This window comes from Massilia hydrophila (genome assembly GCF_020208145.1).
Classification (GTDB): Bacteria; Pseudomonadota; Gammaproteobacteria; order Burkholderiales; family Burkholderiaceae_D; genus Telluria; species Telluria hydrophila.
Map to the genome: position 1 here is coordinate 1,076,833 of NZ_JAHYBX010000001.1, position 55,668 is coordinate 1,132,500.

Here is a 55,668-nt window from a genome sequence, read left to right on the forward strand (position 1 = left end):
GCCTCGCCCTGGACGCCACGGTACGTTCTTAGGCTGGCAAGTGAAGCTGTTCTTGTATTTAGCGACTTCGCCTTTGCCTTGCAGGTAATTATTGCTGGCTTCGTGATGCACCTCTAGGATCAAAAATTCATTGTCCTGATGAGTATGATTAAAGTGATCAATCAGCCGAAACCACTTTCCAGGAGCAACATGTTTATTGTTGCCGCGCGCTTCGCAATACAAGCCGCGCGCTTCAATTTCCTCTATACGCTGCCTGGCGAGGCGGTTTGCCCCAGCCATTAGTCTAAAGCCGTAATGGCCTTCATAACTATGTAACTCCAAATTTGGAGTTTGGCCTTGCTGGTTGATCGTGGGAACGTCAACGTGTATTGGACGCGGGCGTTTGAAGTCGAATCCACTAATCGCCGACTGTGCGGATGCCGATGGCTTTACTGTGCTCCAGTGCTCAATCGCGTTTTCCTCCAGTGAACCCTCCTTGCTATGAAAGCGGATTTCAGGTGGGTACGTGTCAATCGGTTGAACACTTGGTGTGTCGTCACTAATCGTAAGCGTGTGCCCTTTTTCCGTGTGCTCATACCAGTACGTGTAACCATCGGCTTCCCAGCGTCTGGACAGATAGTTGTGGTCAGACTCCGACCATTGCGTGCACATGGTGTATGGCTCTTGTTCGCCCGAGACTTTCCAGTTCCAGGCAGCGAGTCGCCCGTAGGCTTGAAAAATCTCGTTTGTTTGCTGCCTTATGGTTTAATCGTGGAACAAGCGGTTGTTCTGCCGCAATCGCGCGTAGTAAAGCCAAGGCACGAGTGTCGCTCCGTAAAACGCAATACCTCCGTCGGCCTTTGCGAGCTTGAACTGAGCGACGTAGCCTGTGAAAGGTCGTAGGCTGCCGTTTGCCTGGACAACGGAAATGCAGAGCAATTTGCCTTGCATGGCTTCGAGAGGAATACTGGCGTCGTCACTAAGCAGTTCAACTGTGAATTGGAGGTCCCGTGATATTGATTCCGTACCACTGAAGCGATTGACCATGAGCAGGCTCGCGAGGCCATCTTCGTTCGGAAAAGACAAACGGAGTAGGCGCTTGTTCTGATGGGCGTGTAGCAGGTCTTGAACGAGCGTCATATATTGATGTCCAGTGTGTTAGTAATCAGCGCGTTTTGATAGCTGACCGTGCTTCCACGCATACTGATGAGCAATCCCTCTTCGCGGAATATGCTATGTATACAGCAACAAATTGCTCCAAGTGTTGTGGAAGCGCTAATGCTGTTGAGAATGTGTCAATAGAAAGGTGACAGGCACTTCCGTCAATGAACGCGTGATACGCATGAGCCAACATGTGTACCCCAGCGCAGTGTCATAGCAAGTCGACTGTATCTATGCGATGGATTTGCTGCGCGACCGAGAGAAGTACATCTCCCGCGGCGCAGTCATCCGCCGCAATTGCCATTGCCGTCCGACGCGTGGTGCGAAGCCAGCACAGTCGCTGGTAATTCGGCCGATGGTGCAAAGCGACCGAGGGTTGGCAGTCTGGAAGGTAAAGTGCTGGCCATGGACCGCTATTGAGTGTCCGACTATGCCGGCGCTAGATATCTCCACAGTGTAAGTCTGCGCGATACCGTCGTCCCTCCAGCTTGCCAAAGCGGCATGCGCCGCGCCGAACCATAGGTTTCGTGCCGGATCGACGTACACAAGCATCGTCGCGTGATGGCCCCGCAAGTGCAGCGCGGATTGTTGTCTCGTCCATTTCCATGTTAGATTCCTCCGCGGCAAGCACGGCCCCTGGCGCCGTCCACTCCAACGAGAACAAGGAAACGAGACACATGCCATCCCTCCGCCAGCGCCGACTCGGCGCCGCCATTGGCGCACTGTTCCTCCCGGCCGCGATTGCCTGTGCAAGCCTGCCTTCCCAGGCGTTGGCCGCGCCATTCATGCATGCCGCCAGCAAGGCAAGCCAGGCCAACAAGGCCTTCGACACCTGGGCCGAGAAGTTTGCCGAGGACTGGGTGCGCATGAACCCGCAGCTGGCCACCTCCACCCAGTACTTCCGTGGCGCCGAGCAGGCGCGCCTGGACCGCGAGCTGACGCCCCTGACCCGCGCCCAGCGCCAGAAGATGCAGGCGCTGGCGCGAAGCGGCCTGGCGCGCCTGGACAAGTGGATGGCCGGACCGCTGGATGAAAGCCAGCGCATCTCCGCTGCCGTGATGCGCTGGTCGCTGCAGAACGTGGTCGCCAACGAGCCTTTCGAAGACCATGCCTTCATCTTTTCGCAATTCAGCGGCGTGCAGGTCGGCCTGGTCAACTTCATGACCACCACCCATCCGCTGCGCAATCCGCAGGACGTGGACAGCTACCTGGCGCGCCTGGCGCAGGTCGGCACCCGCATGGACGAAGCGCTGGCGCGCGCGCGTGATGCGGCCGCCAGGTCCCTGATCCCGCCGCGCTTCATCCTGGAGCGCGCGCAATTCCAGGTCGACAGCTTCCTGAAGCCGGCCGCGCAGGAGAACGTGCTGGTCAGCTCGCTGGCACAGCGCACCGAGCGGATGGAAGGCCTGGCCCCGGCCGCGCGCCAGGCCAGCCTGGAACGCGCCGCCCGCATCGTCGAGGAGCGCATCCGCCCGGCCTACCAGCGGGTACAGGCGTTCATGGCCGGACTCCATCCGCGCACCGGCGACGTGGCCGGCATCTCGCGCCTGCCGAACGGTGCCGCCGCCTATGCGCGCGCGGTCGAGAACTTCACCAGCACCAGGCTCACTCCGGACGAGATCCACGCGATCGGCCTGCGCGAAGTGGCGCGCATCGAAGGCGAGATGGACCGGCACTTGCGCGCGCTGGGCCTTAGCGAAGGCAACATCGAGACGCGCATGAAGCAGCTCGATGCCCGCTTCCAGCCCAAGGGCGAGGGCGATCCGCGGCCCGCGATCCTGGCCAGCTACGCCGACATGGTGAAGGACGCCGAGCGCCGCAGCAGCACGCTGTTCAACCTGACCCCGCGCGCCCCGGTCGAGGTGCGGCGCGAGCCGCCGCTGACCGAGCCTTCGGCCGCCGCCCACTACTCGCTGCCGGCGCCGGACGGCAGCCGTCCCGGCATCTTCTGGGTGCCGCTGCGCGGGCCGGGCTTCGACATGGTGCGCATGCGCAGCCTGTCCTACCACGAGGCCGTGCCCGGGCACCACTTCCAGCTCGCGATCCAGCAGGAGCTCACCGGCATTCCGAAGTACCGCAGCCAGCGCATCTTCAGCGGCGGCAGCGCGCACTCGGAAGGCTGGGCCCTGTATGCCGAGCGGCTGGCGGTGGAGCAGGGCTGGTACGAAGGTGACGTGCCGGGCCTGCTGGGAGCGCTCGGCTCGGAACTGTTCCGTGCGCGCCGCCTGGTGGTCGACACCGGCCTGCACACCAAGGGCTGGACCCGCCAGCAGGCGATCGACTACGGCATCGGCGCGCAGGAGGTCGAGCGCTACGTCGCCTGGCCTGGCCAGGCCAATGCCTACATGATCGGCATGCTGCGCATCATCGAACTGCGCGAGAAGGCGAAGACGGCGCTCGGCGAAAAATTCTCGCTCCCTGCCTTCCATGACCTCGTGCTGGGTGCCGGTTCCGTGCCGCTGGACGTGCTGGGCGAACTGGTGGAGGCCTGGATCGTCCGCCAGCAGGGAGCCTAGCTTGGAGGGAGACATCTTCGCCACGCTGGCAAAATGGGCCTTCTTCTTCGCCGCCCTGAGCCTGACAATGCGCTGGCTCGGCCGCAGCCGCCTGCGCCCGCGGCCGCAGGAACAGGCGATGATGCTGGCCTATCCGCCCTCGATGCTAGCGCTGGCCATCGTCGGCATCCTGTTCTTCTGCGGCGTGACGGTGGCCGCGATGATCTGGCCCGACCCGCAGCATCCGGTGCTCGCTGTATGCATGTTGGCAGGCTTCATCGTGCTGCCCGGCGCGCTGCTGGCCGACTATGTGCACGCCCGGCACAGCGTGTCGGACCAGGGCATGGAGTACGGACGCATGTCCGGCCGGCGCGGGAGCTTTCGCTGGGACGAGGTGAAGCGCGTCCATTACGGCAGAGCAAGCGGCTGGTTCAAGCTCGCGCTGCAGTCCGGCGAAACGGTCCGGATCTCGGTCTACCTGATGGGCCTGCCAGCCTTCGCGGAGTGCGTGCTGCGCCACGTACCGGCCGCGCGGATCGACAGGGACGCCCAGGCGCTGCTGGCACAGACCGCGCAGGGAAAACCACCCGGCCTGTCCTAGCCACCGGGCGTGGAAGACGGCGACGCCCCGGCTTCCAGGGCGTTGCCGCGAGCGCGCTTTGCTCCTACACTGCAGGCAGGCTGCCAGTCTTTCGTGAAGGTCTTCCACAGGAGAAAAGCATGGAAACGCAGGAAATCTACCGCGGGCGCCTCATCGACCACATCCAGCTGGTGGTGCGCGACCTGGACGCCTCGCGCCGCTTCTATGGCGCCGTGCTCGGGGCGCTCGGGATTCCGCTCGGCGGCGAGGGCGAGGACTATTTCTGGGCCGACGAGCTGTTCATCTCCAGCCGCGCCAGCGCAGCCGCACAGGGCGTGCTGACCGGGCGCCACCACCTGGCCTTCCAGGCGCGCGACCGCAAGATGGTGAATGCCTTCTATTTCGCGGCATTGGTCGCCGGTGGCCGTGACAACGGCCGTCCCGGCGAGCGCGCCTACCACCCGGGCTACTACGGCGCCTTCGTGCTCGACCCGGATGGCAACAACATCGAGGCGGTGTATCACGGTGAGGCGAAGCAGAGCGCGCCCTACGTGCGCATCAGCTTCTAGGGAAAGCCGCTATACTGGCTCGATGCGCATCCAGCTTTTTTCAGACCTGCACCTCGAACGCTATCCCCATTTCATCCCTGTCGTACACGATGACACCGAGGTGGTCGTGCTGGCCGGCGATATCGGCTCCTACCAGGACGGCTCGCGCCTGGAGGACCAGGATTTCGGCCTCGGACGCTTTTCGCCCCGGCGTCCGGGCGCCGGCCGCGCGCGCGTGCTGTACATCCCCGGCAACCATGAATTCGACGGCCTGGAATACGACGAGGCCTATGCGCGCCTGCGCGCCACCTGTGGCCGGCTCGGCATCGAATGGCTGGAGCGCGCGACCATCGTCATCGATGGAGTGCGTTTTGTGGGCACTACCCTGTGGAGCGACTTCGATGCGCTGGCGCTGCAGGAACAGGACCTGGGCAAGCAATTGCAGCGGCGCGAAAAGGCCTTCCGCGCGGCGAACTATTACCTGTCGAAGAACACCACCCTGAAGCAGGGCGAGAAGGTGCTGGCGGAAGGCATCCGTGCCATGGCGCTGGCCTGCCAGGACTGGTTGCGTGCGGCGCTGGCGGCGCCTTTCGATGGGCCTACCGTGGTCGTGACCCACTTCGCCCCCAGCCTGCAAAGCGCCGACCCGCGCTACGGCCTGACGCCGGGCACCGCCGGCTTCTGCAATGCGCTGGATGGCCTGTTCCCGCAAGCGGCCCTGTGGATGCACGGCCACCTGCACTGCATGAACGACTACGTGGTGAGCGGCAGTGAAGCGGGGCGACCCTGGTCCTGCCGCGTGGTGGCCAATCCGCTCGGCTACCTCAGCAAGGGCGAACAGGAAGCCTTCCGCCCCGAGCTGGTGATCGAGATATAGAAGCCCTCGCCAGGCATGCGTCAATCGCGGTGGGCGGCGGCGCAGGAAGCGACGCCGGCCAGCAGCAGCGCCAGCGCGGCAGCTTCCAGCGGTCGCGGCCAGCGCGCTTCCCACACGAAGCCATAGAGCGAGGCGAACACGCTCTCGAACACGATCATCTGTCCCATCAGCGCCATCGGCAGGGCGCGGCTGGCGTGGTTCCACAGCGCATTGCCGACGACGGAACAGAAAATGCCCACCGCCGTCACGACCACCAGGAACTGCAGCCACTCGCTGCCCGTGTGCACGGCGCCGTCGGGAGGGAAGGCCGGGAGCGCCAGCAGCAGCGCCTGGGCGCCCGTCATCACGCCCATCAGCGCGCTCCACTCCTGGCCCGACACGCCGTCCAGGCGCGCCAGCCAGCGCCGGTTGGCTACTGCGTAGATGGTCCACGAGACCAGCGCGCCGATGGCGCACGCCAGGCCGAGCGCCGAGCCGCCTTCTCCCGGGCGCAGGGAGTCCCAGCTGATGCAGGCCAGGCCGGCACCGCCCAGCAGCAGCGAAGGCGCCAGCCGCCGCAGCGGCAGCGCGCCGTGTTCGCGGGTCCCGGCCAGGGTCACGGCCAGTGGCAGCAGGCCAATCACGATCGACGTCATCACCACGCCGCCCGCCTGCACGGCCTGGGCCAGGAACAGGTAATACACGATGTTGCCCACGAGGCTGAGCCAGGCGAGGCCGCGCCACTCGGCCCGGCCCAGGATGCCGGCCAGTCGTGGCCAGGCGCGGGCGACCAGCACGGCGGCGACAATGCCGTACGCGAGGTAGCGGCCGGCCGACAGCTGCAGGGGCGTGAAGCCGGGCGCGAGCTTGGGCGCGAGGAACACCAGGCCCCAGAAGGCGCCGGCGCCGACGCCTGCGCCGATGCCTGTGCCCATGCCTGCGCCGATGCCGCGGCGGGCGGGGCTGGGTATGGTCTGAATCCGTGAACGCATGGCAATCTCCTGTGAGCGGAGATTGTCGATCGGATTGCCGCGGTTTTCTTGACCGGCGCTACTGCGGGTTTGACCGCTTCTCTCGCCGTGCGCGGCGGTAGGCGGCGGGCGTCGTGTCCAGCGCACGCCGCATTGCCCGCGTCAGGGCGCTCTGTTCCGAGAAGCCGGCTGCCAGCGCGATCTCGGCCACCGGCCGCTCGCTCCCGGCCAGCCAGTCGCAGGCGCGCTGCAGGCGGCAGCGCAGCAGCCAGCCGTGCGGCGTGGTGTCGTACTGGTCGCGGAACAGGGCATGCAGGCGGCTGACGCTCACGCCCGCCGTGCGCGCCATGCTGTCGGTGGTCCATGCCAGTCCGGGCTCGGCCTCGATGCGCGCCAGCAGGGCGGCCAGGCGCGAGGCCGGCTGCGGGGCGCCCAGCGCCAGGGTGTCGAGCAGGAGCGGCGTCCACCCCTGCAGGATGGACGGGGCGGGCGCGCCGCCGCTGACGAGGATGCCCATGAATTCGACCAGCTTGCGCGCTGCCGGTCCGATCGCGGTGAAGGGCCGCTCCAGCAGGTGCTGCCAGCGACCCTGTTCGAACCCGGGTGCGCCCAGGTCGAGGATCAGCGAGCGGTTGGCCACGGTGCTGCACTGCGAATGCCAGGCGCCGGGCGCCACGAAGGCGCCGTGCAGCGGGTCGAGCCGGCCGAAGCGTCCCTCGATCTCCAGCGCGACCTCGCCGCTGACCGGAAGCACCAGCTGGGCATGGCTATGGCGGTCGGCGTCGCGCTGCTCGCCGTAACTGCGCAGGTGCAGCGCGAGCAGGGGTTCGGCCGCCATGGCGAATCCGGCTAGCCCATCGGGCTGCACGCATCGAGGCCGGCCGCCAGCGCCTTCAGCTTGGCCGGATCGAGCAGGGTGACTTCGCGCTTGTCGACCTGCAGCCAGCCCTGCTTCTTGAAGCGCGACAGCAGGCGGCTCACGCTCTCGATGGTCAGGCCCAGGTAGTTGCCGATGTCCTCGCGCGACATGCGCAGCTGGAAGCTGTGCGCCGAGTAGCCGCGCGCGGCGTAGCGCGCCGACAGGTTGACCAGGAACACCGCGAAGCGCTGTTCGGCACGCATGTTTCCCAGCAGGAGCATGACGTTCTGCTCGCGCGTGATTTCCTGGCTCATGATGCGGTGGAAGTGGCGCAGCAGGGCCGGCACCTCGCCGAACAGCTCTTCCAGGCGCGAGAACGGAATCTCGCACACTTCGCTGTCTTCCAGCGCCACCGCGTCGCAATGGTGGCTGCCGCTGATCGCATCCATGCCCAGCAGTTCGCCGGCCATCTGGAAGCCGGTGATCTGGGCTTCGCCGGCCGCGTTCAGCTGGTAGGTCTTGAAATGCCCGAAGCGCACCGCGTACAGGTTACGGAAGGGCTCGCCAGCGCCGTAGAGGCGCTCGTCGCGCGCCAGGCGCCGGCGGCGGCCGATGATCTGGTCGAGGCGGGTGATGTCGGCGTCTTCGAGTCCCATTGGCAGGCACAGCTGGTGCATGCTGCACGCGCTGCAGCTGGTCTTGAGGGCCTGGATGGAGACCGGTGCGTCGCCGGCCAGCGAAATGGCTTGGTTCATGGAATGGAATGGAGTGCTGACGCAGCCATTATAGATGGCTGCGACCGGTTCGGGCGAACCGGAAAGCACCAGGCCGATCGTGGCGGACACGGCCAGTTCGCCCGCCAGCGTGTCCAGGCTGCGCGGCGCCGTGCCCGCCGTGGCCGCCTCGGCCCTCTCCACCGGGGCCTGCAGCGCTGCCAGCGCGCGTGCCACCACCATGTCGCCAGCCACCTGGCGCAGGAAGCCGAGCGCCGCCGGACTGCCGCTGCGGCGCGCCAGGCCGCCAAGGCCAGTCAGGGCGGCGCGCTTGGCGGCGAACACGGCGTCCCCTGCGAGCGGACTGCCGACCAGGTCGATCAGGGGCTGGACGGCGGCCTCGCCGCCACAGCTTGCCAGCGTGGAGACGATCCGCGCCAGCAACTGCGCGCCGGCGTCCGGCCCGGCCACCTCATTGTGCTCGTTCCTCATGCAAGCTCCCGTATGCGGCAAGGACCAGGTGCGAACCCAGCCTGCGTACCCATCGCTGGCGGCTGGGAGACCGGGCCCACTATAGCCGAATGCTGCCGCGCTTTCCTGGGAGTATTGCCTCTGGTTAAGGTGGATCAGGGCGGCGCATGGCCCGCTGCGGCTCGCCGTGGGCAAGGAAACCCAGCGGCGCAAGCGTGCGCACCCACCGTCCATGCTAGATTCTGCCCACACGACGGCAGCTTTGAACAAGCTGCGAACGAAATCGCAGCAGGAGGAGTCCGCATGTTCGGTTTGTCCGCCCTGGACCTGGCGCGGGTGCAGTTTGCGTTCACGATGTCCTTCCATATCCTGTTTCCGGCCATCACCATCGGGATGGCCAGCTACCTGGCCGTGCTCGAGCTGTGCTGGCTGCGCACGGGGCGCCAGGTGTATGTCGACCTCTACCATTATTGGCTCAAGATCTTCGCCGTCACCTTCGGCATGGGCGTGGTGTCGGGCATCGTGATGGCTTACCAGATCGGCACCAACTGGAGCTACCTGTCCGAATTCGCCGGCAGCATCATGGGGCCGATCCTGTCCTACGAAGTGTTGACCGCCTTCTTCCTGGAAGCGGGCTTCCTGGGCGTGATGCTGTTCGGCTGGACCCGGGTCGGCCCCGGCCTGCACTTCGCGTCCACCTGCGCGGTGGCGCTCGGCACCCTGATCTCGGCCACCTGGATCCTGGCCGCCAACAGCTGGATGCAGACTCCGCAGGGCTATGCCATCGAGGGTGGGCGCATGGTGCCGGCCGACTGGCTGGCGATCGTGTTCAATCCGTCCTTTCCCTACCGCCTGGTGCACATGGTGATCGCTGCCTACCTCACCACGGCCCTGATCGTGGGCGCATCAGGCGCCTGGCAGCTGTTGCGCGGGCGCGACAACCCGGCGGTGCGCAAGATGCTGTCGATGGCCATGTGGCTGATCCTGATCGTGGCCCCGATCCAGGCCGTGGTCGGCGACTTCCACGGCCTGAACACCCTGAAGCACCAGCCGGCCAAGCTGGCGGCGATGGAGGGCCACTGGCAGAACGAAGGCGGGCGCGCCATCCCGCTGCTGCTGTTCGGCGTGCCCGACATGCAGCAGGAACGGACGAAATACGCGTTCGGCATCCCGCACCTGGGCAGTGTGATCCTGACCCATAGCTGGAGCGGACAGATCCCCGGACTCAAAGAGTTTCCGCGTGACCAGCGTCCGAATTCGCTGATCGTGTTCTGGAGCTTCCGCCTGATGGTGGGCCTGGGCCTGTTGATGATCGCGCTGGGGGCCTGGAGCCTGTGGCTGCGGCGCAAGCGCGATGGCGAGGCGCGCCTGTGGCGTGCGCGCCCCTTCCTGCGCTTCGCGCTGTGGATGGGGCCGGCTGGGCTGGTGGCGATCCTGGCCGGCTGGACCACCACCGAGGTGGGGCGCCAGCCCTGGGTGGTGTACGGGGTGCTGCGTACCGCCGACGCCGTGTCACCCCATGGGGCCGGTCCGCTGGCCCTGACCCTGGCCCTGTTCGTGGTGGCTTACCTGTTCGTGTTCGGCACCGGCACCGTGTACGTGCTGCGCATGATCCGCAAGGGGCCGCAGCGCTTCGAGCTGCAGCGTCCGCCCGAGGGCGGGCCCGGCGAGGAACGCACGCCGATGCGGCCGCTGTCCGCGGCCGACGTGGACAACGACGACGACCTGTCCGAGGACGGCAGGGGAGGGCGCTGAGCATGGGCATCGACACCACCGTCATCTGGGCAGTGATCATCTTTTTCGCCGTCTTCATGTACGTGCTGCTGGACGGCTTCGACCTCGGCATCGGCCTGCTGTTCCCCTTCACGCCGAAAAAGCGCGACCGCGACACCATGATGAACACCGTGGCCCCGGTCTGGGACGGCAACGAGACCTGGCTGGTACTGGGCGGGGAAGGCCTGCTGGCCGCCTTTCCGGTGGCCTATTCGATCATCCTGTCCGGACTCTACCTGCCCCTGATCTTCATGCTGGTCGGCCTGGTGTTCCGCGGCGTGGCCTTCGAGTTCCGCTTCAAGGCCAAGGAGCACGAACGGGGGCGCTGGGACGCCGCCTTCATCGGTGGCTCGGTGGTGGCGGCCTTCTTCCAGGGCGTGACGCTGGGCGCCTTCCTGGACGGGATCGCCGTGTCCGGGCGCAGCTATGCCGGCGGGCCGCTCGACTGGATCGCGCCCTTCCCGCTGCTGGCCGGCGCCGGCGTGATGGTCGCCTACACCTTGCTGGGCGCCACCTGGCTGGTGATGAAGACGGAGGGGGAACTGCAGGCGTGCATGGTGCAGGTGGCGCGTCCCTTCGCGCTGATGCTGCTGGCCGCCATCGTCGTCGTCAGCATCTGGACCCCGCTGCGCGACCCGGCGGTGGCCGAGCGCTGGTTCAGCTTCCCGAACATCGTGCTGCTGGCGCCGGTGCCGGTGCTGGTGCTGGTCTTCATTGTCCTGCTGTTGCGCTCGCTCAAGCGGGACCCGCACCGGGTGCCATTCGTGGCGGCCCTGGCCCTGATCTTCCTCGGCTACACCGGCATGGCGATCAGCATCTGGCCGCACATCGTGCCGCCCGCGATCTCGATCTGGGAAGCGGCCTCGCCCCCGAGCAGCCAGGGCTTCGCGCTGGTCGGCACCCTGTTCATCCTGCCCATTATCCTGATGTATACGGGCTGGTCGTACTGGGTGTTCCGGGGCAAGGTCAAGGCCGACGCGGGGTACCACTGATGGCCGGCAGGCGCGAGTGGATGCGCAGGCTGGGGTGGCTGGCCGCCCTGTGGCTGGGCGGCGTGTCGGCGCTGGCGGCGGTGGCCTATGCGTTGCGCATGCTCATGCACGCGCTCGGCATGCGTTAGCGGGACGACGGCGGGACGACGACGGGTCGGCAGGACACCATCCGTTGTCGCGGGCCGGTCAACCGTGCGCGGTCCACCGCATAGGAGGACTACACTGGCCATAACCCTTTGCTAACACAGGAGAGCAGCACCGTGTCCCTTTCCGAGGCGCCCCAGGTCGGCCGTCCTTCCGCTTCAGCCGCGCCCGCCACAGTACCAGTCGTGCTTGCGCTCTCCGGCGAAGACCAGGCGCGCGCGGACCTGTACGCCCTGCTGGCACGCCTATTGCTGGCGGCGCCCGATACGCAGCTGCTGTTCGCGCTGGCGCATGCCGATCCGATCGCGGCCGAAGGTGGCGACCCGGCCCTGGAGCAGGCCTGGGAAGCGCTCACGCTGGCGTCCAGCGTGATGGACCCGGCCGCGGTGGCCGAGGAATTCGACCAGCTCTTCATCAGTGTCGGCACGCCGCCCGTCAATCCCTACGGCTCGCGCTACCTGGCCGGCTACATGAACGACGCCCCGCTGGCCGAGCTGCGCGCCGACCTGGCGCGCTGCGGCCTGCAGCGGGTGCGCGGCGTGGGCGAATTCGAAGACCACCTTGGCGCGCTGTGCGAGATCATGCGCGTGCTGATCGCAGGGGCGCCGGCGCCGCTGGCGATCGCCCGCCAGCCGCTGGCGCGCCAGCAGGCCTTCTTCGACGCCCACATCGCGCCCTGGTACGCGCGCTGCCTGGCCGATATCGCGGCAGCCGAGGGGGCGAACTACTACCGGCTGGTCGCGCGCCTGGCCGGCGCCTTCCTCGCCATCGAGGCCGAAGCCTTCGTGGTCGGGGAGGCACTCGCAGATTCACCCGTTTGAGCACAGAAGAGGTACAGGCATGGAACAGCATCCGCAGGACAAGCAAGACGGTGCGCAGGCCGCGCCCGACCGCGGCCGCCGCGGCTTCCTGAAGGCCGCGCCGCTGGGCGCGCTGGCCGTGGTGGCGGGCAGCGCACAGGCCGCCGACGCGCCGGCCGCGGCGCCACCGGCGGCACCCGGGACCAAGCGCGGCTACCACGAAACCGAGCATATCCGCCGCTACTACGAGACCGCCGCCTACTGGTGATGCGGAAGGCTGAACTGACACATCGGCGCAAGGCATCGCGCGCAATCGGAGAGCCAGCATGTCCCTAGTCAAGTCCGTCCGCGACAGCGGACTCAAACGGCGCCGCTTCCTGGTCGGCGCCGGTGTCGCCGCCGGCGCCGGCGCCCTGGCCCGGCAACTGCCGCTGAACGTGATCGAGCCGGCGCGGGCCGATTCGGCGCCGGACGCCCCGGTACCCACCGAGATCAAGCGTACCGTCTGTACCCATTGCTCGGTGGGCTGCTCGGTGGACGCGGTGGTCGCCAACGGCGTCTGGGTGCGCCAGGAAGCCGCCTTCGATTCGCCCATCAACATGGGTGCGCACTGCGCCAAGGGCGCCTCGGTGCGCGAGCACGCCTTCGGCGAGCACCGCCTGCGCTACCCGATGAAGCTGGTGAACGGCAAGTACCAGCGCATCTCCTGGGACCAGGCCATCAGCGAGATTGGCGACCGGCTGCTCGACCTGCGCCAGAAGGCGGGGCCGGATGCGCTGATGGTGATCGGCAGTTCCAAGCACAGCAACGAGCAGGCCTACCTGCTGCGCAAATGGGTCTCGTTCTGGGGCTCCAACAACTGCGACCACCAGGCGCGCATCTGCCACTCGACCACGGTCGCGGGCGTGGCCCAGACCTTCGGCTACGGGGCGATGACGAATTCCTTCAACGACCTGCACCACAGCAAGGCCGTGATGTTCATCGGTTCCAACCCGGCCGAGGCGCACCCGATTTCGATGCTGCACTTCCTGCACGCCAAGGAGCTGGGTGCGAAGATGATCGTCATCGACCCGCGCTTCACCCGCACCGCGCGCTTTGCCCATCACTACGTGCGGGTGCGGCCGGGCACCGACATTCCGCTGGTGTGGGGCATCCTGTGGCACATCTTCCAGAACGGCTGGGAGGACAAGGAATACATCGCGGCCCGTACCTGGGGCATGGAAGATGTCCGCAAGGAGGTTGCGAAGTGGACCCCGGACAAGGTCTCGGATATCACCGGCGTGCCGGAAGCCTCGGTGCGCATGGCGGCCGAGATGCTGGCCAAGAACAAGCCATCCTCGGTGGTCTGGTGCATGGGCATCACCCAGCACCACGTGGGCACCGCCAACGTGCGCGCCCTGTGCATCCTGCAGCTGGCGCTCGGTAACATCGGTGTTCCCGGCGGCGGCGCCAACATCTACCGCGGGCACGACAACGTGCAGGGCGCGACCGACGTCGGGCCCAACGGCGAATCGCTGCCCGGCTACTACGGCCTGGCCGAGGGTGCCTGGAAGCATTTCGCCAGCGTCTGGGGCGTCGACTACAACTGGATCCTGTCGCGCTTCGGCTCCAAGGAGCTGATGGAAAAGCCCGGCATCACGGTGTCGCGCTGGTTCGACGCGGTGAACGAAGAGAACAAGTACATCGACCAGCCGAGCAACCTGCGCGCGGTCATCTACTGGGGCCACGCGCCGAACAGCCAGACCCGCCTGCCGGACATGAAGGCGGCCATGCAGAAGCTCGACATGCTGGTGGTGATCGACCCCTATCCGAGCATGACGGCGTCGATGCACGGCCGCACCGATGGCGTCTACCTGCTGCCGGCCGCCTCGCAGTTCGAGACCTCGGGCTCGTGCACCGCCTCGAACCGCAGCATCCAATGGCGCGAACGCGTCATCATGCCGCTGTTCGAATGCAAGACCGACCACGAGATCATGTACCTGTTCGCCAAGAAGTTCGGCTTCCACGAGGAACTGTGCAAGAACATCAAGGTCGTGATGAACGAACCGGTGGTCGAGGACATCCTGCGCGAGATCAACCGCTCGTGCTGGACCATCGGCTACACCGGCTGCTCGCCCGAGCGCCTCAAGCTCCACATGGAGAACAAGCACACCTTCAACCCGACCACCATGCGCGCCGACGACGGTCCGTGCAAGGGCGACTACTATGGCCTGCCGTGGCCGTGCTGGGGTACGCCGGAAATGAAACATCCCGGCACCCCGATCCTGTACGACATCAACAAGAGCGTGGGCGAGGGCGGCATGCCTTTCCGCGCCAACTGGGGCGTCGAGCACAACGGCTCCTCACTGCTGGCGGCCGACGGCTCGGCCAACAAGGACAGCCAGCTGGACACCGGCTACCCGGAGTTCGACCACGTGTTCCTGAAGAAGCTCGGCTGGTGGGCCGAACTGACGCCCCAGGAGCAGGCCATGGCCGAGGGCAAGAACTGGAAGACCGACAACTCGGGCGGCATCATCCGGGTCGTCATCGCCCACGGCTGCGCGCCCTATGGCAATGCACGGGCCCGCTGCAACGTGTGGAACTTCCCCGACCCGGTGCCCGTCCACCGCGAGCCGCTGGCCTCGCCGCGGCGCGACCTGGTCGCCAAGTACCCGACCTACGACGACAAGGCCAATTTCTGGCGCCTGCCGACCCTGTACAAGTCGGTGCAGGAAGTCGACTACTCGAAGGATTATCCGCTGATCATGACTTCCGGGCGCCTGGTCGAGTACGAAGGCGGCGGAGAGGAAACCCGTTCCAACCCGTGGCTCGCCGAGCTGCAGCAGAACATGTTCGTGGAGATCAACCCGCGCGACGCGGCCCAGATCCGGGCAAGGATCGGCGACTACGTCTGGGTCGAGACTCCGACCGGGGCGCGCCTGAAGATGATGGCGATGGTCACCGAGCGCGTGCCGATCGGGCTGGTCTGGGCACCCTTCCACTTCGGCGGCTGGTGGATGGGCGAAGACCTGGAGCGCCACTATCCCGAGGGCGGCGCGCCCACCGTGCGCGGCGAGGCCATCAACACGGGCTGGACCTACGGCTACGACGCCGTGACGATGATGCAGGAAACCAAGGTGTCGCTGTGCCGGGTCGTCAAGGCCTAGTGCGCATCACCAACAAGCGGAGGAGGATGGTATGGCCGCAAGGATGAAATTTATTTGCGACACGGAGCGCTGCATCGACTGCAACGGCTGCGTGACCGCATGCAAGAACGAACACGAAACGCCCTGGGGCATCAACCGGCGCCGCGTGGTGACCATCAACGACGGCATTCCCGGCGAGCGCTCGGTATCGGTGGCCTGCATGCACTGCACCGACGCGCCCTGCCTGGCGGTGTGCCCGACCAACTGCATCTACCACACCGAGGACGGCATCGTCCTGCACAGCAAGGACCAGTGCATCGGCTGCGGCTACTGCTACTACGCCTGTCCGTTCGGCGCGCCGCAGTTCCCGGAAACCGGCATGTTCAACCACCGCGGCAAGATGGACAAGTGCACCTTCTGCGCCGGCGGTCCGGAACCGGATACCTCGGAAGCCGAGTTCAAGAAATACGGACGCAACCGCATTGCCGAGGGCAAGCTGCCGGCCTGCGCCGAGCAGTGCGGCACCAAGGCCCTGCTGGGCGGCGAGGCCAACCAGATCGCCGACATCTACCGCCAGCGCGTCGAGACGCGCGGCTACGGTCCCGAGCTGTGGGGCTGGAAGATCGCGTACGGCCGCCCGAAGCGGGGCGGCGAGATCAAGACCAAGGGCGACCTGCCGCGTGTCAACCAGCAAACCGGCGACGTGCAGAACCAGCCGGGGAGGTTCCCGCAATGAAGCGCCTACGCTACGCCGTCCTCGCGCTGCCGCTGCTGCTGGCAGGCTGCCTTGAAGTCGACCAGCATCCCGAATGGCTGCACGGCAAATACGCCGGCAAGGAAGACAGCCGGCATTTCCAGACCCGCTTCCACAACGACCGGCTGGCCTGGTCGGCCGCCGTCCAGAACCGCGGCATGAAGCAGAACGAGTACAACCGGGCCAACCCGTAAGGAGCCGACCATGTCCGCCACTTCCCTGCGCGCGAAGCTCCCCGTCTGGCAGGCGCTGCTGCTGGTCCTGCTGGTCTCCGTGCTGCTGCTCCCGTCCGCCTGGGCCGGCGTACCGAACAAGGATGCCAAGCCCGCCTACGCCGAGGAGCAGACCATGCTCCAGATCGAAGCCGATTCCGTCGTGCCCGAACCCGGCATGGGCAATGCGGCGTCGGGCCGGGTCCATATGGACCGCCACTTCCTGGGACAGTACGGCGCCACCGAGGCGAATGTCATCGTCCAGCGCGGCGGCAACACCTGGCGCCACCTGCGCAACGGCCCGCTGGCGAGCATCGCCGGCTTCATCCTGCTGGTGGTGCCCTTCCTGATCTTCGTGTTCTACCAGATCATCGGCGCGGCCAAGGAAGTGCCGGCGTCCGGGCGGCGCATCAAGCGCTTCACCGCCTGGGAGCGCCATGTGCACTGGGCCACGGCCTATACGTTCATCGCGCTGGCGGTCACCGGCATCATCATCATGTACGGCAAGAATATCATGCTGCCCTGGATGGGACACGACCTGTTTTCCTGGTTCGCCATCATCTCGAAGTACCTGCACAATTTCGTCGGGCCGCTGTTCATCGTGTGTTCGATCCTGATGTTCATTACCTTCGTGCGGCGCAACTTCTTCAACCGGAACGACTGGCAGTGGGTGAAGCAGGGTGGGGGACTGGTGTCGCACAAGCACGTGCCGGCCGGCTTCTTCAATGCTGGCGAGAAGGCCTGGTTCTGGCTCGGCGTGACGCTGCTGGGCATCGTGATGTCGATCTCCGGCCTGATCCTCGACTTCGTCACCTTCGGACAGACCCGCTGGGTGCTGCAGGTGGCGAACTACCTGCATATCGGCGGCGCCGCCCTGTACATCGCCGCGGCCATGGGCCACATCTACATCGGCACCTGGGGCACGCCGGGCGCCTACCAGGCCATGCGCGAGGGAACGGTCGACGAGAACTGGGCCGCCGCCCACCACGCCCTGTGGCATGAAGAGGTCAGGAACGGCACGGCCACCGATCCGGCGCACCGGCCGCATCCCGACAAGGTCCCGGGCCGCTCTTCTCCGCGACCCGGTCCCGCGCACTGAGCGGCCCATGAGGTACACCATGAAAGCAACTACCATCCTGACCCATGGCGCGCTGGCCGTGCTGGCGCTGGCCGCCAGCGGTTGCGACCGTGGCCGCAACCCGAGCGTGGGCGGCATCGAACAGACCAAGTATCCCGGCCAGGTCTCTGCGGGCGGACGCAGCAGCGGCGCCATCATCGCCAGCACCCCCAAACCGGTGACCGACGCGACCTATGCTGGGGGCCAGCCCGGCATCGCGGGCGGCGCGGGCGGCACCACGGGCGGCGCGGCCACTGCCGGCAGCGTGCAGGAAACCGGCCAGGGGCCGACCTCGGGCGTGACCCCGCCTTCGGGCGCCCAGCCAGGCACCCAGACCCAGCCCGGCGACCACGGCCGCACGGCGGCACCCGCCCCGGGCACGGTCGAGGCGCCGCCCGCCACCAATACCGCACCGCAGGGACCGGCGGCGCCAGGCACACTGGGAGCGAAGCAATGAATACGCCATATCACCACCGCTGGCTACGCGTCGCGCTGGCTGGCCTGCTGGCCTGGGGCGGCGCCGCCTCGGCTGCATTGCCGGCGCTGACGCCGGCCCAGCAGCAGGAAGCCGCGGCCAAGAAGGCGGCGGCCGACGCCAAGGCCGCCAAGGACAAGGAAGCGCTCATGGCCACGATGGACGCCCTGAGCAACCGCTGGCGCGCGCAGGCACCCTCGAAGGGTTGGCGCATCAACCCGCCGGTGACGATTGCCGCGGCCCCGGCTGCAACGCCTTCCGCCGCCCCGGGCGCGGCCGTGCCGGCCGGCGCCGCCCCGGGCGTGGCGCCGCCACCAGGCGCAGCCGGTATCGCCGGCCCGGGCACGATTGCGCCGGGCGCCGTCGCCAATCCGCAGGCGCCGGGCAATGCGCCACCGGGCGCGGCCCGCGCTGCCGCGGCCGCCGGCACCGTGCCGCCGGGCGTCACGCCGCCGAACGCGGGCATGCCCGCGGCAGCGCCGGCCAATGCCGCGCCGGGCTCGGCCGCGGCCGCACCCGCCACCGGCGCGGCCCCGCTCAGCCGGCAGGCGCTGAATGCGGCCAACGTCCCGATCAAGAGCGAGAAACTCGGCACCGCGGCGCCCAGCGAGGACGTGAAGAAGGTGCCGACCAGGTCCGTGCCGAAAGGCGTGGGTCCGGCGGTCGAGAAGGAACACAGTCCCAAGACGGCGAACAAGCAATGAAGATGGCAAGCATGCCGATCGCGGTGATCATGCAGCGCCGCACCGTGCAGCACCGCTGGGCCGACGAGGCCTGGGGCGCCGTGGGCGTGGTGCCCGACCGTGGCGACCTGCCGCGCCTGCAGGTGCTCAGCGAGAGCCCGGACCGCGACTACTACCTGGTGTCCGGACTCGAGCTCGAGCTGTACACCGACGAGCACGAGGGCTACTACGAGAACTGCATGTCGCCGGAATCGAAGGTCTTCGTGCTGTGGCGCATGGAGGAGGGCAAGGCGGTCCCGGTGCGCGCCTCGGTCAGCTACGTCGAAGGCACGCGCATGTTCGACTCGGGAGAACAGGCCGACGGCGTGGCCATGCCCGCCGACATCTACGCCTGGCTGGCCGCCTACCTGCGCGAACACTACCAGCCCCGGCCGAGGGGCCGGCGCGGCCACCAGCACGGATGAGCGGAACGACGATGCCCGACGAAGGCTTCCTGCGGCGCTGGGCGCGCCTGAAATCCGGCGGCGGCGAGCAAGAGTCCGCCGCACCCGACCGTGCGCCGAACGCGCCGTCACGCGGGGCCGCAATCGCCCGGCCGCCCGCGGCCGCGGCCGAGGCAGGCACACTCCGGGCGCCCGCCGGCGGCGCCGACACCGCGCAGGAGCAGCGTCCCCTGCCGACCCTGGAAGACGCGGCCTGCCTCACCCCGGAGGCCGACTTTTCCGCCTTCGTGGCCAGGGGCGTCGACAAGTCGGTGCAGCGCCTGGCCCTGAAAAAACTGTTTACCGATCCGCATTTCAACCTGGTCGACGGACTCGACCTCTACATGCACGACTATAACCAGGCGGCGCCGCTCGCACCGGAAGTGCTGGCTTCGCTCAAGCATGCCCCCGACGTGCTGTCGCGGCTGTTCGGCGAACAGGCGGCCGACGGCGGGGCTGCCGCAGCGCAGGCCCAGGCCCCGAACCAGGCAGATGGAGCCTCGCCCGAGGCCGCGCCGGCGCCACCGTCCACACCACAAGGGAACGCATGAACATCCGATTCACCGAGCATCCACCGACCGACCCGCTGCAGGAGGGCCGCGACGCCCAGGCCAGGAGCGCCGCCATCCTGGCCGCCGACGCGTTTCCCCCCTACGAAGCCACGCTCACCGTGGACTACCGCTCGGCCGGCCGCACGCTGGTGGTCGGCTCCGCGGAGCAGGCCCTGCCCTGGGCCGACCGCCTGGCGGCGAGCCTGCCGGTCACCGTGCTGCTGCTCGACCAGCAGGACACGCTGCCGTCCCGGCCGTATCCGGTGCACGTGGCGCGTGCGGTGGCGCTGGCTGGCTGGCTGGGCGCCTTCGAGGCGCGCTGGCAGGCGCCTGGCCAGCCGGCCGGCCAGGGCCGCTACGACCTGGTCCTCGACCTGGCACCAAGCCGCCTGATTCCGAGCCACCAGCGCCCGCATGGCTACTATGCACCCGGCTACGACGATGCGGCCCGGCTGGAAGCGGTCGAGGCCATGCGCGAGATGGTGGGCGAGTTCGAGAAACCGAAGTATTTCGCCTACAAGGAGCGCAGCTGCGCCCATGGGCGCAACGGGCAGAAGGGCTGCAGCGCCTGCATCGAGATCTGCTCGGCTCAGGCCATTGCCGGGGACGGCGACCGGATCAAGGTCAATCCCTACCTGTGCGCCGGCTGCGGTGCCTGCTCCACCGTCTGCCCGACCGGTGCCATCAGCTACGCCTACCCGCCGGCCGCGCTCACCGGCAGGCGCATGCAGGCGGCGCTGCGCGCCTTCCGCGAGGCCGGCGGCGCCGAGCCGGTGTTCCTGCTGCACGATCCCGAGCAGGGCGCGGCCCTGCTGGGACAATTGGGGGAGGCCGTGCCGGGCCGGATCATCCCGCTCGCGCTGCAGCACACGGCATCGACCGGCATCGATGTCTGGCTGGCCGCCGTGGCCTACGGGGCAGCCGGGGTCGCGGTGCTGATGACCGGCCACGAAGCGCCCCAGTACGTGGCCGCGCTCGACCGGCAGCTGGAGATCGCGCAGGCGGTGCTCGACGGTCTCGGCTACCAGGGGCCGCACGTGCAGCTGCTGCGGGTCGGCGCAGCGGAAGAACTGGCGCTGGCGCTGCGTCATGCCCCGCGCGGCCAGGTGCCCGCCGAGCCGGCCGTGTTCCACCTGGCGAACGACAAGCGCAACACGCTCGACTACGCGCTGGCCCACCTCCACCTGCACGCGCCGCGCCGGCCGGACCAGGTGGCGCTGCCGGCCGGCGCGCCCTTCGGGGCGCTCGAGGTCGATCGCAAGGCCTGCAGCCTGTGCATGTCCTGCGTCGGCGCCTGCCCGGCGAGCGCGCTGCAGGACGGGCAGGGCGCACCGCTGCTGCGCTTCATCGAGCAGAACTGCGTGCAGTGCGGCCTGTGCGCCAGCACCTGCCCCGAAGACGCGATCACGCTGGTACCGCGCCTGTCCTTCCAGGAGACGCGCAAGGGGGCGGTGGTGCTCAACGAATCGCAGCCCTTCCACTGCATCCGGTGCGACAAGCCGTTCGGCACGCTGCAGATGGTCGAGAACATGCTCGGCCGGCTGGCGGCGCACCCGGCCTTCAGCGGCCACCTCGACCGTTTGCGCATGTGTGGCGACTGCCGCGTGATCGACATGATGGAGCCGGCCGGCGAGATGCGCGTGACCGCCCTGAAGCGGGACTGACCAGGAGACACCATGACGCCAACCCAGCGCTTCCTGCAGGCGCGCGACTTCCTGCTGCAGCACCGCCTCGACTACGAGACCGCCTATTGCGACTACCGCGCACCTCAGCTCGACCGCTTCAACTGGGCGCTCGACTATTTTGACCAGATGGCAAAGGACAACGGGGCGCCCGCGCTCTGGGTGGTCGAGGAGGACGGCAGCGAGCACAAGGTTTCCTTCGCCGACATGGCGGCGCGCTCCAGCCAGGTGGCGGAGTACCTGCGCCTGTGCGGCGTGAACCGGGGCGACCGAGTGCTGCTGATGCTGCCGAACCGGGTCGAGCTGTGGGAGACCATGCTGGCCGGGATCAAGCTCGGCGCGGTGCTGGTGCCGACCACGATGCTGGTCTCCCGCGCCGACCTGCAGGACCGCCTCGAGCGCGGCCAGGTCAGGCATGTCGTGGCCCTGGCCTCGGAAGCGCACAAGTTCGAGGGCATGGCGGGCAGTTTCACCCGTATCGCGGTCGGCTGCCAGGGTGCGGCCTCGAAGCCGGAAGGCTGGCGCGACTTCGAGGACAGCCGCGGCGTGCTGTCGGTGTTCAGTCCGCAGGGTGACACCCGCGCCACCGATCCGCTGCTGCTGTACTTTACCTCCGGCACCACGGCCAAGCCCAAGCTGGTGCTGCACAGCCACCAGAGCTATCCAGTGGGCCACCTGTCGACGATGTACTGGATCGGCCTGCAGCCGGGAGACGTGCACTGGAACATCTCCTCGCCGGGCTGGGCCAAGCACGCGTGGAGCTGCTTCTTCGCGCCCTGGAACGCGGGCGCCACCATCTTCGTCTACAACTACGAGCGCTTTTCCAGCAGGGCCGCGCTGGACACCATCGTGCGCTGCGGCGTCACCTCGCTGTGCGCGCCGCCCACCGTGTGGCGCATGATGATCAAGGAAGACCTGTCGGCCTGGCGCCCGCCGCTGCGCGAACTGGTGGGTGCGGGCGAACCGCTCAATCCGGAAGTGATCGAGCAGGTGGAGCAGGCCTGGGGCATCCGCATCCGCGACGGCTTCGGCCAGTCGGAGAGCACCTGCCAGATCGGAAACCCGCCCGGCCAGCCGGTCAAGCCCGGTTCGATGGGCCGGCCGCTGCCGGGCTACCGGGTGCAACTGCTCGACATCGACGACCAGCCGGCCGAGGAAGGCGAGATCGCGCTCGCGCTCGATCCGGCCCCGCTCGGCCTCATGCTGTGCTACGAGGGCGACGAGGAAAAGACCGCCGCCGTCATGCGCGCCGGCCACTACCACACGGGCGATACCGCCACCGTGGATGGCGATGGCTACTACTTCTACGTCGGGCGCAACGACGACGTGTTCAAGTCGTCCGACTACCGGATCAGCCCGTTCGAACTGGAAAGCGTGCTGATCGAGCACGAGGACGTGCTGGAAGCGGCCATCGTACCGAGTCCGGACCCGCTGCGGCTGTCGGTGCCGAAGGCCTTCATCACGCTGCGCCAGGGCGTCGCGCCTTCGCGCGAGCTGGCCGGTGCGCTGTTCGCCTTCGCGCGCGAGCGCCTCGCGCCCTACAAGCGCATCCGGCGCATCGAGTTCCGCGAGCTGCCCAAGACGATCTCGGGCAAGATCCGGCGCGTCGAACTGCGCCGGGAAGAAGCCGGACGCGCCGCCGCGGACGGCCAGGGGCAGGGCGTGGAATACCGCGAGGAAGAGTTCCCAGCCTGAACGGTTCTCCCATGCGGCGGCGCGCCCGGTGCCCGGTGACCGGCGTGGGCTCGGTTGACGAAAAAAACAGGTGGTATATACTGGTCCGGTATCCAATCCGATGAGTTCCGAACCGAACATGCGCAGCATCCTCCATCACGGCATCCGTTGTACCTCCAGCGTGCGAACCCCGCGCGCTGGTGCCGCTGGTGCCGCCCGCGCTGCCCGGGTCGCGGACCATTTCCGCCACCATCCGCTGTTGCTTGGGCTGAGCGTCTTCCACGCCCGTCTCGCGCAGCGTTCGACGCGCGATCTCGCCTGCCTCTCCTGAGCTCGGCGAGAGCCTCCGGGCTCTCCCGAGCGTCCACCACAAGCATCGTCTGAAGCGCTGCGCACCTGCCGAAGCAGGTGCCGCGGCACGCCATTCGTTCCTGTTGGCCAGCCCGCATCGGGCTGGGAAAGGCAAACCATGTGTACCCAAACCTACCTCAGCCAGCGCGACCTGGCTGTCCTGACACGTCTCATACGGGCGCGCTCGTCCGATCCCGAACGGATCGAGGCCGCCGTGCGCCGCCTCGCGAGCCTGACCGCGCTTTCGCGCGCGCTTCCCGGCGGCGACGCCGGCGGCGGCGGGAGGCGCCGCGTCGCGCTCGGGTCGAGCGTGCGCTACCGCATCGCTTCCTGCGGCACCGGCGTCCATCCACGCCTGCCGGGAGGCGCCGACATCGATTCGATCGTGATCGCCTGCCCCCAGGATGCGCAGGCCATGGTGCCGCGCGTCCCGGTGCTGGCCCCGCTTGCGCTGGGCCTGCTTGGCCACGCCGAGGGCTGCATGGTCGACATCGAGCTCGCGCTCGGACGCAGCCTGCGCCTTGAAATCGTCGAGGTGCAGCCGGCGCCACACCTGCCGTGCTGATGTCCCGCCCGATGCCGGTGCGCGGCTGGAGCGCGGCGTCGGGCCTCCCCGTCACCAGTCACCTGTCACCAACGCAAGAAGGAGAAGCCATGAGCGATCAAGAGCACAAGCCGGCGCCCGGGCCGCAGCCCGGCCCCGTGGAACGCATCGCCGCCGCAGGGCGGCGTAGCGCGGCCCTGCGGCGCCAGCTGGACGACGCGCTGGATGACCTGGCGCACGCGCGCCGGCGCGCCGCGGTCGAACTCGCGCACGCGCGCCGCTACGGCCACGCCGACCTGGCGCGCGAGCTGCTGCCGCTGCGCGACGCCATCGAGGCCGCGGCCACCGTGCCGACGCGCGATGCCGCGGCCCTGCGCGAAGGACTGGAGCTGGCCTGCCGGCAGCTGGTCGCGGCGCTCGCGCGCTACGCCCCGGACAAGGCCGTCCAGGGAGGGCGCCGTGCGTAGCATCGACCGGATCCTGCTGGCCATTCATGGCACCCATCCCGGACGGGTCGAAACGCGGGCCGCGCTGCTCGGGCCCGCGCTGGGCATCGATGCCTTCGACGTGCTGGCCCTGCGCTGGGCCGGCACCGGGGTGCGTCCCGCCACCGCCTACAGCCACGTCCAGGTCGACGGCGGCAGGCTCAGGGCGCTGGTCGACGGCGAGGCGAGGGAGCTCGGCGCCTTCGCCGCCCCCGGGGAGCTGGACAAGGTGTGGACGGTCCGGCGCGGCCGCCCGGCCGACGTGATCGCCGGCACCGCCGACAGCATCGGGGCCGACCTGACCCTGATGGCGGGCAGCGGCCGGCCGCACCTGCCGCTATGGGCGCGGCCCTCGCGCGACGCCGACGTGGTACGCCTGTGCCGGGGGGCCGTGCTGCTGGTGCATGGCGAACCGCGCCACGATTACCGCAGCGTGGTGGTGGCCACCGACTTCTCGCGCGCCTCGCTGGCGGCGGCGCGCACGGCCGCGCTGCTCGCGCCCGACGCGCGCTTTGTCTTCGTGCATGCCTTCCAGCAGCCGGAAACAGCCATGATGCACGACCTCGAAGTGCCGGCGCGCGTCATCCGTTCCTACCGCGAGCAGGGCTGGGAAGCCGCGCGCAGGAAACTCGACGAGTTCGTCGCGCTGTTCCTGCGCGATGTGCCTCCCGGCCGGCGCGAAGTGCATGCCGGACGTGCGGCCGACGTCATCCGTGACTGCGTGCGGCGCCAGCAGGCCGACCTGCTGGTGCTGGGACGCGGCGCCTGCCATCCGGGCGCGCGGCTGTCCAGCAGCAATGTGATGCAAAAACTGATGGACGAGGGAGCGTGCGACCTGCTCGTGGGGCCTGACCGGCAGGGCGACGGCAGCGACCGGCGCCTGGCAGCCTGAAGAACGCAACAAGCAAGCATCGATCAAGGAGGAATGATGTGGTCACCAAAACCTGCTCGCTGCCAATGGAGACTGGCGCGCTCCTGCCTGGCGGCGAAATGCTCGTGCTCCACTGGCAAGCGCATCCTTGCTGGCCAGTGAGGCACAACGCCGAGCGCGCGCTCGGGGCGCTCAGGGTGTCCGACGGCGGGGCGCGCCCCGTGCTGCTGGTGCGTAGCAGCCTGCCGCGGCCCTATCGTGGCGGCCATGCGCTGTTCCCGACGGACCTCTCGCGCTCTTCGCTGGACAACCTGCGGCGCGCCATGGGCATGCTGCCCCCGATGCGCTTCACGCTCCTGCACGGCTGCCGCGTCAGCGGAGAAGGCAGCATGCGCGCCGCGGGCGTCGGCGACGCCGCGCTCGATGCCTGCCGCCGCCGCAGCGAAGCGGCCGCGCGCGCGGCCGGCCAGCGCTTCGCCGCGCAGCTGGAAGAGGGCGAGGTCCGCCCGATGCTCGCGCTGCAGCGCCAGCCGTGGCACGCGGTGGTGGCCGGGCATGCCGCCATGGCGCGGCCGGACGTGCTGGTGCTGTCCCAGGCCGCGAGCGGCCCATGGGCGGCGTGGCGCTGGCGGGCGCACGTGCGTGCGCTGCTGGCCCGCACCGGGTGCGACCTGCTGTTGCTGCCGTGCGTGCGCGGCCCGAACCCCGGCCTGCGGCCGGTTTCCTTACTGTCGGCCAGCCCTGCGCTGGCTGGGAAAGGCATCGTATGTGGTCCCAGCAGTACCTGAGCCAGCACGACCTGGCCATCCTCCATCGCTTCGCGCGCGAGCACGGCATCGGCGCCGACGCGCGCGACTTCTCCGGCCGCAGGCTCGCAAGCCTGCTCGCGACGGCATTGCCGCTGCCCGAGACCGACACGGCGCCGCGCCGCGTCGCGCTGGGCGCGACGGTCCATTACCTGGCGGCTGGCGCGCGTGACCCCAGCTCGATCCTGGTCGCCTGCCCGTACGACGCGAACGTCCTGCTGGCGCGGGTGACCATCCTGTCGCCGCTGGCACTGGGGCTGCTCGGGCATGCCGAAGGATGCAGCGTCGCGATCGAGCTGCCGCACGGGCATGCGATGCAGGTCGACATCGTCGGCGTGGAAGAGCCGGCACGCACGGCGCCTGCGCCGGCGCTGGCCTCGCTGGCCCCGCTGCTTCCCGATGCCGGCCACGCGCCACAGTGGACGGCATGATGCCCCTTACTTCCACCGTCATCTACCGGTCAGGCCGGACGCGAGGCCACGCCGGCCTCGCGCTGGCTCGGGCTTGCGCCGGCGCCGGCTGTCTACGCGCTGCGCTGCAGGTTCCGAGCTTGCTGGCGACCACGATCCGCGGCCCGGAGGCCGCGGCATGACGATGCCCCGCCAGGGGCGAACTGGAGGAATATCGATGTCAATGTATCGACCGGGATTGTTTGGCCGGGATGCGGCGCTGCGCGCCAAGCAGCGCATGGAGCAGAGGGTGGAGCGGCGCAGCAAGCGGCGCCTTGCGAAACACCTGTTGGAGCGCAGGGCGCAATGGCGGCGCAACGTACTCAAGGCCATGGCCGCCACGCTGGCGGCGCTGTTGGCCGGACAGCTGATGTTCGGCGAGGTCGCCGTGGCGGCCCAGCCTGGCGGCACGCCGCCCGTGCCGTACGGGGAGGCGCAACGCGTCGTCTGAGCGTCGGGTGAGCGTGCGTGGCCCGGTCACCCGATCGGGTTCTGCAGGTGCTGGCGCACCAGCTCCGCGATCGAGTCCACCTGCAGTTTTTCCATGACCCGCGACTTGTGCACTTCCACGGTGCGCACGCTGATCCCGAGTTCGCCGGCGATCTCGCGGTTGTGCCGGCCGGTCACGACCAGTTCCATCACCTCGCGCTCGCGCGGGGTGAGGCTGGCGTGGCGTTTCAGGTAGTCCGGCGAGGCCCGTCCCTCGCCCTGGCGCGCCGCCGCGCGTGCCAGGGCTTCCTCGATCGCCGCCACCAGCGGCCCTTCCTGCAGCGGCTTTTCAAGGAAATCGACGGCTTGCGAGCGGAACGCCGCGCGCGCCGAATGCACGTCGCCGTGCCCGGTGATGATCAGGACCGGCAGGCGGCTGCCCAGCTCGCGCAGCTTCTTCTGCAGGCTCAAGCCATCCATGCCGGGCATCCGGATGTCGAGCAGCAGGCAACCGCTGGCCTCGCTCGTCCAGGCCCGCAGGAAGGAGTCGGCGTCGGAAAAGAAGGCGGTCCGGTAGCCGTGCAGGCTCAGCAGCAGGCCGAGCGCATCGCGCACGGCCGCATCGTCGTCGACGATGTACACGGTGTCGGGGCGATCCATGTCAGGTGGTCCTTTCGCCGGCCCCACTGTGGGCCGGCAGGGTGATTTTCAGGATGGCGTGGCGCCCAGGCTCGACGCTGAGTGCGCCGCCGTGGGTCTCGATGATGGCGCGGCTGATCGCCAGTCCCAGACCCAGGCCGCTCGACTTCAGCGAGATGAAGGGCTCGAACAGGCGCGCCCGGATCTTGTCGGCGATGCCCGGGCCGTTGTCGGCGATCCGGATCCACACCGACTCCGCTTCCACCCCGGCCTCCACCGCGATCCGGCGCTCGATCCCGGCCGGCATCGAGGCCACCGCATGGATCGCGTTCGACAGCAGGTTGCGCAGCACGATCTCGAGCTGCACCCGGTCGCCCAGCACGCAGGCGTCGGGCAGCGGACCCGTCTCCAGGTGCACGCCTTCGCGCGCCGCCTGGTCCGCGAACGAGGCCAGCATGTCGCCCACCAGTGCCGGCAGGGCCACCGGCGCGAGGGCGGTGGTCCCGGTACGGAAGAACTCGCGCAGGCGCTTGAGCACTTCCGAGGCGCGCTGCGATTCCGCGACCATGGCGCGGATGGTCTTCTGCAGCAGTTCCTCGCTGTCGCCGCGCGCCAACAGGCGCTCGCAGGCGCTGCCATACATCGACAGGGCCGTCAGCGGCTGGTTCAGTTCGTGCGCGACCGCGCCCGCCATCTCGCCGGCCGCCGCCAGCCGCAGCGAATGGCGTAGTTCGTGGCTGGCGCGGCGCGCGACGTCCACCGCGATGCCGATCAGGAAGCCGGACAGCGTCAGGGTCAGCACCAGCATCTGCACGTCCGGCATCTGCGCGGCGTAGGCGATCGGGCGCAGCGAGGCCACGGTGACGCCGATCTCCAGCACCAGGGCGGACGTGACCGCACCCGCCATGCCCTGGCGCGCGGCCGACCAGGCCAGCGGCAGGATCAGGAGGTAATAGACCAGCGATTCCGGCGCCGGACGCTGCAGCGCCACCGCCAGCACGGCGGCCATCAGCGCGATGTAGGCGGCGGTCTCCCGGCGCAGGATCCGGCCGAGATAGGCCGCGCGCAGCTCCCCGTCGAGCAGGAACTGGCAGATCGGCACCACCACTAGCATGCCGGCGGTCTCGGCGATCGCATAGCGCGCGACCACGTCCAGCCATCCGCGCGTGGCGAACGCCTCCGGCCCGTGCAGCACGGTGGCATAGGCGACGGCGCCGCCCAGGCTGCCCATGGTGGCGAACACCGCCCACAGCAGCAGGCCCTGGTGGCTGGCATGGAAGGCGCTGCCGGGCAGGTGGCGGCGCATCGCCGTGCCGACCGCCAGGTAAATGGCCGGGGGCAGCAATCCGATCAGCAGCGAGAATGCCGGACGCTCCGGCAGGGCGGGCGTGATCGCGGCCGCCAGCAGGGCGGCGAGGAGCACGGGCAGGGCAGCCTGGCGTGCGCAACGCAGGACCAGGAACAGCGCCAGGCCCGCCGCGGGATGCCAGACCGGGGCGATGGTCTGGTGGCGCGCCTCGGGACCGCTGGTCGCGTCGAGAACGACGTAGGCAAGGCAGAAAGCGCCGCCGAGCCAGGCGGCACGGATGGCACGGAGATCGAACATGTCGGATTCCTCGGATGCGCGCCGGCTGGGGCACGCTGGGCTTGGGGCTTCCCCTGTGCGGGCTGCCGAGGTGGTGGCCACCGGCGCCTCATTATACGGGAGGGACCGGAGGGCCGTCGATGCGCGGCGGGCCCACGGGCCCGCGCCGGGGTTCGACGCTGCCAGCCATGTCACCAACAACGCGACGACGGCCTGCACCGCGTGGCGCCGTCCCGATAAGGGTTTCCCTTACGCCCGTGGACGAATAGGCAGCCGCGCCGATCTGGCCGATACTGCCGCCGGCCGCGATCCGGCAAGGCGCCGCGGCCGATTTGCATGCACGACGAGAATCACATGGACCTGAACAAACAATTCATCAAGACGAAGCGCCCCTGTGCGCAGGGCTTCCGCTGGTTCCTGCAGCACCATGCGCAGGGCAGCGACTACCAGCCCCTGCTCGACGCCCTGGTCGCCGCCGGCCGGGTGGACGACGCCTGCTGGCTGCTGGCGCAGTTCGGCCCGACCTCGGCGGTGATGACGGTCGACGCGATCGAGGCCGAGGCCCTGGTGTTCGCCGGCTCGCTCGAGGTGAAGGGCAATATCGAGATCGATACCGTGCTCAGGACCGGCGGCGCCATCCGCGCCGGCGGCGGCATCCGGGCCGGCGTGTCGATCGAGGGCGGCGACGACATCCGGGCCGGCGGCGGCATCCAGTGCGCCGGCAAGCTCGCGGCCGCGGGCAAGGTCGATGCCGGCTGGGGCATCCATGTGCTGGGCGACATGCGTGTCGGCGGCAACCTGCGCGCCGGCTGGGACATCGCCTGTGGCGGCGCGCTCTCGCTGGACGGCGACTGCAGCGCGGGGCACGAGATCGTGCTGGGCGGTCCGGCGCGCTGCGAACAGGGCATGCGGGCGGGCGGCGCGATCACCGGCCAGGGGCCGATCCGTGCCGGGCGCGGCATCGAGTCGGGCGGCGCCATCGAAAGCGGCGGACACCTGGAAGCTGCCTGGGGCATCAAGGCCAACGGCGCCGTGCTGGCCGCGGGCGCGATCCGGGCCGGCGAGAGCCTGCAGGCCGCCGACGAGATCCGCGCCGGCGACGGCTACGGGGTGTTCGCCGGACTCGCGGTCCAGCAGGACCGCTGGGAATGCAGCGCGCAGGTGCTGGCGCGTGCGCGCCCGCGCCAGCTGCTGAGCGGTCATTGGGTACCGCGCTGCGGAGCCGACGATGGCTGACACGATCCTGGCGCCCGGATTCGGCTGGGGCTGGCGCCGCCCGGCGGAGCTCAGGATCGACGTGGTGCACCGCCCCGACGACCTGGGGCGCGAACTCGACGAGCTGTACCGCCGCATGCAGCGTCCCGGCCACCGGCTGCACGCGCTGGCCACGGTGCCGGTGGCGCCGGGCGAATATCCGGGCCTGGTGTTTCGCCACCGGGAAGCGGACGGCGAACACTATGTCTATGTGGAGGACGTCCAGCTGCGGCGCCTGGCCGGCTACACGGTGTTCAACCGCCTGGTGGAGCTGGACCGGCGCGCCGACCGCCACCTGCGCGCGCCGCATTCCAAGTATGGGCCGGCCTACCAGCGCCGCGGCCTCGCGAGCGCGGTCTACCGCTGGTGGCTGGAGGGCGGCAACTGCCTGATCAGCGGCGCGCGCCAGTCGGCCGGCGCCCATGCGCTCTGGCGCTCGCTCGCGCACCGGCGCGAACTGCTCTACGTGGCGCTGCGCGACAAGAAGCTGCGCCAGCAGGCGCCATGTGCCGCGCAATCGCTGGGCGACGATTTCCATGGCCGGATGGTCCTGCTCGGCGACGGCTGGAGCACCGAGCGCCTGGTGTCCAGCGCCGGGATGCTGCCTTGCGAGGGCGGGCGCCCGGTCCCGGCCTGAACTTGCCGCCGCGCTTCAAAATGTGCGGCAGCGCGCGGGCGATTGGCGCCATAATACGTGCTCGACATGCCCACCCAAGGACCCGATGAGCACCAGAGCACGTAACGCCGCCGCCAAGGCCTACGAAGTCAGGAAGTCTCCCATCCACGGCAATGGCGTGTTCGCGCTCTGGCCGATCGCCGCCGGCGAGCGCATCATCGAATACCGGGGCGAGCGCATCAGCTGGGACGAGGCGACCGCGCGCGCGGCGCAGGCCGGCGGACCGGTCAACCACACCTTCTACTTCACGCTGGCGGATGGCCGCGTGATCGACGGCGGCAGCCGCGGCAACGCGGCGCGCTGGATCAACCATGCCTGCTCGCCCAACTGCGAAGCCTTCGAGGACGAGGGCCGGGTCTACATCCACGCGATGCGCGACATCGAGCCAGGCGAGGAGTTGAACTACAATTACGCGTTGATCTATGACGAGCGCCACACGCCGGCGCTCAAGAAGCTGTTCGCCTGCCGCTGCGGCACGCCGGGATGTACCGGCACCATGCTGGCGCCGAAGAAGCGCAGCACGAGGCGCAGCGGGAAACGCCAGCACGACGATGCCGCCACCGCCTGAAGGAGTCCGATGAAACCCGTTGTCCGCAGCCTGCTCGAGACCGACCTGTACAAGTTCACCATGTGGCAGGCGCTGCTGCACAGCCACCCTGGCGCGAACGGGGAGTATGAATTCCGCTGCCGCAACGAGCCGGCCTATCCGCTGGCCGAGCTGAAGGAAGAGGTGGAGCGCGAGCTCGACCACCTGTGCTCGATGATGTTCACCGAGGATGAAGTCGCCTACCTGCGCGGCCTGCGCTTCATCAAGAGCGACTTTGCCGACTTCCTCACGCTGTTCCGCTTCCAGCGCAAGTTCATCCAGGTCGAGACCGACGGTGCGCACCTGCGCATCCGCGCCACCGGCCCTTTGGTGCACGTGATGGGCTTCGAGATCTTCGTCCTTTACATTGTCAACGAACTGTACTTCCGCCGCTTCGACCGCGAGGCGGCGCTGGCCGAGGCGCGGGTGCGGCTGCGCCAGAAGATCGACGAGCTGCGCGCCTTCGAACTGGAGCCGCCGCGCGCCACTCCCTTCGAGTTCTTCGACTTCGGCGTGCGCCGGCGCTTTTCCGGCGATTGGCAGGACGAAGTGGTGGCGACCCTGGCGCGCGAGCTGCCGCAGTTCTTCAAGGGCACCTCGAACGTCTACCTGGCGAAGAAATACAAGCTGGTGCCGATCGGGACCATGGCCCACGAATACCTACAGGCCTACCAGGCCTTCGGGGTGCGCCTGCGCGACTTCCAGACCGCCGCGCTGGAAGACTGGGTACAGGAATACCGGGGCGACCTGGGCACCGCGCTGACCGACGTAGTGGGCATGAACGGCTTCCTGCGCGACTTCGACCTGTATTTCGCCAAGCTGTTCGACGGCCTGCGCCACGATTCGGGCGATCCGGTGGAGTGGGGCGAGAAGGCGCTGGCGCACTATGCCCGCCTGCGCATCGACGCGCGCTCCAAGCGCATGGTGTTTTCGGACGCGCTGACCGTGCCCAAGGCGCTGGCCCTGTACCGCCACTTCGCCGACCGCACCACGTGCGGCTTCGGCATCGGCACCAAGCTCACCAACGACACGCCTTACCCGGCGCTGAACATCGTCATGAAGCTCACCCGCTGCAACGGGCAGCCGGTGGCCAAGTTGTCGGATACGCCCGGCAAGTCGATGTGTACCGACGAGACCTTCCTGGCCTACCTGCGCCAGGTTTTCGAGCACCCCGGCCCGGGCTGATCAGCGCGGCGCCAGCTGGTGCCGCGGGTCGCTTGCCGGCTCGTCCAGCTGGAAGGTGTTCACCACCGCCGCCAGCGCCTCCGCCTGCTGGCGCAGCGACTGCGCCGCCGCCGCCGCCTCTTCCACCAGCGCCGCGTTCTGGACCGTCATCTCGTCCAGGCGCGCGATGGCGCCGTCGACGCGCTCGATGTCGGCGCGCTGGACGCTGCTCGCGGTGCTGATCTGCGCCATGATGCCGCTGACGCGGTGCACGCTGTCGACCACCTGGCGGATCGTCGCGCCGGCTTCGCCCACCAGCACGGCGCCCATGCCGACCTTGGTCACCGAGTCTTCGATCAGCGCCTTGATCTCCTTGGCCGCGCCGGCGGAGCGCTGCGCCAGGTTGCGCACTTCGCTGGCCACGACCGCGAATCCGCGGCCCTGTTCGCCGGCGCGCGCAGCCTCGACCGCCGCGTTCAGCGCCAGGATGTTGGTCTGGAAAGCGATGCCGTCGATGACCGCGATGATGTCGACGATCTTCTTCGAGGAAGCGTCGATCAGCGCCATCGTGCTGACCACTTCCTCCACCGCGGCGCCGCCCTTGACCGACATGCCCGACGCGCTGCCGGCCAGCTCGCTGGCCTGCGCCGCGTAGTCGGCGTTCTGGCGCACCGATTCGATCAGGTGCCGCATGGCGCCCGCGACTTCGGCCAGCGCGGCGGCCTGGGCCTCGGTGCGCGTCGACAGGTCGAGGTTGCCCGAGGCGATCTGGACCGATGCCGAGGCGATCGCATCGGTTCCGCCGCGCACCTTGCCGACGATGGCGCTCAGGCCGTCGCGCATCGCGCTCATCGCGTACAGCAGGCTGGACGGACGGGCGCGGGTCGTGTCCACCAGCTGGTGCAGCTCGCCACCGGCGATCGCCTGCGCCACCCGGGTGGCATAGGCCGGCTCGCCGCCGAGCTGGGCCAGCAGGCTGCGCACCAGCACCAGCGCCACCAGCACGCACAACAGCACCGCCAGCGCGCTCAGGCCGGTGATCCAGTAGCGCGCGCCGGACGCCTCGTCCTTGGCCGTCCCGACCGCCGCCGTGGTGCGCGCCTGCAGTTGTTTCAGCAGCAGGTCGATATCGGCCACGATGCTCCGCCGTAGCGGGCTGCATTCCTCGACCAGGAAGCGCCCGAAACCGTCCAGGTCGCCGCTGGCCAGGAACGCGCGCGGCCGTTCCAGTTCGCGTGCCATCGCCAGCATGCCGGCCCGGACCTTGCCGTATTGCGCATTGTCTTGCAGGCTCGGGTCGAGGCGGGCGAGGGCGGCCAGGTACTCGGCCTTGCGTGCGTCGACGAGGTCGAGTTCGCGCCGCGCTGCCGCATCGTCCTTGAAGATATAGGCGTTACGGGCCGCGATACCGGTCTGGGCCAGTGCTTCGCGCGCGGCGTACAAGGGTTCCAGTTCGCTGTTCCTGACCGCGTCGGCGCTGTGCAGCGCGGCTTCGATGCTGTTTACGCGCGATACCGAAAATGCGGCGAGGATGAGGGTGAGCGACAGTATCAGGGCAAATGCGGTGGTTAGCCTGCTCGCAATGCCGGCCTGGTGAAGAAAGCGCATGGTAGCCTTCTGGGTAAATACAAAGAAATTGATAAAGAACCAAGGTGAAATGAGGAATTCGGTCCAGATTATGCACCAAAGGTTTCTAAAAAGCAATTAAATATGATGTATTTGTGTGTAAGCGAAACCAATCTCTAGAATGCGTGTTTTAAATGATGAATTTCGTCATTTCGAGTATACTCCACCGGATAACCAGGACAGCGAATGCAGAGCAAGTTCACCGAAGAGGATCCGATCCTCACTACCAGCGCCGCGGCCCGCATGTTGGGTGTCGCCACCAGTACCGTCCAGCTGTGGATGGAAAGTGGCGCCATCCCCTCATGGAAGACGCCGGGTGGCCACCGTCGCACCCGCCAGAGCACGATCCAGGCGATGCTGGACCGTGCAGGTCCGCTGTCGGGCTCCCTGTCCGGCGAAACCCTCGTGCAGGCGCCGACCGACCCCGAATTCCTGCTGCAGGGAGACGAGACTTACCCGGCCGCAGCCGATGAAGCGCGCCGCCTGGCCGCGCTGGCGGCGTCCGGCCTGGTCGATAGTCCGCAAGAGGAGCGCTTCAACCGCATCGTGCGGCTGGCGGCCACCGTGACCGGTTCGCCGATCGCGCTGGTATCGCTGCTTACCGCGCGTCGCCAGTGGTTCAAGGCGCGCATCGGCCTGGGTCCGCAGGAAACTCCGCGCGAATGGGCCTTCTGTTCGCACGCCATCCTGCAGGATGCGCCCTTCATGGTCGAAGACGCCGCCACCGACGAACGTTTCCGCGATAACCCGCTGGTGCTGGCCGAGCCGCATATCCGCTTCTATGCGGGGGTACCGCTGCGCGACCGCAGCGGGCTGCCGATGGGTACATTGTGCGTGATCGACCGCGAGCCGCGCCGCCTGCGCTCGGCCGAGCTGCAGGGGCTATGCGATCTCGCGGACATCGCCTCGTCCGAGTTCCAGTCCAAGCGCGCGTAAGGGTCGGCCTGCAGCTGCAACAAAGCGCGACATTCGGGCGGGAGTTTTCGATTATGCTGTCTGGCGTTCGTCAACCACCAAGGAAGCCCCATGAAATTTGCCGCCGTTTTGCTGTCCGTCGCCGCCTTGATCCAGCCTGCCAGCGCCCAGGAGCCCGCCGGCGCCGCCCAGGCCGCAAGCGCCGTGGCCGCTACGTGGCTGGCCATGGCTGACGAGGGCAAGTATGCCGACAGCTGGACCCAGGGCGCGAGCAAGTTCCGCGCCGCCGTCAGTCAGGAACAGTGGATCGATGCCCTGCGCAGCGTGCGCACGCCGCTGGGCGCCGTCAAGTCGCGCAGGCTCGCTTCCAGCCAGTACACCCGTTCGATCCCGGGCGCGCCCGACGGCCACTATGTGGTGCTGCAGTACCAGACCGAGTTCGACGCGCGCAGCGGCATCGAGACCGTGATCCCGATGCGCGAGGCGGATGGCAGCTGGAAGGTGTCGGGCTACTTCATCAAGTAAGGGCTAGAAACTGCCGCCCACCAGCTTCCACAGCTGGGTCGGCAGCGCGGGCGGCGCGTCCGGCTTGAAGAAGGCCGAGTCCTGGATGTGCGAGGTGGTGAGGTAGACCGTGCCGTCCGGGCCCTGGGTGAAGGTGTCGGGCCAGCGCAGGCGCGCGTCCTGCACCAGGATGCGCGGTGCGCCCGACGGCCCGGCATCGAGGTCGCGCACCTTCACCGCGTCGTCTTCCACGGCGCTGAGCAGCATCTTGTTGCTGCCGCGCGGGATCAGGAGGCCGTCGGACACGCCATTGCGGCCATATTCTTCGACCTCGTCCCCGACATCCTCGCCGCGCAGGCCCTTGCCGGTCAGGACGCTGGTAGCGATGCGGTACAGGGTATCGCCCTTGATCGCCTGCCAGTACAGCCACTGGCCGTCGTCCGACAGGGCGATGCCGTCGGCCGAGAATTCCACGCCGCGTCCGTCCGGGCGGCGCAGCTCCCTGCCGTCGGCGGTGACCACCAGGCCCTTCTTCATCTGGGTCGATGGGTGGCCTTCCAGCAGGCGCACGGTCTTGCCGGCGGCCAGGTCGATCACCAGCAGGGCGCCGACGACGCCGGAATCGGTGATGAAGGCGTACTTGCCGTCCTTCGAGAAGCGCACGTCGTTCAGATAGGAGCCTTGCGGGGCGGCGTCCTCGTCGAACACGATGCTGCGGGTGACGCGGTCGTCCGCCAGCGCGACCTGTACCAGCTTGGCGCCACCCGAGACCAGGTGGGCCTGGGCCGGGGCGGCCGGGTCCAGCACCCACAGGCTGCCGCGGCCGTCGGCCACGATGCTCTGCACGCAGACCCAGTGCCGCTCCGGCTCCAGTTCGTCCTTGCGCGCGTTGCGCCAGGCGTTCCAGCCAGCGTCGGGGTAGGGGCGCAGGCTGCCGTCCTGGCGCAGTTCGGCCACCGATACGGCGCTGTCCTCGGTCCAGCGCGGGAAATTCACGAAGACTCGGCCGTCCTCGGAGACCGACACGCCGGTCACCTGGTGGTCGAAGGCGGCCACCTGTTCGATGGTCCATTCGCTTGTAGCCTGCTTGTTCATGCGCTTCCTCTCATTGTCTGTGCGGCCGCGCGGCGCGGGCCGCGCTTGCGCGCCGCCTCCCGCCGCTCCCTTTCCTTTTTCTTCGCCCGCTCCTGCTCCTGCTCCTGCTCCTGCTCATGGCGCAGGCGCTGCTGCAGCATGGCCAGCACCGCCGCTTCTTCCGGCTGCAGGGCATGCAGGTCGTCCAGCAGTTCCTGCTCGGTGCGTTCACGCAGGCTTTCCAGTACCGTGCCTTCCAGGTAGGCGTCCAGCACCACCGGATGCACGTAGCACTTGCGGCACACCGAGGGCGTATTGCCGAGTTTCTCGGCCACCGACTCGATCGCGCGCACGATGTTCTTCTTGGCCTGGGCCTCGGAATCGAATTTCTCGAATTCCTGCAGGGCCAGCGCGGCCAGCACCGTGCCCGACCAGGTGCGGAAATCCTTGGCGGTATAGTCTTCGCCGGTGATGGTGCGCAGGTAGTCGTTGACGTCGCTCGAATCGATGCTGTGGGTTTCGCCCTCGTCGTCCACGTACTGGAACAGTTCCTGTCCTGGCAGGTCGCGCGAGCGGCGGATGATGCGCGCCACGCGCCGGTCATGCACCTGCACCTTGTGGTACACGCCGCTCTTGCCGCGAAAGCGGAACTCGACCTCGCTGCCGTCCACCTTGACATGGCGGTTGCGCAGCGTGGTCAGGCCAAAGGACTTGTTGGTGCGCGCGTATTCCTCGTTCCCGACCCGCATCATGGTCGCTTCCAGCAGGTAGACGATGGTGGCCAGCATCTTCTCGCGCGGCATGCCGGGCAGGGACAGGGCGCGGTCGACCTCCGTGCGGATCGTGGGCAGGGCCTGGCCGAAGTTCAGCATGCGCTCGTACTTCACTTCGTCGCGCACGGCGCGCCATTTCGGGTGGTAGCGGTATTGCTTGCGGCCGCGCGCGTCGCGGCCGGTGGCCTGCAGGTGGCCGTTGGCCTGGGAACAGATCCAGACGTCGGTCCAGGCGGGCGGGATCACGAGCGACTTGATGCGCCTAACCGTTGCCTCGTCGGTCACCGGGTCGCCGCCGGCGTCGAGGTAGCGAAACCCGTCTCCCTGCCGTTCGCGCCGGATGCCGGGACGGTCGTCATGGACGTAGCGCAGGCCCGCGGCCCTGGCGGCGGCAGGCGGGTCGCTGAGCGGCGTGGCGGCGCCGGCGTGTTCTTCGCTGGGCATGGTATGGCTTTTTCGCTGTGGGGTCGCCCGATCCTACCCCGCCGCGGCGGCCGCCACCGTTAGGAAGATAACTTAGTCTGGCCCGAGGAAGGCCTAGTGCCCGCCCCTGGAGCGGTAGCGCGCCTCGACCAGGTCGATTTCCTGCACCAGGCGGCGCGCCGTTTCGTCCGACAGCTGGTTGTTGCGCGCCATCTGCAGCAGCACCTGGCGCTCGGCGTCGAGGGCCGCCAGGCGATAGTGGCGTTCGGCTTCCTCGGCCACCCGCGCGCGCGCCGGATGCAGGCCGTCGCTGCTGCCACCGCCAAGGCGGTGCTGGTACAGGCCGCGCACCTGTTCCGCCGCGCTGGCATGGATCTCGGCATCCTGTTCGTCGAGCGGCTGGGGCGGGCCGGCGCGGTCGATCGCACCCAGCGCCGCCAGCGTCGCCGCCTGGCGCGCCCGCTCTTCCTCGGCCTCGGCCGCGGTTTCCGGGGGCAGCTCGAGCCCGCGCAGCAGGCGCGGCAGGGCGACGCTGGCCACCACCAGCGACACCACGATCACGGCGCTGGCCAGGAATACGGCGAGGTCGCGTCCCGGGAAGGGTTCGCCGCCGGGCATGGCCAGCGGCAGGGTCAGGATGCCGGCCAGGGTGATCGCGCCGCGCACTCCCGCCAGCGAGGTGGCGAAGATCAGGCGCTTGCGCGGCATGATGCCCTCGCGGCCGTTGCGCAGCGCCAGCATGCGCGAGGCCCGCAGCGACACCCACACCCAGGCCAGGCGCAGCAGGATCAGGCTCAGGCTGATCAGGAGCGCGTTACCGGCCAGCCACCAGATGTCGCGCGGCGCCGGCAGGTCCGGGCCGTGCAGGGCGGCGCGCACGATGTCCGGCAACTGTTCGCCCAGCAGCACGAACATCACGCCGTTGAGCGCGAACTGCACGGTGTCCCACACCACGTTGCGTCGGATCCGGGTAGTGGCCAGCGCGCGGCCGCTCAGCTCCACATAGCTCATCGTGACACCGGCCGCCACCGCGGCCAGGATGCCCGACGCGCCGATGTGCTCGGCCACGATGTAGGCGCCGAAAGGCAGCAGCAGGTTGAGCAGGATCGAGGCACCGGCTTCCTCGCCGAAGTGCTTGGCCAGCAGCCGCTGCGCGATGCCCATGGCCAGGGTGAGCAGCACGCCGCTGGCGATGCCGGCCAGCGCCACCCACACGAAGGTCAGGGCCGCGCTGGACAGCGAGAAGGTGCCCGTGAGGGCGGCCGCCACCGCGAAGCGGAAGCACACCAGGCCGCTGGCATCGTTGAGCAGGGATTCGCCTTCCAGGATGTGCATCAGGCGCGGCGGGATCGGCACCCGCGCTGCGATCGAGCCCACCGCCACCGGGTCGGTCGGGGCCAGGATCGCGGCCAGCGCGAACGAGACCGCCAGCGGCAGTTCGGGGATCAGCCAGTGGATCAGGAAGCCGGCCCCCAGCACGGTAAACAGCACCAGGCCCAGCGCCAGTTCCAGGATCACGCCCTTGTCGCGGAACAGGCCGACCTTGGGGATGCGCCAGCCGTCGAGGAACAGCAGCGGCGGCAGGAACAGGATGAAGAAGGTATGCGGCTCCAGGCGCACCGGGTGCCAGCCCAGGCCGGCGATCGCGGCGCCCAGGGCGATCTGTACCAGCGGCAGGGGAAGGGCAATCGGCAACAGCCGCACCAGGTAGCCGCTTGCCACTACCGCCAGCAGCATGGCCAGCACGACCCCGACTTCACCCATCTGCGCGCTCCTGTAGGGAAAACCAGATGATAAGGCATCGGCCCGGCCGGCGTCGCCGCCGGGCCGCGCCGATCCTAGGGCTGGAGGGCGAGCACTTCGCCCAGCTGCACGGTATTGACGGGCTTGACCATGTAGTGGTCGAAGCCCGCGGCGCGCGCGGCGTCGCGGTCCTGCTGGCGGCCGTAGCCGGTGGCGGCGATCAGGGTCGCGGCGCTGGTCTGGGGCAGCTGGCGCAGGCGGCGCGCCAGCTCGTTGCCGTCCATGTCGGGCAGGCCGATGTCGAGCAGGCAGACCTGGGGCGCGAACTGGGCGGCGATGGCAAGGGCGTCGTGCGCGTTGTAGGCGATCTCGACCCGGTGGCCGTTCGCGGCCAGGAACAGGTTCAGGGTATGGGCGGCGTCCAGGTTGTCGTCCACCACCAATACCCGCAGCGGCGCCTGCGCGCTGGCGGCGTGCCGCACTGCCTCCGCGATCGGCGATTCGGCTTCCGCGCTGTAGCGCGGCAGGTACACGGTGAAGGTGCTACCCTTCCCGAGACCCGCGCTGGCCGCTTTCACGCTGCCGCCGTGCAGTTCGACCAGGCTGCGCGCCAGCGCCAGGCCCAGGCCCAGGCCGCCCTGCGAGCGGTCCGAGGTGCGCTCGGCCTGGGTGAACAGATCGAACACGCGCCCGACCAGGGCCGTATCCATGCCGATGCCGTCGTCCTGCACCGTCAGCACGTGGTTGTCGCCTTCCTGGACCAGGTGCAGCCGGATATGGCCGCCTTCCGGAGTGTACTTGGTGGCGTTGCCGAGCAGGTTGGCGACCACCTGCACCAGGCGCTTGTGGTCGCCCTTGACCGGCGCCGGATGCGGCGGCAGGTCGAGCACCACCTGGTGGCGGCGCGCCGTGATCAGGGGCCGGATCTGCTCGGCGGCGTCGTCGACCACCTTGCGCAGGTCGAGCGCCGCGGTGGACAGCGAGACCAGGCCGCGCGTCACGCGCGACACGTCGAGCAGGTCGTCCACCAGGCTGGTCATGTGCTCGACCTGGCGCGCGATGATGGCGCAGGTCTGGGTGATCTGGGCATTATCCGAGTGCAGCAGCTTGAGCAGGTGGGCGCCGGTGCTGATCGGCGCCAGCGGGTTGCGCAGCTCGTGGGCCAGCATCGCCAGGAACTCGTCCTTCCTCTGGTCCGCGGCGCGCAGCTCGCGCTCGGCCTGGCTGCGCGCGGCTTCCTTGGCCTGCAGCGCGGTCGCCATCTCGTCGAGGGCCGCGGCCAGCCGGCCAATCTCCTCGTTGCCGTAGCTGATGCCGCTGCGCGCCTCCAGTTCGCCGGCGGCGATGCGGCGCGCCGTATCCATCAGCTTGCGCACCCGCTTCACGATCAGGATGTCGCCGGCCAGCCAGGCCCCGGACAGCGCCAGCAGGGTGATCACGGCCAGGCCGAGCAGGGACGTCATCTGCGCCTCGCGCGCGGCCGCGGTGATGTTCTCGACCGGCATTCCGATCGTCACCGTGTATTCCGACAGGGCCGGCCCACCCACCCGGGCGAAAGCGTGCAGGCGCTCGACCCCGTCCTCGCCCACCAGTAGCACAGGGCGCAGCGAAGGCTCGCGCATCGCCGCCAGCAGGGCCGGGCTGATCTTCTTGCCGAACCAGCGCTCGGGGTCGGGACGGCGCGTGATCAGGCGGCCATCGGCATCGGCCGTCTCCAGGATCGAACCGGGAGGCAGGTTGATGTCGTTGACGAAGGTGTCCAGCCCGGCCAGGTCCATTGCCGAGAACACCACTGCCACCACCTTGCCGCCGCGGTCGGTCACCGGATAGGTGAGGTTGATCGTGTGCCTGCGGATCACGCGCCCGAACACATAGTCGCTGGCGATGAAGCGGCGCTCGGCGATGGCGCGCCGGAAGTGGCGCCGGTCGCCCAGGTTCACCGGGTGCAGCATCGGCACCGCGCTGCACGTGACCTCGCCGTCCAGCCGGATCAGGCCGAAGTTGACATAGCCCTCGTTGCGGTCGAGGACATCGGCCAGCAGGGCATTGCAGCGCCCCGGAGGTCCCATCAGGTCGGGCACGCTGACCAGGTCCACCAGGATCTGGCGCGCCCGCTCCAGCGACTGCGCCTCGTTGGCGGCGGCCATGCCGGTCAGGCGCTGCAGGTTCTCCTCGGAAGCGCGGATCGCGGCCTGGCGCTCGCGCACGCCGCCCAGTACCGTCATGATGGCGATGGGAGTGATGGCCAGCGCGACCAGCAGCATCAGGCGGCTTCGCAGGCTGCGCAGGCTGTTCAGGCGCAGGCGCTGGAGGAAAGTAGTGATCGGCATCGGGCGGCTCGGCGTCCAGGAGGGCAGCGGGTTGTGCTTACGTTTCCTTATTGTACTAAACCGGGCTGTCCGCCGTCTCTCCCGCGTACCGACTGCGCCATATATGCCACAGCTCAATTGCTTGACACCTAAACTAATCGCGCATGTAAGATAGAGGATCACCTCGAGGGAGCAGGAATGAATATCGTGTGCGTGGGCGGCGGCCCGGCCGGCCTGTATTTCGGGCTCTTGATGAAGAAGCGCCATCCGGACTACGCCGTCACGGTCGTCGAGCGCAACCGTGCCAGCGACACCTTCGGCTGGGGCGTGGTGTTTTCCGACCAGACCCTGGGCCACCTTGCCGGCGCCGACGAGGAGAGCGCGCGCGCCATCCTGCAGTCCTTCAACCACTGGGACGCGATCGACGTGCATTTCAAGGGCCGCACGGTCAGTTCCGGTGGCCATGGCTTCTGCGGCATCGGCCGCAAGCGCCTGCTGAACATCCTGCAGGAGCGCGGCGCCGCCCTCGGCGTGCGCCTGGCGTTCGAGCACGAGGTGCGCGACGACGCGGCACTGGCGCGCCAATACGGCGCCGACCTGGTGGTCGCCTGCGACGGCGTCAACAGCGCCGTGCGCCAGCGCCATGCCGACGTGTTCCAGCCCGAGCTCGAGCAGCGCCATTGCCGCTTCGTCTGGCTCGGCACGCGCAGGAAGTTCGATGCGTTCACCTTCGCCTTCGAAGAGACCGAACACGGTTGGTTCCAGGCCCACGCCTACCAGTATGACGGCGATACCTCGACCTTCATCGTCGAGACGCCCGAGGAAACCTGGCGCGCCGCCGGCCTCGAAACGATGAGCCAGGAACAGGCGCTGGCCTTTTGCGAGCGCCTGTTCGCACGCTACCTGGACGGCCAGCCATTGATGGCCAACGCGTCCCACCTGCGCGGCTCGGCGATGTGGATCCGCTTCCCGCGCATCGCCTGCCGCCACTGGGTGCATCGCCTGCGCCTGGAGCAGGCGGGCGCGGTGCGCGAGGTGCCGGTGGTGCTGATGGGCGACGCCGCCCATACCGCCCACTTCTCGATCGGTTCAGGCACCAAGCTGGCGCTGGAGGATGCGATCGAACTGGCGCGCTGCCTGGACGATCCGGCGCTGCCGATGGACGCCGCGCTGGCGCGCTACGAGGAACTGCGCCGGGTCGAGGTGCTCAAGCTGCAGAGCGCCGCCCGCAACTCGATGGAATGGTTCGAGAACGTCCGCCGCTACACGGCGCTCGAGGCCGAGCAGTTCGCCTATTCGCTGCTCACGCGCAGCCAGCGCCTGTCGCACGAGAACCTGCGCCTGCGCGATCCGGACTATGTCGCCGGCTTCGAGCGCTGGTTCGCCGCGCGCGCCGCCGCCCAGGCCGGCCTGCCCGCGCCCCAGGATGCCACGCCGCCCATGTTCACACCATATAAAGTACGCGGCGTGCTGCTGAAGAACCGCGTGATCGTCTCGCCGATGGCGCAGTATTCGGCGGTGGAGGGCACCGTGGGCGACTTCCACCTGGCCCACCTGGGCGCGCGCGCGCTGGGCGGCGCGGCGCTGGTGATGGCCGAGATGACCTGCGTCTCGAGCGACGCACGCATCACGCCCGGCTGTCCCGGCCTGTACACGCCGGCGCACACGGCGGCCTGGCGCCGCATCGTCGACTTCGTGCACGCCAATAGCGACGCGAAGATCGGCGTGCAGCTGGGCCATGCCGGCGCCAAGGGATCGACCCGGCCAATGTGGGACGGCATCGACCTGCCGCTCGAGGAGGGCAACTGGCCGCTGGTGTCGGCTTCCGAACAGCAGTACCTGCAAGGGGTGTCGCAGCTGGCACGCGCGGCCACGCCGGACGACCTGGAACGCATCAGGGATGATTTCGTGCGCGCCACCCTGGCCGCGCGCGACGCCGGTTTCGACTGGCTGGAACTGCACTGCGCGCACGGCTACCTGCTGTCGAGCTTCATCTCGCCGCTGACCAACCGGCGCCAGGACGCCTATGGCGGCAGCCTGGAAAACCGCTGCCGCTACCCGCTGGAAGTGTTCGCGGCGATCCGCGCCGCCTGGCCGCAGGCGCTGCCGATCAGCGTGCGCCTGTCGGCCCACGACTGGGTCGAGGGCGGCATCACGCCCGACGACGCGGTGGCAATCGCGCGCCTGTTCAAGGCCGCCGGGGCCGACATGATCGACTGTTCCTCGGGCCAGGTCAGCAAGCAGGAAAAACCGGTGTACGGACGGATGTTCCAGACCCCCTTCGCCGACCGCATCCGCAACGAGGCCGGCATCCCGACCATCGCCGTCGGCGCGATCTACGAGGCCGACCACGTCAACGGTATCGTGTCGGCCGGGCGCGCCGACCTGTGCGCCGTCGCCCGTCCGCACCTGGCCAATCCGGCGTGGACGCTGAACGAAGCGGCGCGCATCGGCTACACAGGGGCCGCCTGGCCGCGCCAGTACCGCGCCGGCAAGCTTCAGCTCGAGCGCAACCTCGAGCGCGAGCGCCAGCTGCAGGCCGCCAGCAGCGGCTTGAGTCCGCAGCAACTGGCCGCACGCCTGCTGGAAGGCTGATCTTCATTTTTTCAGGAGCCAACGCATGCATTACCTACCGGGCCAGGCGCACGGGCTGCCGGGCAACCGCGCCAGCCTGGCCGACTACCAGGCCACCCACTTCCAGTTCGCCGTACGCGAGCGGGTGGCGACCATTCTTCTCGACCGGCCGGAGCGCAAGAACCCGCTCACCTTCGATTCCTACGCCGAGCTGCGCGCGCTGTTCCGGGCCCTGGCCTATGCCGACGACGTCAAGGCGGTGGTGCTCACCGGCGCCGGCGGGAACTTCTGTTCGGGCGGCGACGTGCACGAGATCATCGGGCCGCTGACCCGGCTCGACATGCCCGGCCTGCTGGCCTTCACGCGCATGACGGGCGAGCTGGTGAAGGCCATGCGCGCCTGTCCGCAGCCGATCGTGGCGAGCATCGACGGCGTCTGCGCCGGCGCCGGTGCGATCCTGGCGCTGGCGTCCGACATCCGCTACGGCACCGCGCGCAGCAAGACCGCCTTCCTGTTTACCCGGGTCGGCCTGGCCGGCTGCGACATGGGCGCCTGCGCGCTGCTGCCGCGCGTGATCGGCCAGGGCCGTGCGGCCGAGCTGCTCTACACGGGGCGCGCGCTGAAAGGCGAGGAAGCCGAACGCTGGGGCTTCTTCAACCGCCTGTGCGAGCCGGATACGGTGCTGGACGAGGCCCAGGCGTTTGCCGCCAGCCTGGCGAACGGCCCCACCTTCGCCCATGGCATGACCAAGAAGATGCTGCAGCAGGAGTGGAACATGGGCGTGGACGAAGCGATCGAGGCCGAGGCCCAGGCCCAGGCGATCTGCATGGCCACCAATGATTTCCACCGTGCCTACCACGCCTTCGTGGGCAAGGACACACCGCGCTTCGAGGGAGACTGAACATGTCCGGAGACGATTTCCTCGACCTGCCTTTCTTCGAGCCACGCCACCGCGCGCTGGTGGGGGAACTGGATGCCTGGGCAAGGGACAACACAGGACACGCGCACGGCGGCGACGTCGATGCCGCCTGCCGCGCCCTGGTGCGCACGCTCGGCGCCGGCGGCTGGCTGAACCACGCGATCGGCGGCGCGGGCCGCACGATCGACACCCGCGCCATCTGCCTGATCCGCGAAACCCTGGCGCGCCACGCCGGGCTGGCCGATTTCGCCTTTGCCATGCAGGGCCTGGGCAGCGGCGCGATCTCGCTGTTCGGCAGCGCCCGGCAGCAGGACGCCTGGCTGCCGCGGGTGGCCAGCGGCGCGGCGATCGCCGCCTTCGCGCTGTCCGAGCCGCAGGCCGGGTCCGACGTGGCGGCCATGCAGTGCGCCGCGCGCCTCGACGGCGACAGCTATGTGCTCGACGGCGAGAAGACCTGGATCTCGAACGGCGGCATCGCCGACTTCTACGTCGTGTTCGCGCGCACCGGCGACGGTGGCGGAGAAGGCGGGCGCGGTTCGCGTGGCATCTCGGCCTTCATCGTCGAGGCGGACACGCCCGGCTTCGAGATCGCCGAGCGGATCGCCGTGATCGCGCCGCACCCGCTGGCGCGCCTGCGCTTCGACGGCTGCCGGGTGCCGTTCGCCAACCGGATCGGCGAGGAAGGGCAGGGCTTCAAGGTCGCGATGGCGACCCTGGACGTGTTCCGTACCTCGGTGGCGGCGGCCAGCCTCGGTTTCGCCCGGCGCGCGCTCGACGAAGCCTTGCGCCGGGCGCGCGCGCGCGCCATGTTCGGCAAGACCCTGGCCGACTTCCAGCTGACCCAGGCCAGGCTGGCCCAGATGGCAACCGGCATCGACGCGGGGGCGCTGCTGACCTACCGCGCGGCCTGGATGCGCGACGCCGGCAAGCGGGTGACGAAGGAAGCCGCCATGGCCAAGCTCACCGCCACCGAGACCGCCCAGCAGGTGATCGACGCGGCGCTGCAGATGTTTGGCGGCCAGGGCGTGGTCAGCGGCGAGACGGTCGAGACGCTGTACCGGGAAATCCGCGCGCTGCGCATCTATGAAGGCGCGAGCGAGGTGCAGCTCCTGATCATCGCGCGCGAACTGCTGGCCGGGGAGGGCCGCTGATGGACATCCTGCAACCGGCGCACTGGGTGCGCCCCAAGGGGTATGCGAACGGCGTGGCCGCGCGTGGCCGCCAGATCTACGTGAGCGGCATGATCGGCTGGGATGCGCAAGGGGTGTTCCAGACCGACGACTTCGCCGGCCAGGCGCGCCAGGCGCTGGAGAACGTGGTGGCGGTGCTGGCCGAGGCTGGCGCCGGCCCGCAGCACATCGTGCGCATGACCTGGTATGTGCTCGACCGCGCCGAATACCTGGGCGCCGGCGCCGCCCTGGGCGCGGCCTACCGCGACGTGATCGGGCGCCACTACCCGGCCATGAGCGCGGTGCAGGTGGCGGCGCTGATGGAGGAGCGGGCCCGGGTCGAGATCGAGGTGACGGCGGTGGTGCCCGACTGACCCGGCGGCCTGCCGGCAAAGCCATGCAGGGTGAATTGCAAGGTGGGCCGCGCGGCCGTATGCTCGCGGCTTGCCTGCCTTACCGTTCACCTGAAAGCTTGTTCACATGCGCCTGACGATTCCCGCCCGGCATGTCATGGCCTGGTCCGTGGCATGCGCCATTGCTAGCCCAGGGGCCTGGGCGACGCCTCCGGCCCAGGTCTTCATCGACCGTGGCGAACTGCATTACGTCGGCCCGCTGTCCGCGGAGGCGAACCGGCGCGCCTTTGCGCTGTACGAGGATGGGCAGGACAAGCCGCGCATCCTGTCGATCCGCAGCAGCGGCGGGCCGACCGGCCCCGGAATGGAACTGGGCCGCTGGGTGCGCGCACGGGGCCTGGACGTGAAGGTGATGGAATATTGCATGTCGTCCTGCGCCAACTATGTGTTCACCGCCGCCCCGCGCAGGGTGGTCAGCAATTTCGCGGTGGTCGCCTACCACGGTGGCTTGAGCAGCACGGGCTTTGCGCTCGACGACGGGCAGGAAGCGATGCTGCAAGCCTTGCCCGCCGAGCAGCGCGCGCCGGCCCGCGAGAGGCTGCTCGCGACCCTGCTCGACACGCTCAAGCCGCAAGCCGAAGCGGAGCGCCAGTTCTTTGCCGAGATCGGGGTGCAGCAGCGCATCACCACCTTCGGGCAGGAGAGTCGCAATGCACAGTACCAGCGTCCGGATTCGATCGGCTGGACCTATTCGGTGGACGACTTCGCCAGGCTCGGCGTCGGCCCGATCCGCGTGGTGAACCCACCCTGGCGCCCGGGCTTCGTCAACGCGAGCACCCCGGTCACCCTGCTCAAGCTGGACTAGCGCAGCATGCGGATTCGCGAGGCAGACAACGGGGACGCCGACAGCATCGCCGAACTGGTCGGGCAGCTGGGCTACGCCAACGAAGCCGGACAAGTACGGGAACAGTTGCGCGCCCTGCGCGTGCCGGCGTCGGGCGAGGCCTTCGTCGCCGAGGACGTGGGCAAGGTCCTCGGGCTGGCGGTGGTGCATACGATCAAGCCCTTGCATGTGCCGGCGCGCTGGGCGCTGCTCTCGGCGCTGGTCGTCGATGCCGGATGCCGCAGCGCCGGCGTCGGCGCGCGCCTGCTGGCCGCCGCCGAGCACTATGCGGTGACCCAGGGCTGCGCGCAACTCGAATTGTCCAGCAATAGCGCGCGCACCCGGGCCCATGGCTTCTATGAACGTCACGGCTATCGGGAAAAGCGCCGGCGTTTCGTCAAGCAGCTTGCATCGCGTGCCGGCGCCGCAGCCTGAGTCCGTGGCGCGCACGCGGGCCCGGGCCCGGGCCGCATGGCCGGTCTGCTACACTGCCTCGTTCATTCACCCAGCCTCGTCACCGCATTGATCCCGACTCCAGCCCCCGAGGGCCTGCCGCCCGTGCTTGCCGGTCCCTTGCTGCGCCGCCTCGAGCCGGGCCGGCTCGTGCTCTGGCTGGTCGGCAGCGCGCCGCTCGACCTGAGCCTGGTGCTGGCGCCGCAGGACGGCGCGGAACGCCGGCTCGCGCTCGACGCAAGCCACTGCCGCGTCGTGCGCATCGGGCGCCACGCCTGCGTGCACCTGATCGACGTCGCGCTGCCCGAGCCGCTGCCGCAGGACACCCTGGTCGGCTACGACCTGCTGGTCCGGCACGCCGACGGCAGCGAGGCCGGCATCGCGCAGTGGGCGCCGCACCTGCTGCATGCCGGCGCGGCGCGGCCGAACCTGGTGCTGCGCAGCCGCAGCGACAACATCCTGTTCGGTTCCTGCCGCAAGCCGCACCATCCCGCGCCCGACGGCATGGCGCGCGCCGACGCGCTGGTGGCCGAACACGCGCGCCACCCCGGACAGGCCGGCGAACGGCCGGCCTTCCTGATGCTGTGCGGCGACCAGGTCTATGCCGACGACGTGGCCGGCCCCATGCTGGCGGCGATCCACGCGCTGGTCCAGCGCCTGGGACTGTACGCCGAATGCCTGGAAGGCGCGGTGGTCGCGGACAGCGAGGCGCTGTACCGCCATCCGGCCAGCTACTACCGGCGCGAAGAGCTGCTGCCGGCGGTCCGGTCCAACAATCTGCTGCGCGAGCGCTTCTTCGGTGGCAGCGAAAAGCCGATTTTCACCACGGCGAATGCGCACAACCACCTGGTGACCCTGGCCGAAGTGATGGCCATGTACCTGCTGGCCTGGTCGCCGGTGCCCTGGCAGTTGGTGGAGGATGCGCCGATGCCGCCGCCCGCGCTGGCGCTCGCGCCGAAGCACGTGCAGCGCTGGCAGCGCGAAGCGCAGGCCCTGGCGGGCTTCCGGCGCGACCTGCCGCGCACGGCACGCCTGATGGCGCACGTGCAGACCCTGATGATCTTCGACGACCACGACATCACCGACGACTGGAACCTGGCGGCCAGCTGGGAAGCCACGGCCTACGGCCACCCGTTCTCGCGCCGCATCGTCGGCAACGCGCTGGTCGCCTACATGCTGTGCCAGGGCTGGGGCAACCGGCCCGAGGTGTTTGGTGCGGCGCTCGACGAGCTGGCGGCGCTGGCCGCCGGCGCCGATGCCGACAACCGGCTCGACCCCGGGGCGCAGGATGCGCTGATCACTCGCCTGCTGTCCTTCCGCCACTGGGACTTCGTGCTGCGAACGGCGCCCACGGTCATCGTGCTCGATACCCGCACGCGGCGCTGGCGCAACCGGCGCCGGCCCGACTACCCCTCGGGCCTGATGGACTGGGAAGCGCTGACCGCGCTGCAGCACGAACTGCTGGACGAAACGGCCGCCGTCATCGTCTCGGCGGCGCCGATGTTCGGGCTCAAGCTGATCGAGGTGGTGCAAAGGATCGCCACCTTCGCCGGCATGGCCCTGACCGTGGACGCCGAGAACTGGATGGCGCACCGGGGCGCGGCCAGCAGCATGCTCAACATCTTCCGCCATTCGCGCACCCCCGGTAACTACGTGGTGTTGTCGGGCGACGTGCACTATTCCTTCGCCTACGATGTGGAAGTGCGCGAAGCCGATGCACCCGGGCACGCGCCGCATGTCTGGCAGATCACCAGCAGCGGCATCAAGAACGAGTTCCCGCGTCGCCTGCTCGATTGGTTCGACCGCCTCAACCGCTGGCTGTACGCGCCGCGCTCGCCGCTGAACTGGTTCACCCAGCGCCGCGACCTCGCGCTCACGCCCTATTTGCCGGACCGGCGCCAGCATGGCGAGCGGGTCTGGAACGGCGCCGGCATCGGCCAGGTATGGCTCGATGCGCAGGGACGGCCGCTGCGCATCGTGCAGCACAATGCCGACGGTCGGCCCGCGACCCGCTTCCTGGCGCCGGAACAGGAAGCGTCGCCCGCCGCGGCCGCCGGGCAGCCCTTCACGAAACGCTGATGGCCGGCCGCCGCCCGGGCGCCGGGCCGTGCGCATTTCTGGTACGGTGCAGCCAACGGCAACCGATGGAGGCAGCATGAACAAGCAGATCGTACGCGTGATCGAGAAACTCGAGGATGCCGAGCGCGCGCGCCAGGCATTGCTGGACGCCGGTTTCGACCGGGACGGTATCGAGATCAGCCATACCGGCGACGAAGCCGGTCCCGCGGAAGCGAATTTCACGGTGGGCGACTCGCCCGCCGTCAAGGGCGGCACCGACTACAAGGATGTGTACACGCCGGGACTGGAGATTGGCAAGTGCGTGATCACGATCACGGCCGACGAGGCGCGGCTGGACAAGGCGGCGTCGATCCTCGACTACCACGGCGCCCAGGACAACGACCCCGCCCACCGCCACTGAGAGGGCGGCGGGGCGGGTGCGGCGGAGGTGCTAGCTCCAGCTCAGGTCGGTCTTGGCGAGCGGTAGCTGGCGCACCCGCTTGCCGGTCGCGGCGAAGATCGCATTGCAGACCGCTGGCGCGAGCGGCGGCAGGGCCGGTTCGCCCAGGCCCGTCACCGGATTGTCGGTCAGGATGAAGTGGGTCTCGATCTTCGTCGGCGTATCCGGCATGCGCAGCAGGCCGTAGTCGTGGAAGTTGCTCTGCACGATGCGGCCGTTCTGGATGTCCAGTTCGGGGAACATCATGGTCGACAGGCCGTCGATCACCGAGCCTTCGACCTGGTGTTCGGCGCCCGACAGGTTGACGATCTGCGACCCGACATCGGCCGCCACCACCACCCGGTCCACCTTCATCCGGCCGTCGCGCGACACCGTGACCTCGGCCACCTGCGCCACATAGCCACGGTGGCTGAAATGGAAGGCGATTCCCTGGCCCTGGCCGCGCGGGAAGGTCTTCTTGCCCCAGCCGGCCCGGCGCGCCACCTCGACCAGTACGTGGCGCGTGCGCTTGACGTCGTAGGGCAGGCCGGGCCGCGACAGGCCGCGTTCGCTGCTGGCCGGCACCAGGTCCTTGTTGCCCAGCAGTTCAAGGCGGAATTCCAGCGGATCGCGTCCGCCCGCATGCGCCAGCTCGTCGATGAAGCTGTGCAGCACCCAGGAGAACACGCAGCTGCCCGGCGCCCGCCATGGCCCCATCGGGACCCGGCATTCGAGCAGGGTCTGCTCGAACAGGCAGTTGTCGATCCAGCGCCCCGGGAACTCGTCGGCCGACAGGCTGCCGCCGCTGCCCGGCTGCAGCACGCTTTTCCCGTCGCGCTCGACGCGGTTGGCGAAGCTGACGAAGTGGTTGTGCCAGGCCAGCGCCTTGCCGCTGGCATCGACGCCGCCGCGCAGGAAGTGGAAGCCGCCCGGGCGGAAGTGGTCGTGCTGGAGGTCGTCCTCGCGGGTCCAGGTCAGCTTGACCGGTGCCGACAGCCTGCGCGCGATGGCCGTCGCCTCGACGATGAAGTCCGAGCTCAGGCGCCGGCCGAAGCCGCCGCCACTGCGGACGATGTGCAGCTGGACCTGTTCCTTCGGGATGCCGAAGGTGGACGCCACCAGGGCCTGGCCGGCGCCCGGATTCTGGGTCGGGGCCCAGAGTTCGAGCACGCCGTCCGCGCGCATCCAGGCGGTGCAGTTCTGCGGTTCCATGCTGGCGTGCGAGATGAAGGGGTAGCTGTAGGCCGCTTCCACCACCTTCGCCGCCTTGGCGAGCGCGGCCGGCACGTCGCCGTCCCGGCGCACGGTGGCGGCGCCCGGCCCCTTGGCGGCGGCCTGGGCCTGGGCGGTGAAGCCGCCCCAGCTGTGCGCCGCGCCTTCGCCTTCGTCCCACACCACCTGCAGGGCGCTGCGCGCGCGCAGCGCGGCCCAGGTCGAGGTGGCGACGATCGCCACGCCAGGGCGCAGCCCGTTCAGGTTACTTGTGCCTTCAACGATGAAGGCGTCGCGCACGCCTGGCATGGCTTTCACCGCGTCCAGATTGGCGCTCACCGGCTTGCCGCCGAACACCGGACACTTCGCATACACGGCGTACAGCATGCCCGGCAGGCGCACGTCGATGCCGAACAGCGGACGGCCGGCCACGATGGCGGCATTGTCGACGCCGCCGATGCGCTTGCCGAGCAGGCGGTAGGCCGACGGGTCCTTCAATACCACCGCCTGCGGGTCGGGCAACGGCAGGGTGGATGCCTTCTCCACCAGCGCGCCATAGCCCAGGCGCCGTCCACTCGGACCGTGGATGACGGCCCCTTCCGCGGCGCGGCACTCGGCCACCGGCACGCCCCAGGTCGCCGCCGCCGCTTGCACCAGGATGGTGCGTGCGGTCGCGCCCAGGCGGTGGAAGTTCTCGTAGTTGGTGGGGGTCGAGGTGGAACCGCCCGCGCCCTGCGGGCCGTAGCGGGCCGTGTCGAGGTCGCCCTGGACCACCTGCACGTCCTTCCATGCGACGTCGAGCTGTTCCGCGATGACCATCGGCAGCGAGGTCTTGATGCCCTGGCCGATCTCGGGCTGCTTCGACACCAGGGTCACGCGGCCGTCGCGGCCGATGCGGATGAAGGCGTTCGGGCTGAACGCCGGCGCGGCCGCGCGTTCGCCCGCCGCCAGCACGCCTTCGGCCGACATCCCGAGCAGGAGGGCGCCGCCGGCGGCGCTGCTGCGCAGGAAGCGGCGCCGGGAAGGAGAGCGGGGGGCGTTCATTGCTTGCCCTTTCCCGGCGCGGCAGGCTTGGCCGTCCTGCCCCTGGCGGCGATCTCGGCCGCGCGGTGGATGCCGGCGCGGATCCGGGTATAGGTGGCGCAGCGGCACAGGTTGCTCGCCATCGCCGCGTCGATCTGGGCGTCGGTCGGTGCCGGATGCTGCTTCAGGAGCTGGCAGGCGCTCATGATCTGGCCCGCCTGGCAGTAGCCGCACTGGGGCACGTCGAGCTCCTGCCAGGCCAGCTGCAGCGGATGGCTGGCCTGCGGGTCCAGGCCTTCGATGGTAGTGATCTTTTGCCGGCCCAGGCTGGAGACCGGGGTCAGGCAGGCGCGCGCCGGTACGCCGTCGAGGTGCACGGTACAGGCGCCGCACTGGCCCAGGCCGCAGCCGTACTTGGTGCCGACCAGGCCCAGGCTGTCGCGCAGGGCCCACAGCAGTGGCGTGTCGGGTTCGACCTCGACGGTCTGCGCCTTGCCGTTGATGTGCAGCGTGTATTGACTCATGAAGGGAACACCTCGTCGATGGCGGAAAGGGCCGGCGCGCGGCCGGAGCACCCGCCATGCTAATCGAATCGCGCGCGCTCAACAATATTTCGTATTTCTATACAGCACGAGACAATGTAAGTACGTAGACTATGTAATACTTTGTCGTCTTCCTGAACTGCGTCTTCACTTTCATGACCCAACCCGGTCCCCGCCTGCCATCGGCGAGTCTGAAGCTGCGGCTGGCCTCGGTGGCAGCTTTGCTCGTATTCGCGACCACCCTGCTGGTGACCCTGTCCACGCTGTCGGTCGCGGAACGCGACATGAAGTCGGTGATCGGCGGCCAGCAATACACGCTGCTGTCGGGCGCGGCTTCGTTCATGGACGACCGGCTGGCCGCCCGCCGCGCCCAGGTGGAAGCACTGGCCGGCGCCATTCCGGCCGCGCTGCGCACCGACTGGGCAGGCTTGCAGCCCTTCCTGGAGCGCCAGACGCGCCTGTGGGAGGCGGACGAATACCTGAACATCGTCGTGTTCGACGGCGCCGGCGAAATGCAGCTGTCGCTGCAGCCGCTGCCGGGCCTGAAAACGCTGAACGCGCGCGGCAGGGACTACTTCGACCGCGCGCTGGCTACGGGCAAGGGGGTGATCTCGCGCCCGATCCGCAGCCGCCTGACGAATAACCTGATCGTCGTCATCAGCGCGCCGGTGACCGACGAGGCGGGCAAGGTGGTCGCGGTGCTGACCGGCAGCGTGGACCTGCGCGGCTCCGGCTTCCTGCGCCAGGTTTCCACCCTGAAGCCCGGCAAGACCGGCTACCTGTTCCTGATGACTTCCGATGGCGTTCTCATCGACCATCCGGATGCCTCGCGCCTGTTCCAGCATGTAGGGCAACGGCCCGGCATCAACCTCGGCACCGAGCGTGCGCTGGCCGGCTTCGAAGGCTGGCTGGAAGCGCGCAGCAAGGATGGCTCCGACGCGATCTATGCCTACAAGCGCCTGCGCACCACTGGCTGGATCCTCGCGGCGCGCTATCCGAGCGCGGAAGCCTTCGCCCCGCTCGAGGCGATGCGGCGCAACGCCTTCTTCAGCGCCGGCGCACTGGCGCTGGCGGCCGGCCTGCTGGCCTGGGCGGTCGTGTACCGCCTGCTGGGACCGCTGCACGACCTGCGCGAGAACGTGGCCGCGATCCGGCTCGACGGCGCCGGCATCGACGTGCTGCGCGACGGCGGCAAGGACGAGATCGGCGAGCTGGCGCGCGCCTTCCACGCCCTGATGGCCGAGCGCGAGCACGCCGAGTACGAGCGCGCCGCCAGCGAGCGCCGGCTGCGCACCATCACCGACAACCTGCCGGTGCTGATTTCCTACATCGATCTTGAACAGCGTTTCCGCTTCGGCAACGCGACCTTCGAAAAATGGTTCGGGGTGACGCCGGACACCCTGGTGGGCATGTCGCTTGCCGAGCTGCTGGGCGCCCAGGCCGCGGCCGAGATCGGTCCACACCTCGCGCAGGCCTTCAGCGGCGAGGCCGTGACCCACGAGGTCAGCCTGGCGCTGCGCGGCGAGAACCGCATCCTGCAGGCCACCTACATCCCCGACCACCAGCCCGGCGACGGTGTGGCCGGCGTGTATTCGCTGGTGCACGACATGACCCACGTGAAGGAAGTCGAGGAGCAGCTGCTGCAGCTGGCCCGGATCGACAGCCTGACCGGCATCGCCAACCGCCGCATGTTCGGCGAGACCCTGCACCATGCGCTCGACCGGGCGCGCCGCAGCGGCA

Annotated in this window: 53 protein-coding genes and 1 pseudogene (2 of these 54 cut by a window edge); 41 read left to right on the forward strand and 13 right to left on the reverse strand. The window is 68.9% G+C overall.

What is annotated here, in order from left to right; genetic code table 11:
- A pseudogene (locus LE190_RS21815) lies at window positions 1–1,119 on the reverse strand (type VI secretion system Vgr family protein) (its annotated part extends 672 nt beyond the left edge of the window); the annotation flags it as partial.
- Window positions 1,120–1,817: 698 nt separating this feature from the next.
- Here LE190_RS21815 and LE190_RS04955 point away from each other — a divergent pair.
- From LE190_RS04955 to LE190_RS04970, 4 genes are all read left to right on the forward strand, one after another.
- Window positions 1,818–3,656: a DUF885 domain-containing protein gene (locus tag LE190_RS04955; protein WP_225237639.1), complete on the forward strand. Its 1,839-nt coding sequence runs from the start codon at window positions 1,818–1,820 to the stop codon at window positions 3,654–3,656.
- Window position 3,657: 1 nt separating this feature from the next.
- The gene (locus LE190_RS04960) at window positions 3,658–4,236 is read left to right on the forward strand and encodes a hypothetical protein (RefSeq protein ID WP_225237640.1); all 579 of its coding nucleotides are present in this window, start codon (window positions 3,658–3,660) and stop codon (window positions 4,234–4,236) included.
- 119 nt (window positions 4,237–4,355) lie between these two features.
- Window positions 4,356–4,784, forward strand: a complete 429-nt coding sequence (locus LE190_RS04965) for a VOC family protein (RefSeq protein WP_225237641.1) — start codon at window positions 4,356–4,358, stop codon at window positions 4,782–4,784.
- A 22-nt stretch (window positions 4,785–4,806) separates the two neighbouring features.
- Entirely contained in the window at window positions 4,807–5,640 is an 834-nt protein-coding gene (locus LE190_RS04970; protein ID WP_225237642.1) for a metallophosphoesterase, read from the forward strand.
- 20 nt (window positions 5,641–5,660) lie between these two features.
- On the opposite strand, the gene LE190_RS04975 is transcribed toward LE190_RS04970, so the two are convergent.
- From LE190_RS04975 to fnr, 3 genes are all read right to left on the reverse strand, one after another.
- Complete coding sequence (locus LE190_RS04975) at window positions 5,661–6,554, reverse strand: DMT family transporter (RefSeq protein ID WP_225238054.1); 894 nt, start codon at window positions 6,552–6,554, stop codon at window positions 5,661–5,663.
- Window positions 6,555–6,669: 115 nt separating this feature from the next.
- Window positions 6,670–7,428: a helix-turn-helix domain-containing protein gene (locus LE190_RS04980; protein ID WP_225237643.1), complete on the reverse strand. Its 759-nt coding sequence runs from the start codon at window positions 7,426–7,428 to the stop codon at window positions 6,670–6,672.
- Between the two features lie 11 nt (window positions 7,429–7,439).
- A complete protein-coding gene (gene fnr, locus LE190_RS04985; RefSeq protein ID WP_225238055.1) occupies window positions 7,440–8,204 on the reverse strand; it encodes a fumarate/nitrate reduction transcriptional regulator Fnr in 765 nt (254 codons plus the stop codon).
- 732 nt (window positions 8,205–8,936) lie between these two features.
- Between fnr and LE190_RS04990 the strand changes: the two genes are divergently transcribed.
- From LE190_RS04990 to LE190_RS05095, 22 genes are all read left to right on the forward strand, one after another.
- Window positions 8,937–10,388: a cytochrome ubiquinol oxidase subunit I gene (locus LE190_RS04990; protein ID WP_225237644.1), complete on the forward strand. Its 1,452-nt coding sequence runs from the start codon at window positions 8,937–8,939 to the stop codon at window positions 10,386–10,388.
- Between the two features lie 2 nt (window positions 10,389–10,390).
- The gene (gene cydB / locus LE190_RS04995; protein ID WP_225237645.1) at window positions 10,391–11,398 is read left to right on the forward strand and encodes a cytochrome d ubiquinol oxidase subunit II; all 1,008 of its coding nucleotides are present in this window, start codon (window positions 10,391–10,393) and stop codon (window positions 11,396–11,398) included.
- Window positions 11,399–11,418: 20 nt separating this feature from the next.
- Window positions 11,419–11,526 carry a DUF2474 family protein gene (locus tag LE190_RS05000; protein WP_307734673.1) on the forward strand — a complete coding sequence of 36 codons (108 nt, stop codon included), beginning with the start codon at window positions 11,419–11,421 and terminating at the stop codon, window positions 11,524–11,526.
- A gap of 132 nt (window positions 11,527–11,658) precedes the next feature.
- Window positions 11,659–12,363, forward strand: a complete 705-nt coding sequence (locus LE190_RS05005) for a TorD/DmsD family molecular chaperone (RefSeq protein WP_225237647.1) — start codon at window positions 11,659–11,661, stop codon at window positions 12,361–12,363.
- A 19-nt stretch (window positions 12,364–12,382) separates the two neighbouring features.
- A complete protein-coding gene (locus tag LE190_RS05010; protein WP_225237648.1) occupies window positions 12,383–12,610 on the forward strand; it encodes a formate dehydrogenase in 228 nt (75 codons plus the stop codon).
- 58 nt (window positions 12,611–12,668) lie between these two features.
- A complete protein-coding gene (locus LE190_RS05015; protein WP_225237649.1) occupies window positions 12,669–15,488 on the forward strand; it encodes a formate dehydrogenase subunit alpha in 2,820 nt (939 codons plus the stop codon).
- Window positions 15,489–15,519: 31 nt separating this feature from the next.
- Complete coding sequence (gene fdh3B, locus LE190_RS05020; protein ID WP_224947379.1) at window positions 15,520–16,203, forward strand: formate dehydrogenase FDH3 subunit beta; 684 nt, start codon at window positions 15,520–15,522, stop codon at window positions 16,201–16,203.
- Window positions 16,200–16,415, forward strand: coding sequence for a hypothetical protein (locus LE190_RS05025; RefSeq protein WP_225237650.1), 216 nt, complete (start codon window positions 16,200–16,202; stop codon window positions 16,413–16,415). The genes fdh3B and LE190_RS05025 overlap by 4 nt, the downstream gene beginning before the upstream one ends.
- Window positions 16,416–16,425: 10 nt before the next feature.
- Complete coding sequence (locus LE190_RS05030) at window positions 16,426–17,532, forward strand: formate dehydrogenase subunit gamma (RefSeq protein WP_225237651.1); 1,107 nt, start codon at window positions 16,426–16,428, stop codon at window positions 17,530–17,532.
- Between the two features lie 19 nt (window positions 17,533–17,551).
- On the forward strand, window positions 17,552–18,007 hold the full coding sequence (locus LE190_RS05035; RefSeq protein ID WP_225237652.1) for a hypothetical protein: 456 nt from the start codon (window positions 17,552–17,554) through the stop codon (window positions 18,005–18,007).
- Window positions 18,004–18,729, forward strand: a complete 726-nt coding sequence (locus LE190_RS05040) for a hypothetical protein (RefSeq protein WP_225237653.1) — start codon at window positions 18,004–18,006, stop codon at window positions 18,727–18,729. The genes LE190_RS05035 and LE190_RS05040 overlap by 4 nt, the downstream gene beginning before the upstream one ends.
- Window positions 18,726–19,172 (forward strand): DUF3305 domain-containing protein, encoded by a 447-nt coding sequence (locus LE190_RS05045; protein WP_225237654.1) that lies wholly within the window; start codon window positions 18,726–18,728, stop codon window positions 19,170–19,172. The genes LE190_RS05040 and LE190_RS05045 overlap by 4 nt, the downstream gene beginning before the upstream one ends.
- Window positions 19,169–19,741 carry a DUF3306 domain-containing protein gene (locus LE190_RS05050; protein WP_225237655.1) on the forward strand — a complete coding sequence of 191 codons (573 nt, stop codon included), beginning with the start codon at window positions 19,169–19,171 and terminating at the stop codon, window positions 19,739–19,741. Before LE190_RS05045 ends, LE190_RS05050 begins: the two co-directional genes overlap by 4 nt.
- Window positions 19,738–21,405, forward strand: coding sequence for a 4Fe-4S binding protein (locus tag LE190_RS05055; RefSeq protein ID WP_225237656.1), 1,668 nt, complete (start codon window positions 19,738–19,740; stop codon window positions 21,403–21,405). Before LE190_RS05050 ends, LE190_RS05055 begins: the two co-directional genes overlap by 4 nt.
- Window positions 21,406–21,417: 12 nt before the next feature.
- On the forward strand, window positions 21,418–23,118 hold the full coding sequence (locus tag LE190_RS05060) for an AMP-binding protein (RefSeq protein ID WP_225237657.1): 1,701 nt from the start codon (window positions 21,418–21,420) through the stop codon (window positions 23,116–23,118).
- Window positions 23,119–23,236: 118 nt separating this feature from the next.
- Entirely contained in the window at window positions 23,237–23,428 is a 192-nt protein-coding gene (locus LE190_RS05065) for a hypothetical protein (protein ID WP_225237658.1), read from the forward strand.
- Window positions 23,429–23,566: 138 nt separating this feature from the next.
- Window positions 23,567–24,013 carry a hypothetical protein gene (locus tag LE190_RS05070; RefSeq protein WP_225237659.1) on the forward strand — a complete coding sequence of 149 codons (447 nt, stop codon included), beginning with the start codon at window positions 23,567–23,569 and terminating at the stop codon, window positions 24,011–24,013.
- A gap of 89 nt (window positions 24,014–24,102) precedes the next feature.
- Window positions 24,103–24,459, forward strand: a complete 357-nt coding sequence (locus LE190_RS05075) for a nucleotide exchange factor GrpE (RefSeq protein ID WP_225237660.1) — start codon at window positions 24,103–24,105, stop codon at window positions 24,457–24,459.
- Window positions 24,452–25,369, forward strand: a complete 918-nt coding sequence (locus LE190_RS22005; RefSeq protein WP_225237661.1) for a universal stress protein — start codon at window positions 24,452–24,454, stop codon at window positions 25,367–25,369. Before LE190_RS05075 ends, LE190_RS22005 begins: the two co-directional genes overlap by 8 nt.
- 137 nt (window positions 25,370–25,506) lie before the next feature.
- Complete coding sequence (locus tag LE190_RS05085; RefSeq protein ID WP_225237662.1) at window positions 25,507–26,136, forward strand: hypothetical protein; 630 nt, start codon at window positions 25,507–25,509, stop codon at window positions 26,134–26,136.
- On the forward strand, window positions 26,115–26,585 hold the full coding sequence (locus LE190_RS05090) for a GreA/GreB family elongation factor (protein ID WP_225237663.1): 471 nt from the start codon (window positions 26,115–26,117) through the stop codon (window positions 26,583–26,585). The genes LE190_RS05085 and LE190_RS05090 overlap by 22 nt, the downstream gene beginning before the upstream one ends.
- 196 nt (window positions 26,586–26,781) lie before the next feature.
- Window positions 26,782–27,054 (forward strand): hypothetical protein, encoded by a 273-nt coding sequence (locus LE190_RS05095; protein WP_225237664.1) that lies wholly within the window; start codon window positions 26,782–26,784, stop codon window positions 27,052–27,054.
- Window positions 27,055–27,080: 26 nt separating this feature from the next.
- On the opposite strand, the gene LE190_RS05100 is transcribed toward LE190_RS05095, so the two are convergent.
- On the reverse strand, window positions 27,081–27,692 hold the full coding sequence (locus LE190_RS05100; RefSeq protein WP_225237665.1) for a response regulator transcription factor: 612 nt from the start codon (window positions 27,690–27,692) through the stop codon (window positions 27,081–27,083).
- A 1-nt stretch (window position 27,693) separates the two neighbouring features.
- Entirely contained in the window at window positions 27,694–29,277 is a 1,584-nt protein-coding gene (locus LE190_RS05105; RefSeq protein WP_225237666.1) for a sensor histidine kinase, read from the reverse strand.
- Between the two features lie 333 nt (window positions 29,278–29,610).
- On the opposite strand from LE190_RS05105, the gene LE190_RS05110 reads away from it, so the two are divergent.
- The 4 genes from LE190_RS05110 to pncB all read left to right on the forward strand — a co-directional run bounded on the left by LE190_RS05110 (window position 29,611) and on the right by pncB (window position 32,957).
- A complete protein-coding gene (locus LE190_RS05110; RefSeq protein ID WP_225237667.1) occupies window positions 29,611–30,492 on the forward strand; it encodes a hypothetical protein in 882 nt (293 codons plus the stop codon).
- Complete coding sequence (locus LE190_RS05115; RefSeq protein ID WP_225237668.1) at window positions 30,485–31,147, forward strand: N-acetyltransferase; 663 nt, start codon at window positions 30,485–30,487, stop codon at window positions 31,145–31,147. The genes LE190_RS05110 and LE190_RS05115 overlap by 8 nt, the downstream gene beginning before the upstream one ends.
- A gap of 85 nt (window positions 31,148–31,232) precedes the next feature.
- A complete protein-coding gene (locus LE190_RS05120) occupies window positions 31,233–31,754 on the forward strand; it encodes an SET domain-containing protein (protein ID WP_225237669.1) in 522 nt (173 codons plus the stop codon).
- Between the two features lie 9 nt (window positions 31,755–31,763).
- Window positions 31,764–32,957 (forward strand): nicotinate phosphoribosyltransferase, encoded by a 1,194-nt coding sequence (gene pncB, locus LE190_RS05125; RefSeq protein ID WP_225237670.1) that lies wholly within the window; start codon window positions 31,764–31,766, stop codon window positions 32,955–32,957.
- Here the strand turns inward: pncB and LE190_RS05130 are convergent, their stop codons facing one another.
- On the reverse strand, window positions 32,958–34,544 hold the full coding sequence (locus tag LE190_RS05130) for a methyl-accepting chemotaxis protein (protein WP_225237671.1): 1,587 nt from the start codon (window positions 34,542–34,544) through the stop codon (window positions 32,958–32,960). It lies immediately after the preceding gene.
- A 204-nt stretch (window positions 34,545–34,748) separates the two neighbouring features.
- Between LE190_RS05130 and LE190_RS05135 the strand changes: the two genes are divergently transcribed.
- The gene (locus LE190_RS05135; RefSeq protein WP_225237672.1) at window positions 34,749–35,498 is read left to right on the forward strand and encodes a GAF domain-containing protein; all 750 of its coding nucleotides are present in this window, start codon (window positions 34,749–34,751) and stop codon (window positions 35,496–35,498) included.
- 90 nt (window positions 35,499–35,588) lie between these two features.
- Window positions 35,589–36,002 (forward strand): DUF4019 domain-containing protein, encoded by a 414-nt coding sequence (locus LE190_RS05140; protein ID WP_225237673.1) that lies wholly within the window; start codon window positions 35,589–35,591, stop codon window positions 36,000–36,002.
- A 3-nt stretch (window positions 36,003–36,005) separates the two neighbouring features.
- Here the strand turns inward: LE190_RS05140 and LE190_RS05145 are convergent, their stop codons facing one another.
- The 4 genes from LE190_RS05145 to LE190_RS05160 form a co-directional block, all read right to left on the reverse strand.
- Window positions 36,006–37,076 carry an L-dopachrome tautomerase-related protein gene (locus LE190_RS05145; RefSeq protein WP_225237674.1) on the reverse strand — a complete coding sequence of 357 codons (1,071 nt, stop codon included), beginning with the start codon at window positions 37,074–37,076 and terminating at the stop codon, window positions 36,006–36,008.
- Window positions 37,073–38,272 (reverse strand): DNA topoisomerase IB, encoded by a 1,200-nt coding sequence (locus tag LE190_RS05150; RefSeq protein ID WP_225237675.1) that lies wholly within the window; start codon window positions 38,270–38,272, stop codon window positions 37,073–37,075. The genes LE190_RS05145 and LE190_RS05150 overlap by 4 nt, the downstream gene beginning before the upstream one ends.
- A 93-nt stretch (window positions 38,273–38,365) precedes the next feature.
- Window positions 38,366–40,015 carry a Na+/H+ antiporter gene (locus tag LE190_RS05155; protein ID WP_225237676.1) on the reverse strand — a complete coding sequence of 550 codons (1,650 nt, stop codon included), beginning with the start codon at window positions 40,013–40,015 and terminating at the stop codon, window positions 38,366–38,368.
- A 74-nt stretch (window positions 40,016–40,089) separates the two neighbouring features.
- Entirely contained in the window at window positions 40,090–42,324 is a 2,235-nt protein-coding gene (locus LE190_RS05160) for a hybrid sensor histidine kinase/response regulator (protein WP_225237677.1), read from the reverse strand.
- Between the two features lie 177 nt (window positions 42,325–42,501).
- On the opposite strand from LE190_RS05160, the gene LE190_RS05165 reads away from it, so the two are divergent.
- From LE190_RS05165 to LE190_RS05200, 8 genes are all read left to right on the forward strand, one after another.
- Window positions 42,502–44,898 (forward strand): bifunctional salicylyl-CoA 5-hydroxylase/oxidoreductase, encoded by a 2,397-nt coding sequence (locus tag LE190_RS05165; protein WP_225237678.1) that lies wholly within the window; start codon window positions 42,502–42,504, stop codon window positions 44,896–44,898.
- 25 nt (window positions 44,899–44,923) lie between these two features.
- Window positions 44,924–45,778 (forward strand): enoyl-CoA hydratase family protein, encoded by an 855-nt coding sequence (locus tag LE190_RS05170; protein ID WP_225237679.1) that lies wholly within the window; start codon window positions 44,924–44,926, stop codon window positions 45,776–45,778.
- Window positions 45,779–45,780: 2 nt separating this feature from the next.
- On the forward strand, window positions 45,781–46,947 hold the full coding sequence (locus LE190_RS05175) for an acyl-CoA dehydrogenase family protein (RefSeq protein WP_225237680.1): 1,167 nt from the start codon (window positions 45,781–45,783) through the stop codon (window positions 46,945–46,947).
- Complete coding sequence (locus tag LE190_RS05180; RefSeq protein ID WP_225237681.1) at window positions 46,947–47,339, forward strand: RidA family protein; 393 nt, start codon at window positions 46,947–46,949, stop codon at window positions 47,337–47,339. Before LE190_RS05175 ends, LE190_RS05180 begins: the two co-directional genes overlap by 1 nt.
- Before the next feature lie 106 nt (window positions 47,340–47,445).
- Window positions 47,446–48,183 carry a hypothetical protein gene (locus tag LE190_RS05185; RefSeq protein ID WP_225237682.1) on the forward strand — a complete coding sequence of 246 codons (738 nt, stop codon included), beginning with the start codon at window positions 47,446–47,448 and terminating at the stop codon, window positions 48,181–48,183.
- A gap of 6 nt (window positions 48,184–48,189) precedes the next feature.
- Window positions 48,190–48,636, forward strand: a complete 447-nt coding sequence (locus LE190_RS05190; protein ID WP_225237683.1) for a GNAT family N-acetyltransferase — start codon at window positions 48,190–48,192, stop codon at window positions 48,634–48,636.
- 123 nt (window positions 48,637–48,759) lie between these two features.
- The gene (locus LE190_RS05195) at window positions 48,760–50,733 is read left to right on the forward strand and encodes a metallophosphoesterase family protein (protein ID WP_225238056.1); all 1,974 of its coding nucleotides are present in this window, start codon (window positions 48,760–48,762) and stop codon (window positions 50,731–50,733) included.
- 76 nt (window positions 50,734–50,809) lie between these two features.
- Complete coding sequence (locus tag LE190_RS05200; protein ID WP_225237684.1) at window positions 50,810–51,133, forward strand: hypothetical protein; 324 nt, start codon at window positions 50,810–50,812, stop codon at window positions 51,131–51,133.
- A 30-nt stretch (window positions 51,134–51,163) separates the two neighbouring features.
- On the opposite strand, the gene LE190_RS05205 is transcribed toward LE190_RS05200, so the two are convergent.
- Both LE190_RS05205 and LE190_RS05210 read right to left on the reverse strand, forming a co-directional pair.
- The gene (locus tag LE190_RS05205) at window positions 51,164–53,407 is read right to left on the reverse strand and encodes a xanthine dehydrogenase family protein molybdopterin-binding subunit (protein WP_225237685.1); all 2,244 of its coding nucleotides are present in this window, start codon (window positions 53,405–53,407) and stop codon (window positions 51,164–51,166) included.
- Window positions 53,404–53,910 (reverse strand): (2Fe-2S)-binding protein, encoded by a 507-nt coding sequence (locus LE190_RS05210; protein WP_225237686.1) that lies wholly within the window; start codon window positions 53,908–53,910, stop codon window positions 53,404–53,406. The genes LE190_RS05205 and LE190_RS05210 overlap by 4 nt, the downstream gene beginning before the upstream one ends.
- A gap of 230 nt (window positions 53,911–54,140) precedes the next feature.
- Between LE190_RS05210 and LE190_RS05215 the strand changes: the two genes are divergently transcribed.
- On the forward strand, window positions 54,141–55,668 hold the 5' portion of the coding sequence (locus LE190_RS05215) for a diguanylate cyclase domain-containing protein (protein WP_225237687.1). The gene runs 401 nt beyond the window's last position; 1,528 of the gene's 1,929 nt are visible here — the first part of the coding sequence; the start codon lies at window positions 54,141–54,143; its stop codon lies beyond the right edge, outside the window.

What these genes read in the sequence shown, in the direction of transcription:
- LE190_RS05170 (WP_225237679.1), top strand. Translation starts at nt 44,924, where the DNA reads ATGCATTACCTACCGGGCCAGGCGCACGGGCTGCCGGGCAACCGCGCC.
- LE190_RS05100 (WP_225237665.1), bottom strand. Translation starts at nt 27,692, where the DNA reads ATGGATCGCCCCGACACCGTGTACATCGTCGACGACGATGCGGCCGTG.
- LE190_RS05055 (WP_225237656.1), top strand. Translation starts at nt 19,738, where the DNA reads ATGAACATCCGATTCACCGAGCATCCACCGACCGACCCGCTGCAGGAG.
- LE190_RS05135 (WP_225237672.1), top strand. Translation starts at nt 34,749, where the DNA reads ATGCAGAGCAAGTTCACCGAAGAGGATCCGATCCTCACTACCAGCGCC.
- LE190_RS05025 (WP_225237650.1), top strand. Translation starts at nt 16,200, where the DNA reads ATGAAGCGCCTACGCTACGCCGTCCTCGCGCTGCCGCTGCTGCTGGCA.
- LE190_RS05000 (WP_307734673.1), top strand. Translation starts at nt 11,419, where the DNA reads ATGCGCAGGCTGGGGTGGCTGGCCGCCCTGTGGCTGGGCGGCGTGTCG.
- LE190_RS04970 (WP_225237642.1), top strand. Translation starts at nt 4,807, where the DNA reads ATGCGCATCCAGCTTTTTTCAGACCTGCACCTCGAACGCTATCCCCAT.
- LE190_RS05040 (WP_225237653.1), top strand. Translation starts at nt 18,004, where the DNA reads ATGAATACGCCATATCACCACCGCTGGCTACGCGTCGCGCTGGCTGGC.
- LE190_RS05065 (WP_225237658.1), top strand. Translation starts at nt 23,237, where the DNA reads ATGCGCAGCATCCTCCATCACGGCATCCGTTGTACCTCCAGCGTGCGA.
- LE190_RS04990 (WP_225237644.1), top strand. Translation starts at nt 8,937, where the DNA reads ATGTTCGGTTTGTCCGCCCTGGACCTGGCGCGGGTGCAGTTTGCGTTC.
- LE190_RS05050 (WP_225237655.1), top strand. Translation starts at nt 19,169, where the DNA reads ATGAGCGGAACGACGATGCCCGACGAAGGCTTCCTGCGGCGCTGGGCG.
- LE190_RS05035 (WP_225237652.1), top strand. Translation starts at nt 17,552, where the DNA reads ATGAAAGCAACTACCATCCTGACCCATGGCGCGCTGGCCGTGCTGGCG.
- LE190_RS05180 (WP_225237681.1), top strand. Translation starts at nt 46,947, where the DNA reads ATGGACATCCTGCAACCGGCGCACTGGGTGCGCCCCAAGGGGTATGCG.
- fnr (WP_225238055.1), bottom strand. Translation starts at nt 8,204, where the DNA reads ATGAACCAAGCCATTTCGCTGGCCGGCGACGCACCGGTCTCCATCCAG.
- pncB (WP_225237670.1), top strand. Translation starts at nt 31,764, where the DNA reads ATGAAACCCGTTGTCCGCAGCCTGCTCGAGACCGACCTGTACAAGTTC.
- fdh3B (WP_224947379.1), top strand. Translation starts at nt 15,520, where the DNA reads ATGGCCGCAAGGATGAAATTTATTTGCGACACGGAGCGCTGCATCGAC.
- LE190_RS05110 (WP_225237667.1), top strand. Translation starts at nt 29,611, where the DNA reads ATGGACCTGAACAAACAATTCATCAAGACGAAGCGCCCCTGTGCGCAG.
- LE190_RS05105 (WP_225237666.1), bottom strand. Translation starts at nt 29,277, where the DNA reads ATGTTCGATCTCCGTGCCATCCGTGCCGCCTGGCTCGGCGGCGCTTTC.
- LE190_RS05205 (WP_225237685.1), bottom strand. Translation starts at nt 53,407, where the DNA reads ATGAACGCCCCCCGCTCTCCTTCCCGGCGCCGCTTCCTGCGCAGCAGC.
- LE190_RS05185 (WP_225237682.1), top strand. Translation starts at nt 47,446, where the DNA reads ATGCGCCTGACGATTCCCGCCCGGCATGTCATGGCCTGGTCCGTGGCA.
- LE190_RS05175 (WP_225237680.1), top strand. Translation starts at nt 45,781, where the DNA reads ATGTCCGGAGACGATTTCCTCGACCTGCCTTTCTTCGAGCCACGCCAC.
- LE190_RS05010 (WP_225237648.1), top strand. Translation starts at nt 12,383, where the DNA reads ATGGAACAGCATCCGCAGGACAAGCAAGACGGTGCGCAGGCCGCGCCC.
- LE190_RS04980 (WP_225237643.1), bottom strand. Translation starts at nt 7,428, where the DNA reads ATGGCGGCCGAACCCCTGCTCGCGCTGCACCTGCGCAGTTACGGCGAG.
- LE190_RS05120 (WP_225237669.1), top strand. Translation starts at nt 31,233, where the DNA reads ATGAGCACCAGAGCACGTAACGCCGCCGCCAAGGCCTACGAAGTCAGG.
- LE190_RS05200 (WP_225237684.1), top strand. Translation starts at nt 50,810, where the DNA reads ATGAACAAGCAGATCGTACGCGTGATCGAGAAACTCGAGGATGCCGAG.
- LE190_RS05060 (WP_225237657.1), top strand. Translation starts at nt 21,418, where the DNA reads ATGACGCCAACCCAGCGCTTCCTGCAGGCGCGCGACTTCCTGCTGCAG.
- LE190_RS05190 (WP_225237683.1), top strand. Translation starts at nt 48,190, where the DNA reads ATGCGGATTCGCGAGGCAGACAACGGGGACGCCGACAGCATCGCCGAA.
- cydB (WP_225237645.1), top strand. Translation starts at nt 10,391, where the DNA reads ATGGGCATCGACACCACCGTCATCTGGGCAGTGATCATCTTTTTCGCC.
- LE190_RS05145 (WP_225237674.1), bottom strand. Translation starts at nt 37,076, where the DNA reads ATGAACAAGCAGGCTACAAGCGAATGGACCATCGAACAGGTGGCCGCC.
- LE190_RS05160 (WP_225237677.1), bottom strand. Translation starts at nt 42,324, where the DNA reads ATGCCGATCACTACTTTCCTCCAGCGCCTGCGCCTGAACAGCCTGCGC.
- LE190_RS05130 (WP_225237671.1), bottom strand. Translation starts at nt 34,544, where the DNA reads ATGCGCTTTCTTCACCAGGCCGGCATTGCGAGCAGGCTAACCACCGCA.
- LE190_RS05140 (WP_225237673.1), top strand. Translation starts at nt 35,589, where the DNA reads ATGAAATTTGCCGCCGTTTTGCTGTCCGTCGCCGCCTTGATCCAGCCT.
- LE190_RS05150 (WP_225237675.1), bottom strand. Translation starts at nt 38,272, where the DNA reads ATGCCCAGCGAAGAACACGCCGGCGCCGCCACGCCGCTCAGCGACCCG.
- LE190_RS04965 (WP_225237641.1), top strand. Translation starts at nt 4,356, where the DNA reads ATGGAAACGCAGGAAATCTACCGCGGGCGCCTCATCGACCACATCCAG.
- LE190_RS05155 (WP_225237676.1), bottom strand. Translation starts at nt 40,015, where the DNA reads ATGGGTGAAGTCGGGGTCGTGCTGGCCATGCTGCTGGCGGTAGTGGCA.
- LE190_RS05045 (WP_225237654.1), top strand. Translation starts at nt 18,726, where the DNA reads ATGAAGATGGCAAGCATGCCGATCGCGGTGATCATGCAGCGCCGCACC.
- LE190_RS05090 (WP_225237663.1), top strand. Translation starts at nt 26,115, where the DNA reads ATGTGGTCCCAGCAGTACCTGAGCCAGCACGACCTGGCCATCCTCCAT.
- LE190_RS05015 (WP_225237649.1), top strand. Translation starts at nt 12,669, where the DNA reads ATGTCCCTAGTCAAGTCCGTCCGCGACAGCGGACTCAAACGGCGCCGC.
- LE190_RS04955 (WP_225237639.1), top strand. Translation starts at nt 1,818, where the DNA reads ATGCCATCCCTCCGCCAGCGCCGACTCGGCGCCGCCATTGGCGCACTG.
- LE190_RS04975 (WP_225238054.1), bottom strand. Translation starts at nt 6,554, where the DNA reads ATGGGCACAGGCATCGGCGCAGGCGTCGGCGCCGGCGCCTTCTGGGGC.
- LE190_RS05030 (WP_225237651.1), top strand. Translation starts at nt 16,426, where the DNA reads ATGTCCGCCACTTCCCTGCGCGCGAAGCTCCCCGTCTGGCAGGCGCTG.
- LE190_RS05115 (WP_225237668.1), top strand. Translation starts at nt 30,485, where the DNA reads ATGGCTGACACGATCCTGGCGCCCGGATTCGGCTGGGGCTGGCGCCGC.
- LE190_RS05210 (WP_225237686.1), bottom strand. Translation starts at nt 53,910, where the DNA reads ATGAGTCAATACACGCTGCACATCAACGGCAAGGCGCAGACCGTCGAG.
- LE190_RS05070 (WP_225237659.1), top strand. Translation starts at nt 23,567, where the DNA reads ATGTGTACCCAAACCTACCTCAGCCAGCGCGACCTGGCTGTCCTGACA.
- LE190_RS05095 (WP_225237664.1), top strand. Translation starts at nt 26,782, where the DNA reads ATGTCAATGTATCGACCGGGATTGTTTGGCCGGGATGCGGCGCTGCGC.
- LE190_RS05075 (WP_225237660.1), top strand. Translation starts at nt 24,103, where the DNA reads ATGAGCGATCAAGAGCACAAGCCGGCGCCCGGGCCGCAGCCCGGCCCC.
- LE190_RS05165 (WP_225237678.1), top strand. Translation starts at nt 42,502, where the DNA reads ATGAATATCGTGTGCGTGGGCGGCGGCCCGGCCGGCCTGTATTTCGGG.